The sequence below is a fragment of the Nonomuraea sp. NPDC049714 genome (assembly GCF_044465295.1).
In the GTDB taxonomy this organism is placed as follows: domain Bacteria; phylum Actinomycetota; class Actinomycetes; order Streptosporangiales; family Streptosporangiaceae; genus Nonomuraea.
The window spans coordinates 1-40,399 of the sequence record NZ_JBITLM010000026.1 but is presented as its reverse complement, the minus strand read 5'-3'; the positions used below and the strand labels follow the sequence as shown (position 1 = coordinate 40,399).

Here is a 40,399-nt window from a genome sequence, read left to right as displayed (position 1 = left end):
ACCCTCAACATCCCTAGTCGCACTAGTCCGCGGTACTGTCATCCACACGACATACTAAAGATCATCTAGCTGGAGTGTCACCTACCTCCCGAGCCGGATCTGTCGCACGGGTCCTGAGACCTGACAATCTCGGTCTGTGTCCCGGCCTGGTCTTCTGATGCGTCGTCGTAGGCTCGCTGCATGGGTGTTGAGATTGAGGTCATCCGGGAGGCGAGTCAGGAACTCGTGGTGGCCTTCGGCCGGCTACTGCCACAACTGTCCTCGTCGGCTAAGCCGCTGGACTTTGAAGCGGTTGAACACATCGTGAGAGGTCATGGCAATACGATCGTGGTCGCTCGTGCGGGCGGTGAGATCGTTGGGACGTTGACCTTGCTGCTGTTCTCCATCCCCTCCGGGATACGTGCCCGGATCGAGGATGTGGTGGTCGACACCTCGGCGCGTGGCCAGGGAGTCGCTGCGAAGCTCACCCAGCACGCTCTACGGCTGGCTCAGGAAGCGGGAGCACGAACCGTCGATCTCACCTCACGCCCGGATCGCGAGGCGGCGAACCGGCTGTACGAACGTCTTGGCTTCCAGGCCCGGGAGTCTACGGTCTACCGGTTCGCGATAGAGGGGCAGTAGCACCCGCCCTCTTACCTAGCGGTAGGCCGGTGATGGGACCTATGTCAGTCAGGCCGGTCCCTTGTGGATGGGCTGGGTGGTGTCCCATACGCGCTCGAAGCTGGTGACGTAGGCGTCTGCCGGTCCTTGGTCGTCGGTGTGGGTGAGGTGCATGACGGGAGCGTTGGCTGCTGGTGTGCCGTAGGCGTGGGTGTTGACGAGAAGGTGATCGTCGGCGCGGTAGATGGAGTTGTAGAGCACGGTCCGGTGTAGGCGGATCTCGATGCCTGGGACGTCTCTCAGCGATCGGTACAGCGTGAGCGCGTTGGCCACTCTCGCTGCCATGATCTCGGCTCCGGTCCCCTCGTTGACGCCACGCGTGGCCACTTCCTCCCCCTGAGGGTCGCCGAGGAGGATGCGCACTGTGACTCCGGCCTTAGCGCGGTCGGCCAGGGTGTCGAGGATGCCCCGGTCTTCGGCGAGGAACAACGCGCTGTAGGCCAAGATGCCGATCTCCCGCCCGGCTCCGCCGAAGAGGTTGCGCCAGACCGTCTGGGGGACGGCCCAGCGGTGCGGGTAGATCGCTTGTACGCCGTCGGCGAGTGCCTGGTGTCGTGGCGCGACCTCAGGCCATAGCTCGGCCTCGTCGACGTGGAGCAGGTCGGCGACGGCCCATCGGTGGCGTGGGTAGGGGATGCGCCCTTGAAGCCATCGGCTGACGGTTTTGGGGTCGACGGCCAGGGCGGCGGCGACGTCGGTGGTGTTGAGGCGGGCGGCGGCCAGTGCGTAGCGGAGGTTGTCGTTCATGGGGCCGGCCTGTTCCTCTCGCAAGTTGACCCTTGTGCTGCGACGTTAACATCAGACGTCCCTAGACGTCCCCAAGTTGTGGTGTTCCCGCCCCCGGCCGTGGGGCGACGCTCGACGCACACAACACCGGGCACGAATGTCAGGGAGGACCACGATGCAGGCGAGCCAGACCGTCAAGGAGCAGCAACGGGCCTACACCGAGCGGCTGCTGACCGCGCTGGGCGAACAGCTGAACGCACGCGATATCGCGGCGGTCCTCGTAGGCACCCAGGACGGCCGTCCGGCGCTGGATGTGATAGACAGCCGATGCCGGATGCGGCGAGTGTTCGTGCACCTGTCGTTCTGCTGGTTCTACTGGGGCGACCAGGACGACGAGCGGGTGTCGTTCCTGCAGATGGCCCACGCGGTGGACCGGATCGAGCAGGCCGCCGAGGACGGCTGGCATGACGGCGAGCAGGGTGATCTCACGGTCGACCTGGACAAGATTCTCGACGCTTACCGCGGCTGACCCCGGTGACCGGCGGCCGATGGCTGACGGGCGGACTGGTCTACCCGCAGATCGCCGCCCGCCTCCGTGAACAGATCGTCGCGGGCGAATTCGCGCCGGGCTCGGTGCTGCCGTCTGAGGCGGAGCTGTGCCGCAGGTTCGGGGTGGCGCGCAACACGGTACGGCGCGGCCTGGCGCTCCTGGAGGACGAAGGACTCCTGATCACTGTCCCGTCCAAGGGCCGCGTGGTGGCTGCCGACGGCGGCGCGGCCCCGTACCGCTATCAGCAGATCGCCACGAGCCTGCGTGAGCAGATCGACGGCGGCGAGCTGGCTCCTGGTGCCGCGCTGCCGAGTGAGGCCGAGCTACGCCGCCGCTTCGGGGCCTCGCGGAACACGGTGCGGCAGGCCTTGGCCGTGCTGGAACGCGATGGGTTGATCGTGGCCGAGCACGGGCGGGGGCGTTTCGTCCGGGGTTGAGACGTCCTGGGACGTCTCGTCTGCCCCTCTGGATTCGCCCCTGCCTGTGCTGCCTATCGTGAACCTCGTGGGACAAGTTGAATGGGCCTACGGCCTGGCCAAGGATCTGCTGGACACGACGCTGCCCCGACGCTGGGCACACACCCAGGGAGTGGCCGACCAGGCCGAGACCCTGGCCCCGATCCTCGGCGCGGACACCGACACCCTGATCGCCGCGTGCCTGCTGCATGACATCGGCTACGCCCCGGACCTCGTCGACACCGGTATGCATCAGCTCGACGGCGCCCGCTACCTGCGCGACGTCGCCCAGGCCGATGAGCGGCTGTGCCGCCTGGTGGCCTACCACTCGTGCGCGGACAACGAGGCGCGGCAACGGGACCTGTTCGACGTGCTGGCCAAGGAGTTCGATCAGGAACGCCCCGACCTGGCTCGGGCGCTGACGTACTGCGACATGACCACCAGCCCGGACGGCCGGCACCTGGACGTACGCGACCGGCTGGCCGAGATCCACTCCCGCTACGGCCCCGAGCACGTGGTGAGCCGTTCGATCACGGACGCGACGCCGTGCATCGTGTCGTCGGTGCGGGCGGTGGAAGCGGCGCTCGCCCACGAGACAAGGACTGGACCGAATACCCCTCCCGAATGAAGTCAGGCACCTAAGCTAAGCCGCTTTCCGTGGGGCTGGCCTGTGAGCGACTCTGACCTCAACCGACGTCCGGCACGGTGGAAGAGTCCGGATCCTCAAGCGCGAAATCGGGAAACATGCCGGTCATGAGATCCCAGAACGAGCAGTACTCGATCTCTCCGGGACGCCAGGCGGCCAGGTCAAATGCTTGCCACTCGCCGTCAGGTCCTACAACGTGCGGGTTGAGGAGGCAGATCTGGCCGTCGACGTCCTCCGAGATGCAGAGCATGTCACCGACGGACTCGCCCCATACAGCGAGGTAGGGGGCTATATCCCGAACCCAACTGATCTCAGCCAAGGACAGTAAGCGCAAGCACGAACGGCTTTCCTCATCCCAGCCGTTGGAAACTCCGAGAAACTCCCTGTAACTCGGCGGAAGACGCATGCCGAGACGCTCCTCGCGATGCGCCAGCTCTGCCTCACTGGCGCCGGTCGTCCCGAGCCAGTCCGGAGGCCGTTGCGCCTCCACCAGGTGCCGCGATCCCGACGGTGTAGAAGCTTCGCTCTGCGCGTGCTGCTGGTGGATTCTGCGGTTCACAGTCTGAAGAAGATCGGCCCAGGGGTAGCGCGGACCGTCCGAGGCGTGGGGGGTGATCACGACGCCTACCCTACGATCTCAAGATCGATAAGGGCTATCCGATGTGCGGTAGGCCGCTGCCGGTCAGGTAGTGCTCGATCCGCAGCCGCATCGAGCGGTCCATCTGGAGCCCGGCCACCTGATCGCGGGGCACCCAGCGGACTTCGCGCGACTCGTCGCTGGGTGTCGGTTCGCCGCTGACAGGTCGGGCGGTCAGGACGATGGAGAACTCCTGCCGAGCCTCGCCATTCGAGGTGTAAAGGATGATGTGGTGGGGGTCGCTGTAGGTGCCGGTCAGGCCGGTGATCTCGCAGGTGATGCCGGTCTCTTCGAGGGTTTCGCGGACGGCGGCCTGCGGGATGGACTCGCCCAGGTCGATGGCTCCCCCGGGCGTGGCCCAGTTGTCGTTGTCGGTGCGGCGGATCATCAGCAGGTCGCCGGCCTCGTTGGTGACGATGACGTTGACCGAGGGGATCAGGCTGTTGGGCTCGGGGGCGTCGGGGTCGTCGTAGAAGTCGATGCGTCGTGCCATCAGGGCTCCACCGGGGTGGCCTGGGCCCATACCTTCTCGAAGCTCTCGGCGTAGGTGGCGACCATGTCGCCGCCGGCCACCCGCCGTAGGTGCAGGACGGGCGCGTTTCCGGCGCGGGTGCCGTACACGTGCATGTTGATCAGGAACTCGTCGTCGGCGCGGTAGATCGAGTTGTACAGCACCGTGCGGTGCAACCGGATCTCGACGTTGTCCAGGCCGGTGATCGGCCGGTAGAACACCAGCGCGCTGCGGATCTGTGCCGCCATGCTGTCGCCCACGCCCTCGTCACTCCCGCGCTGCGCCACCTCGGCCGAGTCCGGGTCGCCCAGCAGGATGCGCACGCGCACACCGGCCCGCGCTTTGTCGGCAAACAGGCGCACCATGCCACCATCGTCGGCCAGGAACAATCCGCTGAAGGCCAGGACGCCGATCTCTTCGGACGCCGCACCGAACAGTCGTCCCCAGATGTCCCGTGGCACCGCCCAGCGGTGCGGGTAGATCGCGATGATCTCGCTCTGTGAGGCGGAGGTCACCTGTTCGGGGCTGAGCGCGTCCGGCCACAGGTACGTCTCGTCCACTCCCAGGTAGGAAGCGGTGGCGAAGCGGTGTTTTCGGTACGGCTCGCGCCCCTTGGTCACCCAGCGTTCGACCGTCTTGGGGTCCACCTCGATCGCCTCGGCCAGATCGGCGATGGACACGCCTTTCTGGAGCAGGGCCGCGCGTAGCCGTTCGTTCGCCATCTCACCCGCTTCAAGGGGACGTCCGGGGACCTGGCCATCGTAGGCCGGACGTCTTGAACATGTCCCGTCGTGTAGTGATCTCGTCCTGACGCTCCGCAGCATTCTCGGTTCGCAAGCAAGAACAACCGACCGAGAGGAGTGGTGATCACATGACCGAGGAGATCTACCCGGAGCCCACCTGCCAGTGCAGCGCACGTCTGGAGCAGGGACAGACGCGGTGCCGTAAGTGCCTGGCCCGTGAGCGCTGGATCAAGAAGCAGGCGGCCAAGCGCAACCGCGACGGCCAGCGGCGGAGTGAGACCCGCCGTCCCCCGCGCGCTCCTCGCGGCCTGGCCGTGGCGGGGGTGATCTGGTCATGACCACGATCCCGCTGATCATCGCCGGAGTGCTCGGCGTCGCGCTGCTGGTCGGGTACGTGACGGTGCTGGTCGGCATCCGCCGTGAGGACAAGGCGCTCAGCCTGCGGCGCAACCCGTCGGGGGCGTCGGCGTCGCTGGCCAGGAAGGTTACCGGCTGCTACGTCCGGGACGGGGTGTCGTGGACGTAGCCAACTGCTCCTCGACCTTGGCCAGGCGCACGGACAGGTCGTGCACGGTGGCGCGCAGGTCGGCCAGCTCGTCGCCGGCGGCCTGGGGGTCGTCGGTGTCGCGGACGAACACGCCCTTGCCCTGCTGGCCGATCACCAGGCCCTCGGTGCGCAGGACGCCGACGGCCAGCTTCACCACCGACAGCGACGCGCCGTACTGCTCGGCGAGTTTGGCCGTGGACGGCAGCGGGCTTCCGGGCTCGAGGGAGCCGCCGCGGATCTGCGCGCGGAGATCGTCGGCGATCTGCAGGTAGCCCGGCCGGCCGGTGTTCTTGACCATCGCCCTCAATCTCACCACGAAAGTTCGACCAAGCCAACCGAGAGAACATTGACAACCAAGCCAACTAGGTTAACTATGTTGGTGGCGACGAAAGAGGAGGTCACAGCCCATGCGTTCCGTCCCCATCCCCGTGGATGTCAGCAAACTCGCCATCACCTGCGTCAAGGCCCCGCGCCCGCGCGTCCTCAACCGCGACACCGGCGAGATCAAGACCGACAAGAACGGCAACACCGTCTACGAGGTCACCGTCTCAGTAGAAGACGAGTTCGGCCGGATCGAACTCGTCAAGATCGGCACCACCGGAGAGCCACCCATCACCACCGGCGACCAAGTCACCGCCATCGGCCTGCTCGGCTACGTCTGGGAGATCTCCGGCCGGTGGGGCATCGCCTACCGCGCCACCGCTCTCCTCCCCGTCCGGGAGGCCGCCGATGCGTGACGCGCTGCTCGTGCTCGCAGCCCTCGCCGCCGTCGCGGCCGGGCTGTGGGCCTGGCGCCGCTTCCACTACCCCTCCTTCTGGCTCGCGCTCGGCTTCCCGCTCACCGCTGCCTCGGTTCGGGCATCCTGGCGGCGGGTCGCCCTTGGCTGCGGGCTGACCAAGAAGCGGCAGCGCTGGTGGTTCACCACCGTGCCCGGCCTGGTCGCCTCGACCGGCATCGTCAAAGTCAAGCGGCGTTTTCAGCGGGTGGCCGTCGACACCAAGCCATTCATGTGGCTGCCCAAGCCGACTCGGCACGGCTGGCGCGTCACCCTGTGGACGCTCGAAGGCCAGACCCCCGGCGACTACGCCGACGCCGCCGAACGCCTGGCCCACTCCTGGGGCGTGCACGCGATCCGCGCCTCCTCACCCCGCCCCGGCCGCGTCGTCCTGGCGGCGACCATGCGCGACCCGCTGATCAAGGTCGACCAGCTCCCGCCCTCACCTGAACTGCTCAAGGTGACGGTCGGGCAGTTGGAGACCGGCAAGCCCTGGGTCATCGACTTCCGGACGGTGCCGCACTGGCTCAACGCCGGAGCCACCCAATCCGGCAAGTCCAACCTCGCCAACGCCCTCATCGTCGGCCTCTCGCCGCAACCGGTGGCGCTGGTCGGCTTCGATCTCAAGGGCGGCGTCGAGTTCACCCCGTACGCGCCCCGGCTGTCGGCGCTGGCCACCTCACGCGCAGAATCGGTCGGCCTGCTGGCCGATCTGGTCGGGCTGATGATCGACCGGATGGGGTTGTGCCGCCAGGCGTCCGCCCGCAACATCTGGCAGCTCCCGCCCGCCATCCGGCCCGTGCCGGTCGTGGTCCTGGTGGATGAGTTGGCCGAGCTCTACCTGATGGCCGACAAGTCCGAGAAAGACGAGATCGCCAAAACCTCCACAGCGCTGCTGCGGGTGGCCCAGCTCGGCCGGGCGTTCGGCATCTACCTGTTCTGCTGCGGCCAAAGGATCGGCTCCGACCTCGGCCCCGGCGTCACCGCCCTACGCGCCCAGTGCTCCGGCCGGATCTGCCACCGAGTCAACGACCCCGAAACCGCGACCATGACCCTCGGCGACCTCGACCCGGCCGCCCTCGTCTCCGCCCGCGCCATCGCCGCCGAGACACCCGGCGTCGCCATCGTCGCCTCACAAGACGGCCAGTGGTACCGCGCCCGCTCCTTCTACGTCACCGACGCCACCGCCGAACACGCCGCCCACACCCATGCGCACCTCGCCCCGTCCTGGGACGAGATCACCGCCCACCTGACCGAACACGCCAACGCCTGAACCTCGAAGGGAGGGCACCGATGCGACGCTTGGCCTGCCGACTGCTCGACACCGGCCCGGTTCTCGTCCTGGCCGTCATCGCGGGCGCCGGATCGTTCACCCACATCCGCGAGACCGCCACCGAGCACGGCCAAACCGGCTGGATGGCCTGGGCCGTCGCCGTCTGCATCGACCTCACCTGCGTCATGGCCGCCCGCGAACGCCAACGCGACAAGAAGACCGGCAAAGGCCGGCAAGGCCGCATCACCTGGCCCGTCCTCGTCCTGACCGGCGGCATCGTCCTGTCCCTGGCCGCCAACCTCGCCCAAGCCGACCCGACCGTCTGGGGATGGATCACCGCCGCCACCCCGGCCGCCGCCTTCCTCATCGCCGTCTCGATGCTGGAACGCCGCGCCACCCACCCCGACCCGCCTCCGGCACCGGCCGCCTCGCCCTCGCCCGCGCCCGTCCTGGCCTCGTCGCCGGTCCCCGAACTCCTCCGCCCGGACAACAACGACACCCCAGGCGACGGCCTGGCCCCGGCGCTCGTCGACTACGCCCGCCGCGTCGCCGACGACCACCACGCCAAACACGGCAGACCGATCACCCGCGACACGCTCCGCGCCCACCTCGGCGTATCCGACCAGCTCGCCTCAGACCTGCTGCGCGCCCTGCCCACCGCCTGACCAGAAAGGAGGGCAACGACCATGCGCATCCGCATCGACGGCACCCGCGCCGAAATCGTCGACGCCCTGTTCCGCCTGCGCCTGCACTTCACCGTCTACGCCGTCTCCCGCGCCTACCCCGACCGCGCCCGTCCCCACCACTGGCGCGTCTACCTCACCACCCGCCCGAGCGAAAGAAGGTGACCATGCCCGATGACCTGCCGGTGATCCACTACCGCTGCTGCTCCTGCGGTGGTACCGGCCTGCACTCCGAAGGCGACCGGTGCGCCGACTGCGACGGCACCGGCATCGACAACCACGGCGCATAAGCGCAGCGCCCCCGGCCTGGCCGCACATCCGCCAAGACACACGCCAGGTCGGGGGCTATCCCTATCACCCGAACGAGTGAGAGGAGGTCTCCATCTTGCCCGCAACTCCTGCCACCGCGCACGCCATCACCGGCATGATCAAGCGCCTCAACCGGGCCGACTACGACCGCTGGGCATCCCAGATCCGCGCGACCGGCGGCTGCCGACAGCCCATCCACCTACGCGGCAAGGTCGAACACTACGACCAGGCCACCGGCCAACTCCTGCACCGCTACACCACCAACCACGAGCCCGACGGCGTACTACGGGTCCCGTGCAAGACCCGCCGCGCCACCCGCTGCCCCGCCTGCGCCGAGACCTACCGAGCCGACACCTACCACCTCATCCGCGCCGGTCTCATCGGCGGTAAGGGCGTCCCGGAGACCGTCACCGGACACCCGACCCTGTTCGTCACCCTGACCGCTCCGTCCTTCGGCACCGTCCACACCCGCCATGAGAAGAACGGCAAGGTGCAGCCCTGCCACGCCCGCCGCAACGCCGAACCCTGCCCGCACGGACGTGTCATGTCCTGCACCGAACGGCACAGCAAGGACGACCCCCGCCTCGGCGAACCACTCTGCCCCGACTGCTACGACTACACCGGCTCCGTCCTGTTCAACGCCCTGGCGCCGCTGCTGTGGAAGCGCTTCGCCGACTCCGTCCGCCGCCACCTCGCCAAGACCGGCGGCCTGGCCCTCAAAGACCTCCGCCACCACCTGACGCTCTCCTTCGCTAAGGTCGCCGAATACCAACGGCGCGGCGTCGTCCACTTCCACGCCGTCATCCGCCTCGACGGCCCCGGCGGACCCACCGCATCGCCCCCGGCCTGGGCCACCACCGACGCTCTCACCCAAGCCGTCCAGCACGCCACCCACGCCGTCACCGCCACCGCACCCGCCCACCAGGAGCAGCCAGAGCGCACCCTGCGCTGGGGCTCTCAGCTCGACATCCGCCCCATCACCCTTAACGGCGACCTCACCGAGCAAGCCGTGGCCGGCTACATCGCCAAGTACGCCACCAAAGCCGCCGAATGCGTCGGCACCCTCGACCGCCGCATCAACCCCCTCGACAACCTAGAAGCCTTCAACCTCCGCGACCACGCCCGACGCCTCATCACCACCTGCATGCACCTCGGCACCCTGCCAGAGCTGGCCGACCTCCGCCTCGCCGACTGGGCCCACATGCTCGGATTCCGCGGCCACTTCTCCACCCGATCCCGCCGCTACTCCACCACCCTCGGCGAACTACGGGCAGCCAGAGAGCGCTTCGTTCACACCGAAGAGGTCACCCACGGACGGCTTCCCCTCTTCGACGAGGACACCGTCCTCGTCATCAGCGAATGGGAGTACGCAGGCAAGGGCCACTCCCTCGGCGACCAACTCCTCGCCGCTGCCATCACCGGAGGGTGCCTATGAACACCCTCGCCAAGCTCTGGACCGTGGAGGACGTAGCCACATTCCTCGGCGTCCCGATCACCACCCTCTACCAATGGCGACACCACCGCACAGGCCCGACAGGCCACAAGATCGGCCGTCACCTCCGCTACGTGCCCGAGGACGTCATGTCCTGGGTCCAGGACCAGGAGTAAGCCCATGGCCTTCGTCAAGGACCTGTGGACCAAGACAGTCCGGAACCCCGACGGCAAGCGACAGAAGGTCAAGACCGCACGCCACGGCAAGGGCAAGCGCTGGCTCGCCGTCTGGGTGGACCCCGACGGCAACGAGCGCTCTACCGCATATGACCGCAAGGCCGACGCCGAGCGCAAGATCGCCACGATGGGCGCCGACATCGCCCGTGGCGACTACATCGACCCCAACGCGGGCAAAGTGCTGTTCGGCGAGGTAGCCGAGCGCTGGTTGGCCTCACGCATCGTCGACCCGGCGACGAAGATCCGATACGAGTACATCCACCGCCTCCACGTCTCGCCGGCCTTCGCCAAGCGCCAGGTGAAGAGCATCAAGCCGTCGGATGTCCAGGCGTGGATCAGTGACCTGAGCAGCCGTTTCGGCACCTCGACCGTACAGACGGCCTTCCTGGTCCTTCAGGGCATCCTCAACCTCGCCGTAGCCGACGAGGCGATCAAACGCAGTCCTGCCAAGTCGCCGATCGTGCAAGTGCCCAAGCGCGCCACCGAAGAGATCGTCGCGTGGTCGGACGACAGAGTCAGCGCGGTGATCGACGCCCACCCTCCGCTGTTCCGTCTGCTCCCTATGATCGGCGCGGCCTGCGGGCTGCGGCAGGGTGAACTGTGCGGGCTCGCCCTGGAGGACATCGACTTCGAGGAGCGCGTTGTCCGAGTACGTCGACAGATCAAGAAGCTAGGCAGTGATCACGCCTTTGCTCTGCCAAAGAACGACCGGGAGCGGGTCGTGCCGCTTCCGGACTGGGCGGCCGAGGCCATCAAGCGGCACGTCTCGACCTATCCCCCACTGGTCTGCTCACTGCCCTGGGAGAGGCTGGACGGCAGGTTACGCACCCACAACCTGCTCTTCCGCTGGACGGACGACCGCCACATCAGATCCCGGACCTACAGCGAGATCGTGTGGAAGCCCGCACTCGTCCAGGCGGATGTGATCCCGCCACCGGGCAAGGACCCTCGCCAGCGCAGCCGCTACATCACCTCACGCAAAGAGGGACTGCACCAGCTCCGCCACTACTACGCCAGCGTCATGCTGGCCGGTGGCGTCTCGGTGCGGGAACTCGCCGAATACCTCGGCCACGCCGATCCAGGGTTCACCCTCCGCGTCTACGCCCACATGATGCCCGGTTCCCACGACCGCGCCCGCAAGGCCATCGACGACCGGCTGTTCCGTCCGCGCGGCGTCTCCCACGGAACAGGTACGGAACAATGATCATCTAGGACACGACCTGAAGACGAGCGAACCCCGCTTCCCAGTACCGGGAGGCGGGGTTCTCGCATGTCAGAGGCTACTTGGCCAAGTGCCTACTGATCACCAGCCGCTGAATCTGATTCGTGCCCTCGAAGATCTGCATGATCTTCGCCTCGCGCATGTACCGCTCGACCCGGAACTCCCGCGTGTACCCGTACCCCCCGAAGACCTGCACCGCGTCCGTGGTCACCTTCATCGCGGTGTCCGTGGCCACCAGCTTCGCCACACTGGCCTGCCGGCTGTAAGGCAGCCCGGCATCCCGCCGTCGAGCCGCATCCACATAGGTAGCCCGAGCACAGTCCACCCCGGCCGCCATATCAGCCAGCAGAAACCCCAGCCCCTGATGGTCGATGATCTTCTTCCCGAAGGTCTGCCGCTCCTTGGCATAGGCGACGGCCTCGTCCAAAGCAGCCTGAGCCAACCCGGTGGCACAAGCGGCGATCCCCAACCGCCCGGAGTCCAGAGCGCTGAACGCGATCTGCAACCCCTGCCCTTCCTCCCCCAGCAGCCGGTCATCCTCCAGCACGACCCCGTCATAGTGCGCGCTGGTAGTGGGCACCCCGTGCAGTCCCATCTTCTCCTCAGGCCGCCCGAAGGTCAGCCCTTCAGCGGCCCCGGGCCCCAAGAAGCAGGAGATCCCCCGGCTCCCCTCCCCGGTCCGCACGAACAGGGCATAGAAGTCAGCCTTCCCCCCATGGGTGATCCACGCCTTGTTCCCCGTGACCCGGTAACCCCCCTCGACCTTCGAAGCCTTACAGGTCAGAGCAGCGGCGTCAGACCCGGCCTGCGGCTCCGACAGGCTGTACCCCCCGACAAGCTCCCCGGCCAGCATGGCGGGCAGCCACCGCTCCCGCTGCGAAGGGCTCCCATGGGTGGCCACCGGAAAACAGGCCAGCGTATGCACACTGGTGGCCACCGCCACGGCCGCCCACCGCGCCGCCAGCTCCTCGATCACCTGCAGGTACACCTCGTACGGCTGCCCACCCCCGCCGAACTCCTCCGGATACGGCAACCCGAGCAGCCCAGCCTGCCCCAAGGTCGCGAACAGCCCCTCAGGATAGGTCTCGGCCCGCTCGTGCTCATCGACCCGCCGCCCCAGCTCCTTGTCGGCGATCTCGCGGGTCAGCTCGATGAGGTCCTCGGCGTCCTGGCCGGGCAGCAGGCGGTCAACGGTCACGTTCGCTCCTCAGGAGGCGGGGTGCACGGCGGGCTCGTCCAGCCGGGCCAGCAAAGCCCGGCACTGCTCACGCCACTCGGCGACGCGCGCCAGCTTGATGTCCTCATAGCCCCGGATCATCTCCGGCAGCGAGGCCAGCGAGCCGACGGCGTCGGCGGTGTCCGGATCCAGCCGGACCAGCGCGTCACGCATCACCTCACGATATTCGGTGATCAAAGCCCGTTCGACCCGCCGTACCCCTGCGTACCCGAACACGTCGAGCGCGGTGCCGCGCAGCACCCGGGCGGCACGCAGCCCGCGGAACAGCACTCCCGCCGACCGGCGCAGCTTGATCTTGCGCTTCATCCCCAGCGCCCGCAGCACCGGCGGGTGCAGCAGCACCGACACCACGGCGTCCGCGCCGAACTCCCGCTCCCGCACGGCCTTCTCCTGCGGGTCCAGGTGCAGCCGCGCGACTTCGTACTCGTCCTTGTACGCCATCAGCCGGTGCAGGCTCCTGGCGTAGGCGAGCGCGATCCGCTCCCCGGCCTCCTGGCCGGCGCGCGAGGTGGCGACCGCCGTCACGTGGCTCACCTCTTCAGCGTACGTGCGCGCGTACGCGGCGTTCTGGTAGCCGGTCAGGTCGGCGACCCGGAGGGCCACCGTCTCCTCCAGCCCAGCGGGTTCGCGATGCGCCGGGGCAGGAGCCGCCGAAGAGAGCACCGCAGCGAGGTCCACCACGGCGGCGCGCCCCCAGCGGAAGGCGGCGAGGTTCCGCTCGACGGCGGCCTGGTTGAGCCGGATCGCCCGCTCGATGGCGTCGGCCGAGATCGGCAGGCAGCCGTGCTGGTACGCGGCGCCGACGAGCAGCATGTTGGCGGGCATGTGGTCGGCGAACAGCGCCTCGGACAGGCCGTGGGCGTCGAGGTAGAGGTTCTCGCCGGACCGGGTGGCGGACTCGACCCGGACGATCGCGTCGGCGGGCGAGCCGGGCAGGGCGGCGCGGCCGGTCACCATCGCGGCGGTGGGCACGATCGAGGTGTTGACGACGGCGACCGTCCGGCCGGGCGAGGCGACGGCCAGGTTCCCGTCGGCGGCGGCCCCCAGCACGTCGAACCCGATCAGCACGTCGGCGGTGCCGCGCGAGGCCCGCACCGAGCCGTCGACCGGCCGCCGCGAGACGCGTACGTCGCTGACCACCGGCCCGCCCTTCTGCGCCAGCCCCGTCTGCTCCAGCCCGGCCGCGTGCAGGCCGTCGAGGTGGGCGGCCATCTGCAGGATCTGCGAGACGGTGACGACGCCGGTGCCGCCGATGCCGGGCATCCTGATGAGCACCGACTCGCCGCCGACCCGGCTGACCGGCTCGGGCAGCGCGACGGTCAACTCCCTGGGCAGCTCGGGCACCGGCCGCGCCTGCCGGGTGCCGGGCTCGACGAGCAGGAACGACGGGCAGTCGCCCTTGAGGCAGCTCAGGTCGGTGTTGCAGGACGCCTGGTGGATCCGGGTCTTGCGCCCGAACTCGGTCTCCACCGGCTGCACCGACAGACACGTGGACTTCTCCCCGCAATCGCCGCAGCCCTCGCAGACCCGCTCGTTCACCACGACCTTGGCCACCGGCGTGGGCAGTTTGCCGCGCTTGCGCAGCCGTCGCTCCTCGGCGGCGCAGCGGTCGTCGTGGATGAGCACGGTGACGCCGTCCAGCGCGGCGAGGTCCCGCTCGGCCTCGGCGAGGTCGTCGCGGTGCCGCACGGTGGCGATCTCCGCGAGCCTGACCCCTCGGTACGTCTCCGGCTCCGGCGTCGTGACGATGATCCGCCGTACTCCCTCGACCTCCAGCGCCCGCGTCAGCGCGGGCACGTCCAGGCGGCCCTCGGCGCGCTGCCCGCCGGTCATGGCGACCGCGTCGTTGTAGAGCAGTTTGTACGTGATCCGCACGCCGGCGGCGACGGCGGCCCGGATGGCGAGGGAGCCGGAGTGGTGGAAGGTGCCGTCGCCGAGGTTCTGCACGAAGTGGCGGTCCTCGGTGAAGCTCGCCAGGCCGATCCACTGGGCTCCCTCGCCGCCCATCTGGGTGATGCCGACCTGGGTGCCGCGCCCGCCGCCGTCCAGCGCGATCATCGCGTGGCAGCCGATCCCGACGCCGACCAGCGTGCTGTCGTCGGCGCGGGTGGAGGCGTTGTGCGGGCAGCCGGAGCAGAAGTACGGGGTCCGCGCGGCGACCATCGGCAGCATGCGGCGGGCGGGCCTGACGGATGACTCGGCGGACGACAGATGGACGGCCTGGCGGGGCAGGCGGTCGGCGCCGACGCAGGCGGCCAGCGCCGTGGCCACGTCCTCGGCGCCGAGGGTGCCGCGTGCGGTGAGCAGCTCGCGGCCCGTCACGGCGGGGGTGTGCGCGCGGCCGTACAGGGCCTGCTTGAGCTGCCCTTCGAGGAACGGCACCTTGTCCTCCACGACGAGCACCCGCTCCAGGTCGCCGGTCATGGCGGCCAGCTCGGCGGGGTCGAGCGGGAACGGCATGCCGAGCTTGATCAGCCGCAGCCCGAGCGCGTTCATCGCGGCCTGGTCCACGCCGAGGTCGGCCAGCGCCCGCTGGACCACGGCGAAGCCGGTGCCGGAGGCGAGGATGCCCAGGGTGGCCTCCGGCGCGGTGGAGACCACCCGGTTGAGTCCGTGCGCGCGGGCGTAGGCGCGGGCCAGGTCCAGCCTGCGGGTGAGCATGTCGTGCTCGGCGTCCAGCGAGGCCGGGCCGACCAGCACGGGGGACTTGCCCCGGTCGGCGCGGCCGGGGGCCGGGACGCCGTCGGACAGGGGGCCGAGGTCCACGGTGGCGGACGCGTCGGCGATGTCGGCGACGATCTTCAGGCCGGTCCACAGGCCGGTGGCGCGGGACAGGGCCACCGCGTGCAGCCCGTACTCGATGATCTCCGCCACCGAGCCGGGCGCCAGCAGCGGCATGGACAGGCTCTGCACCATCGGCTCGCACGAGCTCGGCACGGTGGAGGACTTGCTGCCGGGGTCGTCGCCGATCCAGGCCACGGCGCCGCCGAGGGCGGAGGTGCCGGCCACGTTGCCGTGCCGGATGGCGTCGGCGGCCCGGTCCAGGCCCGGATTCTTGCCGTACCAGAAGCCCGTCACCCCCTCGTGGCGCTTGCCGGGGAGCTGACCGAGCAGCTGGGTGCCGGCCACGGCGGTGGCGGCGAGCTCCTCGTTCAGGCCGGGCCGGAACACCACTCCCGCCGGGTCGAGGAAGCGCGCGGCCCGGCCCATCTCCATGTCGACCCCGCCCAGCGGGGAGCCCTGGTAGCCGCTGACGAAGACGCGGGTGTCGAGTCCGCGTCGCTCGTCGAGGCGGCGCTGCTCCAAGGTCAGGCGGACCAGGGCCTGGATGCCGGACATCAGCACGCGGCCGTCGGCGGCGGTGTACCTGTCGTCCAGCGACACGGGGGTCGTGCTCACGCCGGAACCTCCTGGGCTTCGTGGTGTGACCCATAGCACAGCAACGTCGGACGATGGTGCGCAAGTATCCGACGACCAGATCGGACAAAGACGCAAAAAGTTATAGTTACGGCTAGGAATAGCCGAGGTTCTTTGCGTCTGATGGGATGGTTCCGGCATGCCCGAGGTGGATGAGATCGATCATCATGTGCTGCGTCTGCTGCGTGAGGACGGGCGCAGGACCTTCTCCGAGATGGCCGACAAGGTGGGGCTGTCCGTAGCCGCCGTCAAACGGCGGGTCGACCGGTTGCGCGACATCGGCGTGATCACCGGCTTCACGGTGCAGATCGACTACGCCAGGCTCGGCTGGGGCATCGAGGCCTTCACCGAGCTGCGCTATCCCGGCACCACGCCGGTCAGCGACATCGTCCGCACCACGGTCGGCGTGCCGGAGGTGCAGGAGGTGTTCACCATCGCGGGCGATCCGGACGCGATGATCCACGTACGGGCGCGCGACCTCGGCCATCTGCAGCAGGTCATCGACCGGCTGCGCCGCGCCGGGGACGTCACGGGCACCAAGACGCTCCTGGTGCTCGGCTCCTGGACCCACGAGACGGTGCCGGAGGCCTGAGCGGCACGTTCGGACTCCGTGATGCAACAGAGACATCCTTCCCTCTCCTGTATTTCAGGATTTATCCGTACGTTCAGGGAACGCGCGCACTTTGACCCGGGTCACCCCCCACATGGTTCCGAGGAGCAATCATGCGTTCCCGCTTCCGCAAGGGCGTGCTCGGCGTGGTCGTCGCCGCCATGACGCTGTCCTGCGTCGCCTTCACCGGCACGGCCAACGCCCACCCGCGCCACCACAAGGACCCCGTCCGGGACCTGGTCAAGGCCGTCTCGGGCAAGAACGTCAACAAGCACCTCAAGGTGTTACAGGCGATCGCGAAGGTCAACGACGACACCCGGGTGTCCGGCACCCGGGGCTTCGACCTCTCCCGCGACTACGTGGCCCGGAAACTGCGGGCGGCCGGTTACAAGGTGACCGTCCAGCCGTTCGAGTTCCTGTTCGAGGGCTATCGGACCCCGCCGGTGCTCCAGAGCACCGGCGCCGATCCGAAGACGTACACCTACGGGTTCTTCAGTGACTACGTGGCCATGGGCGACTCGCCGGCCGGCTCGGCGAGCGGCCAGACACAGGCCGTGGACGTGGTGCTGCCGCCCGGCGAGCCCAACAGCTCCACCTCCGGCTGCGAGGCGAGCGACTTCGACGGCTTCGTCGCCGGCCGCATCGCCCTCATGCAGCGCGGCACCTGCAACTTCCGCGTCAAGGTGGACAACGCCATGGCGGCGGGAGCCTCCGGCGCGATCGTGTTCAACGAGGGCCAGGAGGGCCGCACCGAGGTCGACCTGAACCCGGTGCTCGGCGGCCCCGGCGTGACGATCCCATCCTTCTTCACCAGCTTCGCCGTCGGCCAGGAGCTCGCCGCCACGGCGGGCGGCTCCGTCACGATGAACTGGGACCCGGTCTCCGAGACCAGGACCACGTACAACGTGATCGCCGAGACCAGGAGGGGCGACCCGGGGAACGTCGTCATGGTCGGCGCGCACCTGGACAGCGTCCAGGAGGGGCCGGGCATCAACGACAACGGCTCGGGCAGCGCCGGCATCCTGGAGGTCGCGCTCAAGTTCGCCAAGGCCAAGCCGAAGAACCAGGTGCGCTTCGCCTTCTGGGGCGCCGAGGAGTTCGGCCTGCTGGGCTCGCAGCACTACGTGGACGCGCTGCCGGCCGAGGAGCGGGAGAAGATCGCTCTCTACCTCAACTTCGACATGATCGCCTCGCCGAACTACACCTTCGGCGTCTACGACGGCGACGGTGACGCCTTCGGCACGGCGGGGCCGGAGGGGTCGGCGCAGATCGAGGAGGACTTCGAGAAGTTCTACGCCGGGCGCGGCCTGCCGTTCACCGCGACCGCGTTCACCGGCCGCTCGGACTACGGGCCGTTCATCGCCGCCGGCATCCCGGCGGGCGGCCTGTTCACCGGCGCCGAGGTGCTCAAGACCGAGGAGGAGGCCGCGATCTTCGGCGGCACCGCGGGCATCCCCCTCGACCCCTGCTACCACAGCGCCTGCGACACCATCGAGAACGTCAGCGCCAAGGCACTGGACGTGAACTCCGACGCCATCGCGACCCTGGTGGCGACGTACGCCTTCGACACCGGCACGATCGGCGCCACCGCCCCGACCCCGGCCGCCGCCCGCACGGCGACCCCCCACCGGCACGGCCCCGCCGAGTCCCGCAACTAGCCGGCCCACCGGCGCCCGCCCCTCATAGCGCGGGGCGGGCGTCTTGGGCGGGGTGGCTTGGTGCGAGGGCCGGGGTTCTTGGGCAAGGTGGAAGGATGCGCCTGGCTACCTGGAACGTGAACTCGGTGAAGGCCCGGCTGCCCCGGCTGCTCGCCTGGCTGGCCGAGGCGGAGCCGGACGTCGTCTGCCTGCAGGAGACCAAGTGCGCCGCCGCGAGCTTCCCCGCCCAGGAGGTCGGCGAGCTCGGCTACGCCACGGCGGCCCACGGCGACGGCCGCTGGAACGGCGTCGCGGTGCTGTCGAGGGTGGGACTGAGCGAGGTGTCGCGGGGCTTCCCCGGCGAGCCGGCGTTCGACGCGGTGCCGGGCGCGGTGCCCGGCGCGGCCGACGCCTCCCCCGAGGCGCGGGCGATCGGGGCGAGCTGCGGCGGGCTCCGGGTGTGGTCGCTGTACGCGCCGAACGGGCGGACCGTCGACTCGCCGCACTACGGCTACAAGCTCGCCTGGTTCGCGGCGTTCACCCGGGCGGTGGAGGCGGAGCTGAGGCAGGGGCGGGCGCTGGTGGCCTGCGGCGACTACAACGTGGCGCCGACCGACGCGGACGTGTGGGACCCGAGCCTGTTCGCCGGGTCCACCCACGTCACGCCCGCCGAACGCCAGGCGCTGTCCGACCTGCGGGCGCTGGGCTTGCGCGACGTGGTGCCCACGCCGATGAAGGGGCCGCACCCGTTCACCTACTGGGACTACCGCGCGGGCATGTTCCACCAGAACATGGGGATGCGGATCGACCTGGTGTACGCCGGCGCGGGCGTCGCGGACCGCGTACGGTCGGCGTACGTGGACCGCGAGGCCCGCAAGGGAAAGGGCCCGTCGGACCACGCCCCGATCGTCGTGGATCTCGGCCCGGAAAGCTGACGCCGCACACCGGGCGGTCGGCTTACGGCGCGACGTCCGTACGCGACCTCGGTCCTGGCGCCGCACGCCGGGATCGCGGCGTGCGGCGCGACATCCTCACGCCTCCTTGGCCTTCGCGTATTCGGCGGCGCCGCCCGCGAAGTCGAACACCAGGGCCGCCTCGTCGCCCACCACCCAGGCGTCGTGTCCGGGCGGAGCGACGAAGACCTCACCCGGGCCGATCTCCGCTTCGGTGCCGTCGTTCATCCGGATGTGCAGCCGCCCCTTGACGACCATCCCGTTGTGGTGGACCTCGCAGGACTCGGTGCCCGCGATCGGCTTGACCGACTCCGACCAGCGCCAGCCCGGCTCGAACGTGGCGACGCCGAAGTGCAGCCCGCTGAGCTCGCACACGTCGAGGTGGCCCATTGGGAAGTCTCTGCGCTCATCCGGCTTGTCGATGCTCTTGACTTCGATCATGACGTCCCCCCTCCGTCAGCTCAGTCTCTCACCGGCGAGAATGCCTCACAAGGAAAGAACGCCCAAGTCAGAACCGGTGTGGCGGACGCCGCGATGATCAGTGACGACGTGACCGGAACTTGTCCAGGAAGCGCCGGGCCTTCTGCTGGTTCTGTGGGTCGTGGGCCATCCGCTTGGCCTTCTCGACCGTCTGCCTGCCTTGAGGGCTGCGCATGTACGCGCGCACCCGATCCATGAGCTTCATGTGGCTCCCCTACCCAGGACAGTGACAAGAACGCGGCCTTGTCGTGAGGCCCTGAGGCAAGACCTGTGGCAAATGGGGAGCATACTAGAAGGAGTGAAACCCAGAAAAGCCGCGGCCCGGCGTCCCCTGCCCGGAAGTCCCTTCAACGTTCCCGAGGTGCCACCCCCACCATTGCCGATTTTCGTCGTTCAGGACAAGGTGAGCCACGACAAGTACGGGCTCGGCCATGTCGTAGGAGTCGAGGAGGACATCGCGGTGCTCGTCGACTTCGGCACCGAGATCCACCGCATCATCGCGCCGTACCCCAGGCTCTTCAAGCTTTGAAGGCCTGGCGGTCCTGGGCCCCGAGACCTCGGCGGGCGCGCACGCGGGAGTGACGGCGAGCATCCGTCAGGAGCTCGTCGGCCCCTTCGCGGTCCCGGGTCCCGTCATGGCACCGGGAGTGCGGGCGTGCGCGCCGGTCCGGTCATGGGCTGCGCCCTGTGCAGGATGAGGACGGCGACGTCGTCCGGCGGGGCCGCTCCGGTGAACGCGCGCAGGTCGGCGTGGAGCGTGTCAGCCAGCCGCGTGGGCGGGACGCCGACCCACTCGTGCAACCGCTCCTCCAGCGGATAGAAGGATCTGCCCGGTCCACGGGCCTCGGTGACGCCGTCGGTGCACAGCAGCAGCGTCGCCCTCGGCGGGAAGGCGAACCACGCGCTGGTCCGCGGCTCGGGAGCCAGCCTGGCCAGGCCCAGCGGCACGCCGGGCTCTCCGAGGCTCACCTGTCCGGCGCGGCCGTCGTAGATGAGATACGGCTCGATGTGCCCGCAGTTGACCGCCTGGACGCCCTGGCCCTGGCCGATGTGGAGGACGAGCGCGGTGACGAAGCGCTCGGGCTCACCGGTGTGCCGGGCGTAGGCGTTGTGCCTGATGACGGCGTTCTCCAGGGCGTCCACGACGCCCATGAGGGTCCTCTCCCGGTAGGCCGCCTCCCTGAACGCGCCGACGACGGCGAGGGCCTCCCCGATCGCGGGCAGTCCTTTGCCCTGCACGTCGGCGATGAGCACCCTGGTGCCGTACGGAGAGGCGGCCACCTCGTACATGTCGCCGCCGACCATGGTGTCCTCCTCCACCGGCTGGTAGATGCCGTCCACGATCACCTGCCCGGTGCGCAGCGGCAGTGGGCTCATGATCGCGCGTTGCAGCGCCGCGGCGGCGGAGCGCAGCCGGTGGACCTCCTCCTCGCGGTTGATCCGGTAGCGGCAGCCGAGGACGCTCAGCACGCCGAACGCGGCGGTGAAGCCGACCGCGCCCAGGTTCTCGCCGAGTCCGCCGCCCAGGAAGGCGGCGGAGGCGGACACCGTCAGGAGCACCCAGACCGAGGCGACGGCCGTCTGCGGCGTCGTGCCCAGCGCCGCGACGATCGCCGGCAGGAAGATCAGCAGTGGTACCAGTCCCACGGCCGTGCCCAGCAGGGTGTCGACCCCGGCCACGAGCGCGGTGACGGCGACGAGCGTGACGGCGAACAACCAGGTCGGCAGGATGACCCGCCCGCGTTCGCGCCGCCTACTCCGCCACACCGCTACCTCCGGAATCCACCTTCTACCGGGGGGTTCGCGCAGCCGGAACCGGACACGCCCACTTGACGGCACTTTGCCCTGGACGCTTCGCCTTGACACTCATTGACGCTGGCGCAGGCAGCGGCTACGGTCGTCGTACAACTAAAAGGAAACTTTCCTAAGAGTTGAGCCGCACGTCCTCCCATCCCACCCCCCACACACCGGATGCCGGAGCAGCCATGAAGAGAACCATCCTGAGCAAGGCCCTCGCAGGACTGGCGGCGTTACTGCTGCCCCTCACCGCGGCGGTCGCCATCCCAGCCGGCGCGTACGGCGCCACCTCCACCTCGAGCAGCACCGTGGCGGCCCTCGCCGACTGGGCGCCGAACACCGCCTACACGGTGGGCACCCGCGTCACCTACCAAGGCATCGAGTACGAGTGCCGCCAGAGCCACACCTCGCTGACCGGCTGGGAGCCGCCGAACGTCCTGGCGCTCTGGCTGCCCACGAGCGGCGGCGGCGTCGACACGACCGCGCCGTCGGTGCCTGGCAACCTGCGCTCGACCGGCGTCACCTCCGGCAGCGTCTCCCTGGCCTGGAACGCCTCGACCGACAACGTCGGCGTCACCGGCTACGAGATCTACCGCGGCGCCACCCTGGTCACCACGGTCACCGGCACCACCCACACCGACACCGGCCTGAGCGCGAGCACCGCTTACACCTACACGGTCCGCGCCCGCGACGCCGCCGGCAACCGCTCCGCCAACAGCGCCGAGGTCAGGGCCACCACCTCGGGCGGCGGCGGGAACGACACCGCCGCGCCGTCGGTGCCCGGCAACCTGCGCTCGACCGGCGTCACCTCCAGCAGCGTCTCCCTCGCCTGGAACGCCTCCACCGACAACATCGGCGTCACCGGCTACGAGATCTATCGCGGCGGCACCCTCATCGAGACCGTCACCGGCACCACCCACACCGACACCGGTCTCAGCGCGAGCACCGCCTACACCTACACGGTCCGCGCCCGTGACGCCGCCGGCAACCGCTCCGCCAACAGCGCCCAGGTCAGGGCCACCACCTCGGGCGGCGGGGGTGGCGGCGGTGACAAGGTCCTGGGCTACTTCGTCCAGTGGGGCGTCTACCAGCGCGGCTACCACGTCAAGAACATCGACACCAGCGGCTCCGCGGCCAAGCTGACCCACATCAACTACGCCTTCGGCAACGTGACGAACGGCCAGTGCGCGATCGGCGACAGCTACGCCGACTACGACCGCTTCTACAGCGCGGCCGAGAGCGTGGACGGCGTCGCCGACACCTGGGACGCGGGCGCGCTGCGCGGCACCTTCAACCAGCTCCGCAAGCTCAAGCAGAAGCACCCGCACATCAAGGTGCTGTTCTCCTTCGGCGGCTGGACCTGGTCCGGCGGCTTCGGCCAGGCCGCGCAGAACCCGGCCGCCTTCGCCGAGTCCTGCTACCGCCTGGTGGAGGACCCGCGCTGGGCGGACGTGTTCGACGGCATCGACATCGACTGGGAGTACCCGAACGCCTGCGGTCTGAGCTGCGACAGCAGCGGCCCGGCGGCGTACCGGAACCTGATGTCGGCGCTGCGTTCCCGCTTCGGCTCCGGCAACCTGGTCACCTCGGCCATCACCGCCGACGGCACCAACGGCGGCAAGATCGACGCGGCCGACTACGCCGGCGCCGCGCAGTATCTCGACTGGTACAACGTCATGACGTACGACTACTTCGGCGCCTTCGCGGCGCAGGGCCCCACCGCCCCGCACTCGCCACTCACCAGCTACAACGGCATCCCGACGCCGGGCTTCTACTCCGACAACGCCATCCAGAAACTCAAGAGCAAGGGCGTCCCGGCGAGCAAGCTGCTGCTCGGCATCGGCTTCTACGGCCGCGGCTGGACCGGCGTGACCCAGTCCGCGCCGGGCGGCACGGCGACGGGGGCAGCGCCCGGCACCTACGAGGCGGGCATCGAGGACTACAAGGTGCTCAAGACCCGCTGCCCCGCCACCGGCACCGTCGCGGGCACCGCCTATGCCCACTGCGGCAACCAGTGGTGGAGCTATGACACGCCGAGCACGATCGGCGGCAAGATGGGCTACTCGAAGAACCAGGGCCTCGGCGGCGCGTTCTTCTGGGAGCTCAGTGGTGACACCTCCAATGGAGAGCTGATCACCGCGATGAGGAACGGCCTGGGATGACCTCCCGGTAGCAGCCTCGACGGCCGCCCTGCCCGCGCATCCGCGGGCAGGGCGGCCGTTATCATGCACACTGAGTACGTTCGAGCTGGATAAGGCCTTGGGTCCGCTATAACCTTGAGAATGCCTTTCTATTAATATCTATGCGTATTCTTCCCTTATGGGTATTTTTGGGCATTCACCCGGATCCCGTGCCAGAAGCGAGGAGACCTAGGGCGTGCGGCGCGACACCGTCGCCGCCACCACCCCAGGACGCGACGTCGCCGATGACCTGCACACCCTGCTGATCGAGGCCATCAACGACTCCGGGGCGCACATCGGCTCCCTCTACCTGCTCGACGAGGAGGGGAGGGTGCTGTTGATGGACGCCTCCCTGGGCTTTCCGACCATGATCGCCCGAGCGTGGGCCAGGATCAGGCTGAACGGCCCGGTCCCGGCGGCCGTCGCGGTGCGTGAGCGGCGCCTGGTGTGGCTGGCCAACCAGGAAGAGCTGGCACGCACGTTCCCCGGCGCCGCGCTGGCGCTGCCGTACCACTTCTCCGTCGCGGCGGCCCCGATCCACAGCGGCCCCACCGACTGGGGAGCGCTGCTGCTGCTGTGGCCTTCCGAGAAGACCTCCGAGCTCACGCAGCACAAGCTCGACATCATTCAGCGAACCTGTCGCCAGATGAGCCTGGTCCTGGGGGAGGCGGCCAGGGAAGGGAAGCCGATGACACCCCGCCACCGACCGCGCATACTGTCGCCCTATCGCGGCGCGCAGGAGGACCTCGACGCGGGCATGGCCGCGCTCGACTGCCTCAACGGCCTGCCCGAGGGCTACTTCGCGATGGACATCGACGGCCGCATCACCTTCCTCACCCCGCCGGCGGCCGACCTTCTCGACGGCGAGGCCTCCGAGTTGCTGGGCAAGCGCCCCTGGGAATGGCTGCCCTGGCTGAACAAGCCGGTCTGCGAGGACCGCTACCGCGCCGCGGTCATCAGCCACGAGACCACCTCGTTCATGGCGGAACGCCCCGACGGGCAGTGGCTGGCCTTCCAGCTCTATCCCGCCCCCTTCGGGGTCAGCGTCCGCGTCACCCCCAGCACCATGGCCAGGGATCCGGACCACCTGATGCCGGACGTGCCCATGAGCGCGGGCCGGCCCGCGACCGGGCCCGCGCTGTACGACATGCTGCATCTCACCACCGCCCTCAGCCAGGCGGCCACCGTCCAGGACGTGGTCGACCTGGTCGCCGACCATGTGATGCCCGTCTTCAACGTCCAGGCGATGGCGGTCCTCCGGGCCGAGGGCGGGCGCATGCGGATCATCGGCTCACGCAACTACGCCCAGGAGACCATCGACGACTTCGACGGCCGGCCGGTGACCTCACCGACGCCCAGCGCGCACGCCCTCCAATCCGGCGTGCCGATGTTCTTCGCCACCTGGCACGAGCTCGAACAGGTCTACCCCGAGACCATCCGCTACGACAACATGTCCGCCTGGGCGTTCATGCCGCTGATCGCCTCCGGCCGGCCCGTGGGCGCGTGGGTGCTCGCCTTCGACCACCCTCACCACTTCACCCTCGACGAGCGCGCCCACCTCACCGGACTGGCGGGGCTGCTCGCCCAGGCGCTCGAACGCGCCCGTCTGTACGACGCCAAGCACCAGCTCGCGCAGTGCCTGCAGAGCAGTCTGCTCCCTCGCCGGCTGCCCGAGCTGCCCGGCCTGGACGTGGCCGCCCGCTATCTGCCCGCCACGCACGGCATGGACATCGGCGGCGACTTCTACGACCTCATCGACCTGGGCGACTCCATGGCCGCGGCCGTCATCGGCGACGTCCAGGGGCACGACACGACGGCCGCCGCCCTCATGGGGCAGGTGCGTTCGGCCATCCACGCCTACGCCAGGGCGGGCGCGACGCCCGGTGACGTCCTCCGGCACACCAACCGGCTGCTCATCGACCTGTCCCCGAACCGGTTCACCAGCTGCCTGTACGTCAGCCTGGACCTGCGCCGGGGTGTCGCCTGCATGGCCAGCGCCGGCCACCTCCCGCCCCTGCTGCACCCGCCCGGCGCGCCCGCCCGCATCGTCGAGTCGCCCTCGGGCCTGCTGCTCGGCATCGACCCCGACGCCGAGTACCTCACCACGGAGCACACCCTGGCTCCCGGCAGCGTCCTGGCCCTCTACACGGACGGGCTCATCGAGACCCCGGGCATCGATCTCGGCGACGCCATCGTCGAGCTCGCCGCCGAGCTCGGCCGGCACGCGGACCAGCCGATGCAGTCGATGGCCGAGGCCCTCATCGCCCCCTCGGCGGCCGTCCACCACCGCACGGACGACATCGCCATGCTCCTACTGCGCACGTCGCTCCTGCCGGAGGACTGACCCCTGCTTCCGGACGACTGACCCCTACGTCACCTTCTCGCCGTAGACCTCCGCATGAACGGCCCGGCAGGCCGGGTCCTCCTCCGCCGCGCGTTCGAGGCGCTCGGTCAGGAGGTCGGCGGCCTCGGCCAGCAGGGCCAGGCGCTCCGGCCCCAGGGTCTCCAGGACGAGGCGGCGTACGGACTCCTCCCGGACCGCCCGCGCGCGGGCGGCGGCCTCGCGGCCCTCGGCGGTGAGTGAGAGGTCCCAGCCGCGCGCGTCCTCGCTGCAGGCCACACGTTCGAGCAGCCCGCGCGCGCTCATCCTGGCCACCTGGTGGGACAGGCGGCTCTTCTCCCACTGCAGCGCATAGCGCAGCTCCAGCGCGCGCATGCGGGTGCCGGGCGCGTCCAGGAGCGCGTCCAGGATCTGGTGGTCGGCCTCGGACAGGCCGGTGGCGCGGGTGAGCTCGCGGGCGAGGTGGGCGGCGAGCTGCCCGTGGACAGTGGTGTGGCGCCGCCACGCGTCCAGCTCTGCGTGGCGTCCTCCCACGTCCAGCTCTGCGTGGCGTCCTCCCGCGGCCAACTCTGCGTGGCGTCCTCCCGCGTCCAGCTCTGTGTGGCGGGGGCTCGCCGGTCGCTGCTCGGTCATCTTCGCAGCGTACGTCACGAAAGGTTGATACGTCACCCAAGAGGTTGACATGTCATCCAATCTGGATATGGTTGACACATCTACCAGTTGTCTGGGAGGCCCCCACATGCCTGACTATGGCCACGATCTACGCTTCGGGTCGTTCATCACCCCGCAGAGCGAACGGCCCCAGCTGGCCGTCGAGCTCGCCGTCCTGAGCGAGCAGGCCGGCCTGGATCTCGTCACCTTCCAGGACCATCCGTACCAGCCCGGCTTCCTGGACACCTGGACGCTGCTGAGCTGGGTCGCGGCCCGGACCGAGCGCGTCCACCTGTCCGGCAATGTGATCAACCTGCCGCTGCGTCCTCCCGCCGTGCTGGCCCGGTCGGTGGCCAGTCTCGACCTGCTGTCGGGCGGGCGGATCGAGCTCGGCCTGGGAGCGGGCGCGTTCTGGGACGCGGTCGAGGCGATGGGCGGTCGCCGGCTCACCCCCGGCCAGGCGGTGGAGGCGCTGAGCGAGGCCATGGACGTGATCCGCGGGGTGTGGGACGCCGATGAGCGCGGCGTGCTGAAGGTCGACGGGACCTACTACTCCGTCCACGGCGCCAAGCGCGGGCCCTCCCCCGCGCACGACGTGCCCATCTGGCTCGGCGCCTACAAGCCGCGCATGCTGCGCCTGATCGGCACGAAGGCCGACGGCTGGCTGCCCAGCCTCGGCTATGCCCAGCCGGAGGACATCGGCGCGGGTAACAAGATCATCGATGAGGCGGCCGTGGCGGCGGGGCGCGATCCGCGCGACATCCGCCGGCTGCTCAACGTCATCGGCGGCGCGCTCCAGGGTCCGGTCGCCACCTGGGCGGAGCAGTTGCTGCCGCTCGCGCTGGAGGACGGCGTCTCCACGTTCATCATCGGCTCGGACGGCCCGCGGGTCATCCAGGCCTTCGCCCAGGAGGTCGCCCCGGCGCTGCGCGAGCTCGTCGCCGCCGAACGCGGCACCACCAGCGACACGACCGGCACCCCGACCGGCACGCCGACCGGCACCCCGGCCGGCGCCGGGACCGGCACTGGGACCGGCACTGCGCGCTCGTCCCGCGCGCTCGCGTTGCGCAGTCCCGGCATCGACTACGACGCGCTGCCCGCGTCGCTGGCCGCCGTCGCGGTCGAGCCCGGCGACCGGGCGTACGACAGCGTGGCCTCGTCGTACATCTGGGCCGGCTCCCCCGGTCTGGTGCTGCGCGTCACCACGCCGGAGCAGGTGGCCGAGGCCGTGACGTTCGCCCGCGCGCAGGACGTGTCGCTGGCGGTGCGCAGCGGCGGGCACGGCATCAGCGGGCGCTCCACCAACGACGGCGGGATCGTCATCGACGTCGGCGCGATCAACGGCGTCGAGGTGATCGACCGCGAGCGGCGGCTGGTCCGCGTCGGCGCGGGCGCCCGCTGGGGCGACGTCGCCCAGGCGCTCGCACCGCACGGGCTGGCGATCAGCTCCGGCGACTACGGGGACGTGGGCGTCGGCGGCCTGGCGACGGCGGGCGGGCAGGGGGCTTCCTGGCCCGCTCCTACGGGCTGACCCTCGACCACGTACGGGCCGCCGAGGTGGTCCTGGCCGACGGCCGGATCGTGCACGCCGACGCCGGCGAGCATCCGGACCTGTTCTGGGCGCTGCGCGGCGCGGGCGGCAACATGGGCGTCGTCACCTCCTTCGACATCGAGGCCGCGGAGGTGGGCGACGTCGTGTTCGCCGCCTTCGTGCACGACGCCGCCGACACCGCCGGGTTCCTGGAGAAGTGGGGACGCCTGGTCGAGGAGAGCCCGAGGAAGCTGACGGCCTTCCTGACGGTGTTCCCGGGCCAGGCGGACGCCGCCGTCCTGGCGCAGACGCTCGTCACCTGGGCGGGCGACGACACCGACGCCGCCGTGTCGGCGTTGGAGCCGTTCCTGGAGCTGGGCCCGGTGCTGCAGCAGCAGGCCCAGCTCACCCCCTACGCGGCGCTCGTCGAGCCGCACCGCAACCAGCATCACGGCCAGTCACGGATGTACACCCACTCCGCGCTGGTCGAGCACCTCGACAGCGCCACCACGACACTGGTGGCCGACATGTTCGCCAGGGGCGAGATCAGCATGTTCCAGGTGCGCTCGGTCGGTGGCGCGGTCAACGACACCGCCCCGGACGCCACCCCCTACGCCCACCGCACCCAGAACTTCTCCCTGAACGTGCTGCTGCGCCCCTCCCGTCGGGCCGACGCCCAGCGGTCGTGGGAGCGGCTCGACGTGGCCGCCATCTACCTCAGCTTCGAGTCCTATCCCGACGACACGCTGCTGACCAAGGCGTTCCCGCCGCGCACACTGGACCGGCTGCGGCGGATCAAGGGCGTCTACGACCCGCACAACGTCTTCCGGCACAACTTCCCGATCGCCCCAGTTGTAGGACAACAAGCGATTTCGGATGATGGCACCCATGACCAAGCCTCTTGACCGTATTGCCGGAATCCGCCTGTCGTCCGTACGCCTGCCGCTGAGCACCCCCGTCAGCGACGCGAAGGTGCTCACCGGGCGGCAGCGGCCGATGACCGAGATCGCGTTCCTGTTCGCCGAGATCGGCACCGAGGGCGGCCTGGAGGGCATCGGCTTCGCCTACTCCAAGCGGGCCGGCGGTCCCGGTCAGTACGCGCACGCCTGTGAGATCGCCCGTGAGCTGATCGGCGAGGACGTCAACGACATCCCCCGGTTGTGGGAGAAGCTGGTCTGGGCGGGCGCGTCCGTCGGCCGCAGCGGGCTGGCCGTCCAGGCGATCGCCGCCTTCGACACGGCGCTGTGGGACCTGAAGGCCAAGCGGGCTGGGCTGCCGCTGGCCAAGCTGCTGGGCGCGCACCGCGACTCGGTGCGCTGTTACAACACCTCGGGCGGGTTCCTGCACGCGCCGATCGGTGAGGTGCTGGAGAACGCCTCGGCCGCGCTGGAGCGGGGCATCGGCGGCGTCAAGATCAAGGTCGGCCAGCCGGACACCCGGGCGGACCTGGCCCGCGTCCGCGCGGTGCGCGAGCACCTGGGCGACGGGGTGCCGCTGATGGTGGACGCCAACCAGCAGTGGGACCGGCCCACCGCGGCGCGGATGGGCCGGGCTCTGGAGGAGTACGGGCTGACCTGGATCGAGGAGCCGCTGGACGCCTACGACAGCGCCGGGCACGCCGAGCTCGCCGCCGCCCTGGACACGCCGGTGGCCACCGGCGAGATGCTGACCAGCGTGGCCGAGCACGCCGAGCTGATCCGGGCGGGCGGCGCGGACATCATCCAGCCCGACGCGCCCCGGATCGGCGGCATCACGCCGTTCCTGCGGCTGGCGGCGCTGGCCGAGCACCACCGGTTGCAGCTCGCCCCGCACTTCGCCATGGAGATCCACCTGCACCTGGCGGCGGCGTACGGGCTGGAGCCCTGGGTGGAGCACTTCGAGTGGCTGGAGCCGCTGTTCCAGGAGCGGCTGGAGATCCGCGACGGCCGGATGCTGGTGCCGGACCGGCCCGGTCTCGGCTTCACGCTGAGCGAGCAGGCCGCTCAGTGGACCGTCGAGCGGCGCGAGCTGACCGGCTGACCTCGCCTCACCAGGCGACCTCCAGCGACGCCAGGCCGTACACGATGCTGAACGAGCGGAACTCGGGCTCGGCGCCGGTCGTGCGCAGGCCGGGGAAGCGGTCGAGCAGCGCGGGGAAGGCGATGCGCATCTCCATGCGGGCCAGCGGCGCGCCCAGGCAGTGGTGCACGCCGTGCCCGAAGGCCACGTGACCGGGCTCGCCCCGGGTGATGTCGAGCCTCTCCGGGTCGGCCAGCAGCGCCGGGTCCCGGTTGGCGGCGGGCAGCGCGCAGGCCACCAGATCTCCGGCCGCCAGCTTCTGGCCGCCGAGCTCCACCTCGGTGGTGGTCACCTTGAAGGTGCCGGAGTGGACGATGCTGAGCCAGCGCAGGAGCTCCTCCAGCGCGGCGTCGATCCGCTCGGGCTCCTTCCTGAGCAGCTCCAGCTGCTCGGGGTGGCGCAGCAGGGCCAGCGTGCCCAGCGAGAGCATGTTGGAGGTCGTCTCGTGCCCGGCGAGCAGCAGCAGGGAGCCGATACCGACGAGCTCGTCGGCCGACACGTCGTCGCGGTGCTCGCGGACCAGCATGCCGAGCAGGTCGTCGCCGGGCTCGACCAGCTGGCGGGCGACCAGCTCACCCATGTAGGCGCGCGACTCCAGCTGCGTCCGCACGCGCTCCTCGATCGGCACCGACATGTCGATCATGCGGGAGGTGCGGTGCTGGAAGCCGGCCCGATCCTCGTACGGCACGCCCAGCAGCTCGCAGATGACCAGCGACGGGATCGGCAGCGCGAAGGAGCTGACCAGGTCCGCGGGCGAGCCGGCGGACTGCATCGCGTCCAGGTGATCGGTCACGATGTCCCTGATCCGGGGCTCCAGCCGGCGCATCCGGCGGATCGTGAACTCGGGCGTCAGCAGCCGGCGCAGCCGGGTGTGCTCGGGCGGGTCGGTGGAGAGCAGGTTGCCCGCCCGCATGGCGGCGACCTCCTTCTCGGTCATCTTCGGCGCCCCGGGCAGCGCCATCATGTCCCGCCTGGCGATCTTGAACCGCTCGGCGTCGCCCAGCACCTCGCGCACGTCGGCGTGGCGGGTGACCAGCCAGGCGTCGACCCCGAACGGCGTGCTGATGCGGCGGACGCGCTCCTCGTCCCGCACGGCCGCCAGCTCGGGTACGGGGTCGAATCCGTCCCTGCGCATGTAGATCGGGTACATCGATGACTCGCTCACGTGACCCCCTGGATGGCTTCGTCGTCCACCTCCACTCTGATCCATGGACCGGCGGCCCGCCAGGGGCGGTGATCTTTTCGGCCCTCAGCCGGCGCTGTAACGGGCGTGCCTGGCGGCGGCGGTCAGCGCCGCCGCCCTGGCGGCCTCGGTGGGCGTGAAGGGCAGTCCGGGCCGCCTGATCAACAGGGCGCGGTCCGGGTTCACGGAGATCACCATGGTGGTGTTGAGCTCGGCGCCCTCGTCCACGGTGTCACCGGGACGCCGCCATTCGATCTCGGAGACGCGCAGCAGCTCGGCCAGGGCCTCGGGGAGCCGGTCAGGGTCCGCGCCGACCCGCTGCGCCAGCACCAGCGCCTGCACCGCAGGGTCGGTCAGGTCCTTGACCTGCGCGGGCACGATGATGACGTCATACCCACCCGCCTCGGACAGGGCGGCGCTCAGTACGCCGGGCGCCAGGTCTCGGGGGGCCTCGACGACGAACTCGTCCAGGGCGTCGCAACCGGCCGGGGTGATGGCGCTGCTCCCGGTCGGCGCGATGTGCAGCGCCAGGATGTCGCAGCGCAGCCGGCCGAACGCGGCGGCCACCGCGGCCAGGCGGCCGGGACGCTCCACCACCCGCATCCGGACGCGCCACAGGGCCATCGGAGACCCGGCGTCGTCCGCGACCGGAAGGGCCGGCCCCTGCCGGGACTTCCTCCCGGGCAGGCCGAGCCGCTTGTGGATCGCGGTGCCGGTGATCAGGGCCACCCCGAGCCCGACCAGCACCAGCGGGCCCGGCTGCTGGTGCCCGAGAAGGGTGGCCAGGAGATGCGCCACGCCCACGGCGAAGAACAGCGCGGCCAGCTCCAGGATCTCCCTGCGCCAGGACCGCGCGTGATGCTGGAGGTGCCGCCCGCCGATACGTTCGTGAACCGTCCTGTGTGCATCGCTCATGCGACCACCTTGGCTACGGAGTGTTACCGGAAGGCGGCGGATGTGATTGCGGCGGCATTAAACGGTCCGCACCATCCGGCCACCCGTGACGGTCAGCCGGTCGGCACGATGACGCGCCAGGCCGCCGGGTGCAGGGTCCAGGTGCGGCGGGGCGCGGGCGGGGAGAGCTCGCCGTCGGCGTTGGCCGGGACCGGCTCGCCCTCGACGGTGATCGTGCTGCCCCGGACGGTGAGGACATCGGCGCGTTCGGGGTGTTCGCCACGCCGCAGCAACATCCCGAAGCTCAGCCGCGCCAGCGGGGACACCGCGTAGGAGACGAAGACGTCGGCCAGGCCGTCGTCCGGGCGGGCGTGCGGGGCCAGCGGGGTCCCGCCGCCGATGGAGACTCCGTTGCCGACGCCCACCATGAGCACGCGCCTGCGGCCGTCGCTGATGACCTCGTTGTCCACCCGCACGCGCAGCCGCCAGCCCTTGGTACGCGCCCCGGCGAGCATGGCGCCCACCGCGTACGCGGCCCGGCGCAGCACGGGCTTGAGCGCTGCGGCCTGCTCCGAGGCTCGGGCGCCGACGCCGACGTGCACGGCGTTGACGACGATCCCGCCCTCGCCGTCCACGAGGAGGTCCAGCGCCCGCTCCCGGCCACGGGCGACGACCTGAGCCGCCTCGCGGGGATCGAGCGGGATGCCGAGAGCGCGCGCCAGGTCGTTGCCGGTGCCCAGCGGCACCAGCCCGATCGGACGGGTGGCGAGCTCCTCCCTGGCCAGCAGCGCCGCCGCCACGGCGTGCACCGTGCCGTCACCGCCGAGGACCACCGGGATTCGATCGGGGTGCTCGCCGAGGATCCGGCCGAGGTCGCCGGGCTCCCCCACGTCACGGGACAGCACGTCGGCTTCGTCGGCCAGGGTGGCCAGGACCGTCTCGCGGGTCTGCCCGTCGGCGCCGCCCGCCGACGGGTTGCCGATCACCAGAAGCCTGCGCGCCGCGCCGGGAGGAGTCATGGCCGCTAGGTGCCCTGGATGTCGCCGCGCTAACGGACCGGCGGGCTCACTCCGTGAAGCCGACACGTTCGAGTATCGGCCTGGGGTCGGGGTACACGCACACCCGCGCGCCGCCGGACGCCTCCTCAACGATCTTCTGGAAGCCGAGGGTGTCGAACAGCGGCAGGACCGGCCGGATCATGTGCATGACGCAGCCCGGCCAGTCGTCGTCCACGAGGTCGGCGACCGCAGGTCCGGCCGGCAGCAGCACGCCGGTGGCGGCGAGGGCGAATGCGGCGATGGCACGTTTGTACATGGCGTTCTCCTGCTGGAGTCGATCATCTCGGGCAGGTTGATCGATACCCCGAGTGACGTATCGATTACGCCAAGCTTTTGATAATGGTTACTGAGGTAGAGTAGAGGGACCGAGGATCTCTTGTGCGCCGGCATTCGGCCGGCGTCGCCCCCGGCGATAGACGCTCTGGCTCCGGTTTCCGTGAGCCTCGACAGGCCGGCGATCACGATACTGTCTCTCATTCCCGCCCCGACGTCCCGCCAGCTCCCGACCACGGTTCACCTGGCGGGCGAGATCGACATCTTCTCCAGCCACGCCCTGCGCCGACGCCTTCTGCGCACACTGAAGCACAGCACGGACCAGCTGGTGCTGGACCTGTCCAGCCTGTCGTTCTGTGACACCGCCGGGCTCGGTGTGCTGGTCGGCATCCAGAGCCGGGCCAGGTCGCAGGGCATCACCGTCACCCTCGCCGCGCCGCGTCCGTACATGTCGCGACTGCTGCGCGTGACCGGGCTGGACCGCAGCTTCACGATGGCGTGACAGACCATGAGATAATGGGGTGCGTACCTCGCCCTCTCGGCCCTCCGGCCGAGAGGGTTTTTTCATGCCCGGATTCCTGAGGAGCGCTCGATGAGACTCGGTCTGACCTGCCCAAGCTTCACCTGGCCCGGAGGCGACGCCGCCATCGCCGGCCGGTTCGCGGACGTCGCCCGCGGCGCCGACGAGGCGGGGCTGCACAGCCTGTGGGTGATGGACCACTTCTTCCAGATCCCCAACTTCGGCGCCGCCGAGGAGCCGATGCTGGAGGCGTACGGCGCGCTGTCCTACGCCGCCGCCCTGACCAGCCGGGTGCGGCTGGGCGCCCTGGTGACCGGGGCCGTCCACCGTCCGCCCGGCCTGCTGGTGAAGCAGGTGAGCACGCTGGACGCGCTCTCCGGCGGCCGCGCGGTGCTCGGTCTCGGCGCCGCCTGGCACGAGGAGGAGGCCCGTGGCCTGGGGTTGCCGTTCCCGCCGCTGCCCGAGCGGTTCGAGCGGCTGGAGGAGACGCTGCGGATCGCCGTGCGGATGTTCGGCGAGCAGGACGGGCCGTACGAAGGCCGGCACTACAGGTTGTCGCGCACGCTCAACTCGCCGCAGGCCCGCCCGCCGATCCTGATCGGCGGCAGCGGGGAGACCAAGACGCTCCGGCTGGTCGCCCAGTACGCCGACGCCTGCAACCTGCTGCACGGCGCCGACGTCACACGCAAGCTGGGGGTGCTGCGGGCCCACTGCGAACGGCTCGGCAGGCCGTACGAGGAGATCGAGAAGACGCTGCACCTGCGCATCCCCGACGGGCAGAGCGTCGGCGAGAGCGTCCAGATCTGCGGCGAGCTCGCCGCGGAGGGCATCGACCACGTCATCGCCGCCGTCCCGGACGCCTCCTCCGGCGCCGCGCTCGCGCACCTGGCCGCCCTCGCCGAGCAGATCTCCGGCATCACCCCGGCGGGGCGGTGAGCCCTGGGGCGACCAGGGCTCTCGACGTCACCGCCCCCGACGTCGTGCAATCAGCGAGCAAGCCGCGTGCAATGACCGATCGCTACAACTGCCTTCTGAGATCCGTCGAGCCGGAGAGCGGGAGCAACGGTGAGCGTGGGGCAGAGCATGCTGATGGCATTGCTGATCACCGGCGGCACGACGCTGATCCTGGCGTGCGTCGGGCTGCCGTTCCTGATCCGGTCGCGTAACGCGCGACGGCTGCTGGTCACCGGCCTGCCGGCGCAGGCGGTGATCGAGACGATGACCGACACCGGCATGACCGTCAACGGCCGGCCGGTCGTCGGCTTCGGCCTCACCGTGAGCATCGCCGACACCCCGCCCTACCACGTCTTCCACCGCCAGTCCCGGCCCCGCGTCCCGATGGGGACGGTGGCGCCCGGGGCCGTGGTGCCGGTCAAGGTCGACCCCGCACGCCACGACCGGGTCCGCATCGACTGGGCAGCCTGCCGCCCGGTCCGCCGGTGACCAGGCGCCAGGGGCGGGTGTCGGAGTTCACGGCCATCTCCTCTCTGGTGGATCGTGAACGGCGTATGAATTCTGCCGTACGGTCACCGTACTGACGCTCTTGACTGCCCTTTTACGTCCGATAATCCAAATCCTGGGATATTTGGCGAAATGGGGTGCAATGAAGCGGTGGATCGGCGTCGCTCTGGCAGCTGTTCTGGTCGGGGTGGTGGTGGTCGCCGTCCTCGCCGGGACCCGGGGGGCCGAGACCGTGCAGCCGACGGTGGTGCGGGGGGTCATCGGGTCGGAGAAGGAACCGTTCTTCGACGATCCGCGCGTGCGGGCCGCCTTCGCCGCGCACGGGCTGCGGGTGGAGGTGGACACGGCGGGGTCGCGGCAGATCGCCACCGGCGTGGACCTGAGCCGGTACGGGTTCGCCTTCCCCTCCAGCGTGCCGGCGGCGGAGAAGATCAAGCGCGACCGCAAGGCCACCACGACGTACTCGCCGTTCTACTCGCCGATGGCCGTGGCCACCTTCGAGCCGATCGCCGAACTGCTCACCAAGGCCGGCGTGCTGAACGATTCCGGCAAAGGGTATAAAACCCTCGATATAAAGAAATATCTGGAATTGGTGACTAAAGGCACTCGCTGGGATCAACTTCCCGGTAATTCGTCTTATCCCGCTCGAAAGCGGGTCCTGCTCACCACCACCGACATCCGTACCTCCAACTCCGCCGCGATGTACCTGTCCGCCATCGCGTACGTCGCCAACCGCGAGAACGTGATCGGCTCCGACGCGGAGATCGCCGAGATCGCGCCCACGCTCGCCCCGGCCGTGCTGGACCAGGGCTTCGCCGAATCCACCAGCGAGGCGTCGTTCGAGGACTATCTGGCGCTGGGCGCGGGCAAGACGCCGATGCTCGTCGTCTACGAGGCGCAGTACCTGTCCCGCGTCTTCGCCGGCGACGGCGCGATCCGGCCGGACATGCGGCTGGTCTACCCCTCGCCGACCGTGCACAGCAAGCACACGCTGGTCCCGCTCACCGACGCCGGCACCCGGGTCGGCGAGCTGCTCACCAAGGACCCCGAGCTGCTCGGACTCGCGGCACAGCACGGCTTCCGCACCACCGACCCGCGCGCGTTCGCCGACCTGGTCGCCAGGACCAAGGCGCCGGCGGCGGCCGACCTGGTCGACGTCATCGAACCACCCACCTACGAGCGGCTGGAGAAGCTGATCACCACGATCGGCTCCGAGCCCTGAGCAACAAGGAGTTCCCACCGTGTCAGATCCGGTGCTGCCGCCACCTGTGTCCGATCTGGTGCTGACGCCACCCGCGCCGGTCACGCCGGTGCCCGCCGAGAAGGCGGCCACCATGATGCCACTGTCCGACGAGCGCGCGGCCGAGCTGGCCGCCACGGCGCAGGGCTTCGCCGGTGAGCTGGGCGCGCTCGATCCGCGCTCGCCGGAGTTCGCGCGCAAGGTGCACGACATAGCCTCGATGGGCGACACCGAGATCAAGGCCGCCTCCCAGGTGGCCAACCGCATGCTCAAGCGACCGGTCGCCGCCCTGCACGCGGCCACGGGCGACGGCGCGGACGCGCAGGCCAAGGTGGCCGGCGACCTCGTGGCGCTGCGCCGTACCGTGGTGGACCTGGACCCGAAGCAGGCCGCGAGCGGGACCCGCAAGCTGCTGGGGCTCATCCCGTTCGGCGACCGGCTGCGCGACTACTTCGCCCGCTACCGGTCGGCGCAGCAGCACCTCGACGACATCATCCGCTCGCTCAGGTCCGGCCAGGACGAGCTGCTGCGCGACAACGCGGCCATCGAGGGCGAGAAGGCCGGGCTGTGGGAGACGATGACCCGCCTGCAGGAGTACGCGGTGATGGCGCAGGCGATCGACGCGGCCCTGGAGGAGCGGATCGCGCTGGCCGACGAGGAGCGGGCGACCGCGCTGCGCTCCGACGCGCTGTTCACGGTGCGGCAGAAGCACCAGGACATCCTCACCCAGCTCGCCGTGTCGGCCCAGGGCTATCTGGCGCTCGACCTCGTACGCAAGAACAACCTGGAGCTGAGCAAGGGCGTGGACCGGGCCACCACGACCACGGTGGCGGCGCTGCGCACGGCGGTGACGGTGGCGCAGGCGCTGGCCAACCAGAAGCTGGTACTCGACCAGATCACCGCCCTGAACGCCACCACCAGCGACCTGATCCTGGCCACCAGCGAGATGCTGCGCACCCAGGCCGGAACGATCCAGAACCAGGCGGCCACCACCACCGTCGACATGGACACGCTGCGCAAGGCGTTCGACAACGTCTACGCCACCATGGACATGATCGACACGTTCAAGGCCAAAGCCGTGGAGAGCATGGCGATCACCGTCGACAGCCTGACGGCCGAGCTCGACCATGCGAAGACCTATCTGGAGCGGGCCCAGGAGCCGCAGCGATGAGGCGGATGCTGGCGGTCCTCTCGCTGCTGCTGGTCGCCGCCTGCGGGGCGGAGGCCGAGCCGGTCGACGCCCCGGACCTGATCAGGGTGCTGGCGGGCAGCGAGATCAAGGACCTGGAGCCGCTGCTGCGGCGGGCCGAGACCGAGGCCGGGGTGAAGGTGAAGCTCACCTACACCGGCACGCTCGACGGCGCGGAGCAGGTGGCGAGCGGGCGGGCGGACGGCGGGCTGGACGCGATTTGGTTCTCCTCCAACCGTTACCTGTCGCTGATCGACGGCGCCCAGGCCAAGCTGTCCACCCAGACCAAGGTGATGATCTCCCCCGTGGTGCTCGGCCTCAAGCCGGCCAAGGCCGCCGAGCTCGGCTGGGACCAGGGGCCGGTGTCCTGGTCGGACATCGCGGCCGCCGCTCGGGCGGGCACGTTCACGTTCGGCATGACCAACCCCGCCTCCTCCAACTCCGGCTTCTCCGCGCTGGTCGGGGTGGCCGCGGCACTGTCCAAGGCGGACCGGGCGCTCAGCGCCGAGCAGGTCGGCGCGGTGACGCCGGCGCTCAAGGGCTTCTTCTCCGCGCAGCGGCTGACGGCGGGCTCGTCGGGCTGGCTGGCCGACGCCTACGCCCGCGACCCGGCCGTGGACGGCCTGATCAACTACGAGTCGGTGCTGCTGGGCCTGCGCGATCCGCTCACGCTCGTCCACCCGAGCGACGGCGTGGTCAGCGCCGACTACCCGCTCACCCTGCTCGCCTCCGCACCGGAGGAGAAGAAGGTCCTGTACGGCAAACTGGCGGCGTGGTTGCGCACCCCGGCCGTACAGCGGGAGATCATGACCACGACCCACCGGCGGCCGATCGTCCCCGAGGTGCGGCCGGACTCCCGTTTCGGCACGACCCAGCTCATCGAGCTGCCGTTCCCCAACCGGCGCGGCACGGCCGACGAGCTGATCAAGAGCTATCTGAACCAGTTGCGGGTGCCGCCCGGCACGACGTTCGTGCTGGACACCTCCGGCTCGATGCAGGGCGATCGGATCGACGCGCTGCGGCAGGCGCTCGTCGCGCTGACCGGCGCGGACACCTCCATGTCCGGCACGTTCAGCCGGTTCAGCAACAGGGAGTCCGTCACGATGCTCCCGTTCAACAGCACCCCGGGCGCCCCCGTCCCGTTCGCCGTCCCCGCCGGGAACCCCGAGGAGGTGCTCGCCCGGATCAGGCGGTTCGCCGAGAGCCTGGAGGCCAAGGGCGGCACGGCGATCTACGACAGCCTGATGGCGGCCTACGACCGGCCCCTCACGCCGGGCCGCTACAGCTCGATCGTGCTGATGAGCGACGGTGAGAACGCCAACGGCTCCGGCTACGACGACTTCGCGGCGCACTATCGCGCGTTGCCGGAGGAACGCCGCCGCGTCCCCACGTTCGTGGTGCTCTTCGGCGAGAGCGACGTCGAGGAGATGAGCGAGGTCGCCGCGCTGACCGGCGGCGCGGTGTTCGACGCGCGATCCACCTCGCTGAGCGAGGTGTTCAAGGAGATCCGTGGCTATCAGTGACCGGGTACTGCGCTACCTGGGCTCCACGAAGAACATCGCGGGCTCCGCGCTGGCCCTGCTCGGGCTGGGTGCGCACTTCCTCGGTCTGGCGGGAGCGTACTGGCCGGTGGTGGTGGCGGGGCTGTACGGCGTGGGCGCCCTCCTCGCCCCGCCGGAGCGGGTCCGGCTGACGATCTCGCACGCGGAGGTGGAGATCCGGCAGCTGCGGGCCGACCTGGACACGCTGCTGCGCCGGATCGACGGCCGCTTCCCCGCCGACGTGCACGCCGCGGTGCACGGGCTGGCAGAGGTGCTCGGCGGCGTGCTCGGCCGGGCCGAGCAGCTGACCTCCTCACCCGACGAGTTGCACGTCGTCTCGCAGACGATCCGCAGCTACCTGCCGGCCAGCCTGGAGTCGTACGCGAACCTGCCGCGCGGCTACGCGCTGACCCGGCGGGCGGACCGGGAACGCAGCGCCCACGAGGAGCTGCTCGCCCAGCTCGCTCTCCTGGACGCGCAGCTGCGCAAGGTGGCCGACGCCATCCACCGGGGCGACGAGCAGGCCCTGCGCGACCAGGGCCGCTTCCTCCAGGACAGATTCGGCGGCTCCGACCTGGATCTCTAGCAGCCACCCGGTTACCCGCGATCGCCGGCACGTACCCCATCCGGCGAAGTGCCACTGGAGTGATGCTCCTATTGATGTCAACCGTTGGGACCCTGATCGTTGCTGGTGATGATCCGGTAGAGCTCGCGGGCGATATAGCGCTTGAGACAGCGGATG

At 70.0% G+C, this 40,399-nt stretch carries 45 protein-coding genes; 30 read left to right on the top strand and 15 right to left on the bottom strand.

The features are described from left to right. Positions 1 to 180: 180 nt before the first annotated feature. Positions 181 to 621, top strand: a complete 441-nt coding sequence (locus ACIBQX_RS49790) for a GNAT family N-acetyltransferase (protein ID WP_397017709.1) — start codon at positions 181 to 183, stop codon at positions 619 to 621. 48 nt (positions 622 to 669) lie between these two features. Here the strand turns inward: ACIBQX_RS49790 and ACIBQX_RS49785 are convergent, their stop codons facing one another. Beyond that, positions 670 to 1,407, bottom strand: coding sequence for an XRE family transcriptional regulator (locus ACIBQX_RS49785; RefSeq protein ID WP_397017707.1), 738 nt, complete (start codon positions 1,405 to 1,407; stop codon positions 670 to 672). A gap of 154 nt (positions 1,408 to 1,561) precedes the next feature. Between ACIBQX_RS49785 and ACIBQX_RS49780 the strand changes: the two genes are divergently transcribed. The 3 genes from ACIBQX_RS49780 (at position 1,562) to ACIBQX_RS49770 (ending at position 3,019) form a co-directional block, all read left to right on the top strand. After that, positions 1,562 to 1,915 (top strand): hypothetical protein, encoded by a 354-nt coding sequence (locus ACIBQX_RS49780; protein WP_397017706.1) that lies wholly within the window; start codon positions 1,562 to 1,564, stop codon positions 1,913 to 1,915. A 5-nt stretch (positions 1,916 to 1,920) separates the two neighbouring features. Next, a complete protein-coding gene (locus ACIBQX_RS49775; protein WP_397017704.1) occupies positions 1,921 to 2,373 on the top strand; it encodes a GntR family transcriptional regulator in 453 nt (150 codons plus the stop codon). A 67-nt stretch (positions 2,374 to 2,440) separates the two neighbouring features. Further along, the gene (locus tag ACIBQX_RS49770; protein ID WP_397017702.1) at positions 2,441 to 3,019 is read left to right on the top strand and encodes an HD domain-containing protein; all 579 of its coding nucleotides are present in this window, start codon (positions 2,441 to 2,443) and stop codon (positions 3,017 to 3,019) included. Positions 3,020 to 3,077: 58 nt separating this feature from the next. Here ACIBQX_RS49770 and ACIBQX_RS49765 read toward each other — a convergent pair whose 3' ends face one another. Genes ACIBQX_RS49765 through ACIBQX_RS49755 form a run of 3 tightly spaced genes read right to left on the bottom strand, consistent with a single transcriptional unit; the run spans position 3,078 to position 4,907 of the window. Beyond that, the gene (locus tag ACIBQX_RS49765; RefSeq protein ID WP_397017700.1) at positions 3,078 to 3,656 is read right to left on the bottom strand and encodes an SMI1/KNR4 family protein; all 579 of its coding nucleotides are present in this window, start codon (positions 3,654 to 3,656) and stop codon (positions 3,078 to 3,080) included. Positions 3,657 to 3,690: 34 nt separating this feature from the next. Next, the gene (locus tag ACIBQX_RS49760; protein ID WP_397017698.1) at positions 3,691 to 4,167 is read right to left on the bottom strand and encodes an NUDIX hydrolase; all 477 of its coding nucleotides are present in this window, start codon (positions 4,165 to 4,167) and stop codon (positions 3,691 to 3,693) included. Next, on the bottom strand, positions 4,167 to 4,907 hold the full coding sequence (locus ACIBQX_RS49755; protein WP_397017696.1) for a helix-turn-helix domain-containing protein: 741 nt from the start codon (positions 4,905 to 4,907) through the stop codon (positions 4,167 to 4,169). Before ACIBQX_RS49755 ends, ACIBQX_RS49760 begins: the two co-directional genes overlap by 1 nt. Positions 4,908 to 5,056: 149 nt before the next feature. Between ACIBQX_RS49755 and ACIBQX_RS49750 the strand changes: the two genes are divergently transcribed. Both ACIBQX_RS49750 and ACIBQX_RS49745 read left to right on the top strand, forming a co-directional pair. After that, entirely contained in the window at positions 5,057 to 5,266 is a 210-nt protein-coding gene (locus tag ACIBQX_RS49750) for a hypothetical protein (RefSeq protein ID WP_397017694.1), read from the top strand. After that, a complete protein-coding gene (locus ACIBQX_RS49745) occupies positions 5,263 to 5,454 on the top strand; it encodes a hypothetical protein (RefSeq protein ID WP_364547055.1) in 192 nt (63 codons plus the stop codon). The genes ACIBQX_RS49750 and ACIBQX_RS49745 overlap by 4 nt, the downstream gene beginning before the upstream one ends. Here ACIBQX_RS49745 and ACIBQX_RS49740 read toward each other — a convergent pair. Then, the gene (locus ACIBQX_RS49740) at positions 5,414 to 5,773 is read right to left on the bottom strand and encodes a winged helix-turn-helix domain-containing protein (protein WP_397017692.1); all 360 of its coding nucleotides are present in this window, start codon (positions 5,771 to 5,773) and stop codon (positions 5,414 to 5,416) included. The genes ACIBQX_RS49745 and ACIBQX_RS49740 overlap by 41 nt on opposite strands. A 109-nt stretch (positions 5,774 to 5,882) precedes the next feature. Here ACIBQX_RS49740 and ACIBQX_RS49735 point away from each other — a divergent pair, with 109 nt between their 5' ends. From ACIBQX_RS49735 to ACIBQX_RS49700, 8 genes are all read left to right on the top strand, one after another. After that, positions 5,883 to 6,212 carry a hypothetical protein gene (locus ACIBQX_RS49735; protein ID WP_397017690.1) on the top strand — a complete coding sequence of 110 codons (330 nt, stop codon included), beginning with the start codon at positions 5,883 to 5,885 and terminating at the stop codon, positions 6,210 to 6,212. Continuing rightward, positions 6,205 to 7,524 (top strand): FtsK/SpoIIIE domain-containing protein, encoded by a 1,320-nt coding sequence (locus ACIBQX_RS49730; RefSeq protein WP_397017688.1) that lies wholly within the window; start codon positions 6,205 to 6,207, stop codon positions 7,522 to 7,524. The genes ACIBQX_RS49735 and ACIBQX_RS49730 overlap by 8 nt, the downstream gene beginning before the upstream one ends. A 20-nt stretch (positions 7,525 to 7,544) precedes the next feature. Further along, positions 7,545 to 8,189: a DUF2637 domain-containing protein gene (locus ACIBQX_RS49725; protein ID WP_397017686.1), complete on the top strand. Its 645-nt coding sequence runs from the start codon at positions 7,545 to 7,547 to the stop codon at positions 8,187 to 8,189. Between the two features lie 21 nt (positions 8,190 to 8,210). Beyond that, entirely contained in the window at positions 8,211 to 8,372 is a 162-nt protein-coding gene (locus ACIBQX_RS49720) for a hypothetical protein (protein ID WP_336212606.1), read from the top strand. A 2-nt stretch (positions 8,373 to 8,374) separates the two neighbouring features. Then, complete coding sequence (locus tag ACIBQX_RS49715) at positions 8,375 to 8,497, top strand: hypothetical protein (protein ID WP_397017683.1); 123 nt, start codon at positions 8,375 to 8,377, stop codon at positions 8,495 to 8,497. Between the two features lie 134 nt (positions 8,498 to 8,631). Next, complete coding sequence (locus ACIBQX_RS49710) at positions 8,632 to 9,951, top strand: replication initiator (RefSeq protein WP_397017711.1); 1,320 nt, start codon at positions 8,632 to 8,634, stop codon at positions 9,949 to 9,951. Further along, complete coding sequence (locus ACIBQX_RS49705) at positions 9,948 to 10,124, top strand: helix-turn-helix transcriptional regulator (RefSeq protein ID WP_397017681.1); 177 nt, start codon at positions 9,948 to 9,950, stop codon at positions 10,122 to 10,124. The genes ACIBQX_RS49710 and ACIBQX_RS49705 overlap by 4 nt, the downstream gene beginning before the upstream one ends. Positions 10,125 to 10,128: 4 nt before the next feature. Further along, positions 10,129 to 11,388, top strand: coding sequence for a tyrosine-type recombinase/integrase (locus ACIBQX_RS49700; RefSeq protein WP_397017679.1), 1,260 nt, complete (start codon positions 10,129 to 10,131; stop codon positions 11,386 to 11,388). A 76-nt stretch (positions 11,389 to 11,464) separates the two neighbouring features. Here the strand turns inward: ACIBQX_RS49700 and ACIBQX_RS49695 are convergent, their stop codons facing one another. Both ACIBQX_RS49695 and ACIBQX_RS49690 read right to left on the bottom strand, forming a co-directional pair. Continuing rightward, positions 11,465 to 12,604: an acyl-CoA dehydrogenase family protein gene (locus tag ACIBQX_RS49695; protein ID WP_397017677.1), complete on the bottom strand. Its 1,140-nt coding sequence runs from the start codon at positions 12,602 to 12,604 to the stop codon at positions 11,465 to 11,467. Positions 12,605 to 12,613: 9 nt separating this feature from the next. Beyond that, positions 12,614 to 16,042, bottom strand: a complete 3,429-nt coding sequence (locus tag ACIBQX_RS49690) for an indolepyruvate ferredoxin oxidoreductase family protein (protein WP_397017675.1) — start codon at positions 16,040 to 16,042, stop codon at positions 12,614 to 12,616. A 157-nt stretch (positions 16,043 to 16,199) separates the two neighbouring features. On the opposite strand from ACIBQX_RS49690, the gene ACIBQX_RS49685 reads away from it, so the two are divergent. The 3 genes from ACIBQX_RS49685 to ACIBQX_RS49675 all read left to right on the top strand — a co-directional run bounded on the left by ACIBQX_RS49685 (position 16,200) and on the right by ACIBQX_RS49675 (position 19,242). Next, positions 16,200 to 16,652: an Lrp/AsnC family transcriptional regulator gene (locus tag ACIBQX_RS49685; protein WP_397017673.1), complete on the top strand. Its 453-nt coding sequence runs from the start codon at positions 16,200 to 16,202 to the stop codon at positions 16,650 to 16,652. A gap of 131 nt (positions 16,653 to 16,783) precedes the next feature. Then, positions 16,784 to 18,328 (top strand): M20/M25/M40 family metallo-hydrolase, encoded by a 1,545-nt coding sequence (locus tag ACIBQX_RS49680; protein WP_397017671.1) that lies wholly within the window; start codon positions 16,784 to 16,786, stop codon positions 18,326 to 18,328. A gap of 95 nt (positions 18,329 to 18,423) precedes the next feature. Further along, positions 18,424 to 19,242 (top strand): exodeoxyribonuclease III, encoded by an 819-nt coding sequence (locus tag ACIBQX_RS49675; RefSeq protein WP_397017669.1) that lies wholly within the window; start codon positions 18,424 to 18,426, stop codon positions 19,240 to 19,242. Between the two features lie 96 nt (positions 19,243 to 19,338). On the opposite strand, the gene ACIBQX_RS49670 is transcribed toward ACIBQX_RS49675, so the two are convergent. Both ACIBQX_RS49670 and ACIBQX_RS49665 read right to left on the bottom strand, forming a co-directional pair. After that, positions 19,339 to 19,701 (bottom strand): cupin domain-containing protein, encoded by a 363-nt coding sequence (locus tag ACIBQX_RS49670; RefSeq protein ID WP_397017665.1) that lies wholly within the window; start codon positions 19,699 to 19,701, stop codon positions 19,339 to 19,341. A gap of 97 nt (positions 19,702 to 19,798) precedes the next feature. Next, positions 19,799 to 19,945, bottom strand: coding sequence for a hypothetical protein (locus ACIBQX_RS49665; RefSeq protein WP_397017664.1), 147 nt, complete (start codon positions 19,943 to 19,945; stop codon positions 19,799 to 19,801). 171 nt (positions 19,946 to 20,116) lie between these two features. On the opposite strand from ACIBQX_RS49665, the gene ACIBQX_RS49660 reads away from it, so the two are divergent. Continuing rightward, positions 20,117 to 20,269, top strand: a complete 153-nt coding sequence (locus tag ACIBQX_RS49660) for a hypothetical protein (RefSeq protein ID WP_397017662.1) — start codon at positions 20,117 to 20,119, stop codon at positions 20,267 to 20,269. A 104-nt stretch (positions 20,270 to 20,373) separates the two neighbouring features. On the opposite strand, the gene ACIBQX_RS49655 is transcribed toward ACIBQX_RS49660, so the two are convergent. Further along, positions 20,374 to 21,507, bottom strand: coding sequence for a PP2C family protein-serine/threonine phosphatase (locus ACIBQX_RS49655; protein ID WP_397017660.1), 1,134 nt, complete (start codon positions 21,505 to 21,507; stop codon positions 20,374 to 20,376). A gap of 218 nt (positions 21,508 to 21,725) precedes the next feature. Here ACIBQX_RS49655 and ACIBQX_RS49650 point away from each other — a divergent pair, with 218 nt between their 5' ends. Continuing rightward, complete coding sequence (locus tag ACIBQX_RS49650; protein ID WP_397017658.1) at positions 21,726 to 23,699, top strand: glycosyl hydrolase family 18 protein; 1,974 nt, start codon at positions 21,726 to 21,728, stop codon at positions 23,697 to 23,699. Between the two features lie 214 nt (positions 23,700 to 23,913). Further along, complete coding sequence (locus ACIBQX_RS49645) at positions 23,914 to 26,061, top strand: SpoIIE family protein phosphatase (protein ID WP_397017656.1); 2,148 nt, start codon at positions 23,914 to 23,916, stop codon at positions 26,059 to 26,061. Positions 26,062 to 26,085: 24 nt separating this feature from the next. Here the strand turns inward: ACIBQX_RS49645 and ACIBQX_RS49640 are convergent, their stop codons facing one another. After that, positions 26,086 to 26,691 (bottom strand): MarR family winged helix-turn-helix transcriptional regulator, encoded by a 606-nt coding sequence (locus ACIBQX_RS49640; RefSeq protein WP_397017654.1) that lies wholly within the window; start codon positions 26,689 to 26,691, stop codon positions 26,086 to 26,088. Positions 26,692 to 26,797: 106 nt separating this feature from the next. Between ACIBQX_RS49640 and ACIBQX_RS49635 the strand changes: the two genes are divergently transcribed. From ACIBQX_RS49635 to ACIBQX_RS49625, 3 genes are read left to right on the top strand one after another with little or no spacing between them, the layout of a single operon-like run. After that, a complete protein-coding gene (locus tag ACIBQX_RS49635; RefSeq protein WP_397017652.1) occupies positions 26,798 to 28,240 on the top strand; it encodes an LLM class flavin-dependent oxidoreductase in 1,443 nt (480 codons plus the stop codon). Positions 28,241 to 28,266: 26 nt separating this feature from the next. Further along, a complete protein-coding gene (locus tag ACIBQX_RS49630) occupies positions 28,267 to 29,145 on the top strand; it encodes an FAD-binding oxidoreductase (RefSeq protein ID WP_397017650.1) in 879 nt (292 codons plus the stop codon). Beyond that, a complete protein-coding gene (locus tag ACIBQX_RS49625; protein ID WP_397017648.1) occupies positions 29,129 to 30,259 on the top strand; it encodes a mandelate racemase/muconate lactonizing enzyme family protein in 1,131 nt (376 codons plus the stop codon). The genes ACIBQX_RS49630 and ACIBQX_RS49625 overlap by 17 nt, the downstream gene beginning before the upstream one ends. A gap of 7 nt (positions 30,260 to 30,266) precedes the next feature. Here ACIBQX_RS49625 and ACIBQX_RS49620 read toward each other — a convergent pair whose 3' ends face one another. From ACIBQX_RS49620 to ACIBQX_RS49605, 4 genes are all read right to left on the bottom strand, one after another. Further along, entirely contained in the window at positions 30,267 to 31,463 is a 1,197-nt protein-coding gene (locus ACIBQX_RS49620) for a cytochrome P450 (protein ID WP_397017646.1), read from the bottom strand. 84 nt (positions 31,464 to 31,547) lie between these two features. Continuing rightward, a complete protein-coding gene (locus tag ACIBQX_RS49615; protein ID WP_397017644.1) occupies positions 31,548 to 32,396 on the bottom strand; it encodes a hypothetical protein in 849 nt (282 codons plus the stop codon). 92 nt (positions 32,397 to 32,488) lie between these two features. After that, a complete protein-coding gene (locus tag ACIBQX_RS49610; RefSeq protein WP_397017642.1) occupies positions 32,489 to 33,394 on the bottom strand; it encodes a diacylglycerol/lipid kinase family protein in 906 nt (301 codons plus the stop codon). 46 nt (positions 33,395 to 33,440) lie between these two features. After that, positions 33,441 to 33,689 (bottom strand): hypothetical protein, encoded by a 249-nt coding sequence (locus ACIBQX_RS49605; protein ID WP_397017640.1) that lies wholly within the window; start codon positions 33,687 to 33,689, stop codon positions 33,441 to 33,443. A 180-nt stretch (positions 33,690 to 33,869) separates the two neighbouring features. Between ACIBQX_RS49605 and ACIBQX_RS49600 the strand changes: the two genes are divergently transcribed. The 7 genes from ACIBQX_RS49600 (at position 33,870) to ACIBQX_RS49570 (ending at position 40,243) form a co-directional block, all read left to right on the top strand. Then, the gene (locus ACIBQX_RS49600) at positions 33,870 to 34,208 is read left to right on the top strand and encodes an STAS domain-containing protein (protein ID WP_397017638.1); all 339 of its coding nucleotides are present in this window, start codon (positions 33,870 to 33,872) and stop codon (positions 34,206 to 34,208) included. Between the two features lie 90 nt (positions 34,209 to 34,298). Continuing rightward, positions 34,299 to 35,162, top strand: a complete 864-nt coding sequence (locus ACIBQX_RS49595) for an LLM class F420-dependent oxidoreductase (protein WP_397017636.1) — start codon at positions 34,299 to 34,301, stop codon at positions 35,160 to 35,162. 129 nt (positions 35,163 to 35,291) lie between these two features. Continuing rightward, positions 35,292 to 35,669: a hypothetical protein gene (locus ACIBQX_RS49590; RefSeq protein WP_397017634.1), complete on the top strand. Its 378-nt coding sequence runs from the start codon at positions 35,292 to 35,294 to the stop codon at positions 35,667 to 35,669. Positions 35,670 to 35,829: 160 nt separating this feature from the next. After that, positions 35,830 to 36,909 (top strand): hypothetical protein, encoded by a 1,080-nt coding sequence (locus tag ACIBQX_RS49585; RefSeq protein ID WP_397017632.1) that lies wholly within the window; start codon positions 35,830 to 35,832, stop codon positions 36,907 to 36,909. 19 nt (positions 36,910 to 36,928) lie between these two features. After that, positions 36,929 to 38,098 carry a toxic anion resistance protein gene (locus tag ACIBQX_RS49580; RefSeq protein WP_397017630.1) on the top strand — a complete coding sequence of 390 codons (1,170 nt, stop codon included), beginning with the start codon at positions 36,929 to 36,931 and terminating at the stop codon, positions 38,096 to 38,098. Further along, on the top strand, positions 38,095 to 39,639 hold the full coding sequence (locus ACIBQX_RS49575) for a substrate-binding domain-containing protein (RefSeq protein WP_397017628.1): 1,545 nt from the start codon (positions 38,095 to 38,097) through the stop codon (positions 39,637 to 39,639). Before ACIBQX_RS49580 ends, ACIBQX_RS49575 begins: the two co-directional genes overlap by 4 nt. Further along, positions 39,626 to 40,243: a hypothetical protein gene (locus ACIBQX_RS49570; protein ID WP_397017626.1), complete on the top strand. Its 618-nt coding sequence runs from the start codon at positions 39,626 to 39,628 to the stop codon at positions 40,241 to 40,243. The genes ACIBQX_RS49575 and ACIBQX_RS49570 overlap by 14 nt, the downstream gene beginning before the upstream one ends. Positions 40,244 to 40,399: the final 156 nt, after the last annotated feature.

Bases quoted from the DNA above. Each gene is read 5' to 3' on its own strand.
- ACIBQX_RS49685 (WP_397017673.1), top strand. From the start codon at position 16,200: ATGCCCGAGGTGGATGAGATCGATCATCATGTGCTGCGTCTGCTGCGT.
- ACIBQX_RS49605 (WP_397017640.1), bottom strand. From the start codon at position 33,689: ATGTACAAACGTGCCATCGCCGCATTCGCCCTCGCCGCCACCGGCGTG.
- ACIBQX_RS49700 (WP_397017679.1), top strand. From the start codon at position 10,129: ATGGCCTTCGTCAAGGACCTGTGGACCAAGACAGTCCGGAACCCCGAC.
- ACIBQX_RS49715 (WP_397017683.1), top strand. From the start codon at position 8,375: ATGCCCGATGACCTGCCGGTGATCCACTACCGCTGCTGCTCCTGCGGT.
- ACIBQX_RS49635 (WP_397017652.1), top strand. From the start codon at position 26,798: ATGCCTGACTATGGCCACGATCTACGCTTCGGGTCGTTCATCACCCCG.
- ACIBQX_RS49750 (WP_397017694.1), top strand. From the start codon at position 5,057: ATGACCGAGGAGATCTACCCGGAGCCCACCTGCCAGTGCAGCGCACGT.
- ACIBQX_RS49740 (WP_397017692.1), bottom strand. From the start codon at position 5,773: ATGGTCAAGAACACCGGCCGGCCGGGCTACCTGCAGATCGCCGACGAT.
- ACIBQX_RS49610 (WP_397017642.1), bottom strand. From the start codon at position 33,394: ATGACTCCTCCCGGCGCGGCGCGCAGGCTTCTGGTGATCGGCAACCCG.
- ACIBQX_RS49785 (WP_397017707.1), bottom strand. From the start codon at position 1,407: ATGAACGACAACCTCCGCTACGCACTGGCCGCCGCCCGCCTCAACACC.
- ACIBQX_RS49595 (WP_397017636.1), top strand. From the start codon at position 34,299: ATGAGACTCGGTCTGACCTGCCCAAGCTTCACCTGGCCCGGAGGCGAC.
- ACIBQX_RS49725 (WP_397017686.1), top strand. From the start codon at position 7,545: ATGCGACGCTTGGCCTGCCGACTGCTCGACACCGGCCCGGTTCTCGTC.
- ACIBQX_RS49585 (WP_397017632.1), top strand. From the start codon at position 35,830: ATGAAGCGGTGGATCGGCGTCGCTCTGGCAGCTGTTCTGGTCGGGGTG.
- ACIBQX_RS49615 (WP_397017644.1), bottom strand. From the start codon at position 32,396: ATGAGCGATGCACACAGGACGGTTCACGAACGTATCGGCGGGCGGCAC.
- ACIBQX_RS49760 (WP_397017698.1), bottom strand. From the start codon at position 4,167: ATGGCACGACGCATCGACTTCTACGACGACCCCGACGCCCCCGAGCCC.
- ACIBQX_RS49705 (WP_397017681.1), top strand. From the start codon at position 9,948: ATGAACACCCTCGCCAAGCTCTGGACCGTGGAGGACGTAGCCACATTC.
- ACIBQX_RS49710 (WP_397017711.1), top strand. From the start codon at position 8,632: ATGATCAAGCGCCTCAACCGGGCCGACTACGACCGCTGGGCATCCCAG.
- ACIBQX_RS49720 (WP_336212606.1), top strand. From the start codon at position 8,211: ATGCGCATCCGCATCGACGGCACCCGCGCCGAAATCGTCGACGCCCTG.
- ACIBQX_RS49640 (WP_397017654.1), bottom strand. From the start codon at position 26,691: ATGACCGAGCAGCGACCGGCGAGCCCCCGCCACACAGAGCTGGACGCG.
- ACIBQX_RS49625 (WP_397017648.1), top strand. From the start codon at position 29,129: ATGACCAAGCCTCTTGACCGTATTGCCGGAATCCGCCTGTCGTCCGTA.
- ACIBQX_RS49575 (WP_397017628.1), top strand. From the start codon at position 38,095: ATGAGGCGGATGCTGGCGGTCCTCTCGCTGCTGCTGGTCGCCGCCTGC.
- ACIBQX_RS49675 (WP_397017669.1), top strand. From the start codon at position 18,424: ATGCGCCTGGCTACCTGGAACGTGAACTCGGTGAAGGCCCGGCTGCCC.
- ACIBQX_RS49650 (WP_397017658.1), top strand. From the start codon at position 21,726: ATGAAGAGAACCATCCTGAGCAAGGCCCTCGCAGGACTGGCGGCGTTA.
- ACIBQX_RS49730 (WP_397017688.1), top strand. From the start codon at position 6,205: ATGCGTGACGCGCTGCTCGTGCTCGCAGCCCTCGCCGCCGTCGCGGCC.
- ACIBQX_RS49680 (WP_397017671.1), top strand. From the start codon at position 16,784: ATGCGTTCCCGCTTCCGCAAGGGCGTGCTCGGCGTGGTCGTCGCCGCC.
- ACIBQX_RS49745 (WP_364547055.1), top strand. From the start codon at position 5,263: ATGACCACGATCCCGCTGATCATCGCCGGAGTGCTCGGCGTCGCGCTG.
- ACIBQX_RS49780 (WP_397017706.1), top strand. From the start codon at position 1,562: ATGCAGGCGAGCCAGACCGTCAAGGAGCAGCAACGGGCCTACACCGAG.
- ACIBQX_RS49665 (WP_397017664.1), bottom strand. From the start codon at position 19,945: ATGAAGCTCATGGATCGGGTGCGCGCGTACATGCGCAGCCCTCAAGGC.
- ACIBQX_RS49755 (WP_397017696.1), bottom strand. From the start codon at position 4,907: ATGGCGAACGAACGGCTACGCGCGGCCCTGCTCCAGAAAGGCGTGTCC.
- ACIBQX_RS49790 (WP_397017709.1), top strand. From the start codon at position 181: ATGGGTGTTGAGATTGAGGTCATCCGGGAGGCGAGTCAGGAACTCGTG.
- ACIBQX_RS49670 (WP_397017665.1), bottom strand. From the start codon at position 19,701: ATGATCGAAGTCAAGAGCATCGACAAGCCGGATGAGCGCAGAGACTTC.
- ACIBQX_RS49735 (WP_397017690.1), top strand. From the start codon at position 5,883: ATGCGTTCCGTCCCCATCCCCGTGGATGTCAGCAAACTCGCCATCACC.